Source organism: [Clostridium] aerotolerans DSM 5434, from assembly GCF_000687555.1.
Taxonomy (GTDB): Bacteria; Bacillota; Clostridia; order Lachnospirales; family Lachnospiraceae; genus Lacrimispora; species Lacrimispora aerotolerans.
The window spans coordinates 1-57671 of record NZ_JHWJ01000007.1 but is presented as its reverse complement, the minus strand read 5'-3'; the positions used below and the strand labels follow the sequence as shown (position 1 = coordinate 57671).

Genomic DNA, 57671 nt, shown 5'->3' with positions numbered 1-57671 from the left:
TGAAAATGCCAAGGCCCAGCCAATAACTGTGGCTAAGATTTACGAACCTGGAACGAAAGAGAATTATCAGACCAGCTACGCCATCCATGCGGCAACCTTAGAGCTGATGAAGAATGATGGGTTTGTATTTAAGTACGTATTTAATAATAAGGAATCCTACGATGCCTATAAGGAGCAATATCAGGAAGTCTACCAGACGAAAAGTGATATGATCAGAAACGGCGGATTTGAAATACATACCAGCCTTAATACGGACATTCAGAATTTACTTCAAGGCCTGATTGATGACAGGCTTAAGAAGTTTAAAGAAGTTCAGGAGAATGGCAAGCTTGCTCTCCAGGGAGCGGCTGTTTGTGTGGATAACAGGACCGGCTATGTGGTAGCCATTGTTGGCGGCCGGGGAACGGATGATGAATATAACCGCGGCTTTTTAAGCAGACGTCAGCCTGGTTCCACCATTAAGCCGTTGATTGATTATGCTCCGGCCTTTGAAAGCGGATTTTATTATCCTTCCAGACTGGTCAATGACAATCTCTTCGACAAGGGTCCTAAAAACAGCGGGGGCAAGTATTTTGGTCCCATCTCTGTAAGAGAAGCCTTGAACCGAAGCTTAAACACCGTAGCCTGGCAGGTGCTTGCTGACATTGGTGTGGATAAGGGAATCGGATATCTTGGAAAGATGCATTTTAACGGTTTGAGCTATCTGGATAACGGAAACACCAGTATGAGTATCGGTGGTTTTACAGAGGGAGCTAGAGTCGTTGATATGGCAAAAGGCTACGCGGTTTTAGCGAACAAAGGAATGTACAGCAGCAAATCCTGTATCACCAGCATTCAAAGCCAGTACGATGGCGAAATTTACAACGAGAGTCAGGCCGATGAACGGATTTTTACAGAAGATACGGCATATATGGTCACCGATGTTTTAAAGGGAACCCTTGATAAGCCGTATGGAACAGGATATGGCCTGGGCCTTAATGTTCCTGCCGCAGGTAAGACCGGTACCACCAACAGCAACAAGGATACCTGGTTCTGCGGATATACCAAGTATTACACAACCGCCATTTGGGTGGGCTATGATACTCCAAAAGCAATGCCCGGAGTCTATGGAAAAACTTATTCCGGAAGAATCTGGCATGATTTTATGGCTGAAATAAACAAAGATCTTCCTGCACTTGACTGGGATATGCCGGCAACGGTGTCCCTTTCAAACGTTGATTCCATTGGTGAAAAAACGGATAAGGAAACAGGAAGAAAAGATCTGTTTTCATCGGTAGCAGAAGCAGCCGCAAGAGCGGATGCCGGAAGGTGGCAGCAGGAAGAAGAACGTAAAAAGCTGGAATCCCAGTCTCAGAGGAACGCGGAGGCTGCTCAGGCATCTCAAATGGCTGCAGATCAGGCTGCGGCTGCCATTCAGTCCATTATCAATGAATTTAATGGGACTCAGTACCGGGACAGCACAACGGATGAAAAGATTAATACGGCTCACTCCCTTCTTGACCAGTTGGTTGGAACCGAATACTACGATAGTTTAAATCCCCAGCTTGAGGCTGCCATTAACCATGTCATGTCTCTGCCGAAAAAAGAAGAGTCCGGGACAAAGCCACAGGAGGTGGGTCCTGGAGTTACAAGGCCTTCTGAAACCACAACTACTGTATTTCCTGGAGATATGGAGCCGGGAGGAGGAGATGGACCTGATCAGGGTCCAGATGGCTCAGATTACGGTCCCATTCAGGTAGAGCCTGGAATGTAATCGAATATAATTGGTTCAAAACATTGTTTTTTCCTGTTGTTGGGTATATAATGGGCTATGCGGCAACCAGGTTTGCCTCATAGCCGGTCAACAGGATCGGCCATCATAAGAAAGAAGATATAGGAGTGTGTTCACAATGAGTAAAATAAGAACAAGATACGCACCGAGTCCTACAGGCCGCATGCACGTAGGAAATTTAAGAACTGCAATGTATGCTTACCTGATTGCAAAACATGAAGGCGGCGATTTCCTTCTCCGCATTGAAGATACGGATCAGGAGCGTTTTGTAGAAGGCGCGGTCGAGATCATTTACAGAACCCTGGAAGAGACCGGTTTAATTCATGATGAAGGTCCGGATAAAGACGGAGGCGTGGGCCCCTATGTCCAGAGTGAACGCCATGAAACCGGTATCTATCTGGATTATGCGAAAAAATTGATCGATAAAGGGGAAGCGTATTACTGCTTCTGTAACCAGGAAAGACTGGAGACCTTAAAACGAACCGTAGATGGACAGGAAATCATGACTTATGACAAGCACTGCCTTCACCTGACAAAGGAAGAGGTAGAGGAGAAGCTTGCTTCAGGAATCCCTTATGTAATCCGTCAGAACAACCCGACAGAAGGAAAAACAACCTTCCATGATGAAATATATGGAGATATTTCCGTAGATAATTCAGAGCTTGACGATATGGTACTGATTAAATCTGATGGGTATCCGACATATAATTTCGCTAATGTAGTAGATGATCATTTAATGGGCATCACTCATGTGGTAAGAGGCAATGAATATTTATCCTCTTCTCCGAAATATAACCGCCTTTATGAAGCCTTTGGCTGGGAAGTGCCAGTATATGTTCATTGTCCTCTCATAACCAATGAAGAGCATAAAAAGCTAAGCAAGAGAAGCGGACATGCTTCCTACGAAGATTTAATCGAGCAGGGCTTTATTTCTGAGGCAGTGGTTAATTACGTGGCATTGTTAGGCTGGTCCCCGGAAAGCAATCAGGAGATTTTTTCTCTGGAAGAGCTTATTAAGGAATTCAACTACCATAACTTAAGTAAGTCTCCGGCTGTGTTCGACATGACAAAGCTTAAGTGGATGAACAGCGAATATATGAAATCCATGGATTTTGATGCGTTCTATCAGCTGGCAGAGCCTTATGTAAAGGCAGTAATTAAAAAGGATTTAAATTTAAAAAAGATAGCTTCTATGGTGAAAACTAGAATTGAAGTATTCCCGGACATTGCAGATCATATTGATTTCTTTGAAGCCTTACCGGAATATGACCTTTCCATGTACACCAACAAAAAGATGAAGACAAACAGCGAAAATTCTCTTGCATTACTGAAAGAGGTTCTCCCAATCCTGGAAGCACAGGAGGATTACAGCAATGACGCTCTTTATGCTGCTCTCTCTAAGCATGTGGCAGAAAAGGAATATAAGACCGGCTTTGTTATGTGGCCTATTCGTACCGCAGTATCAGGAAAGCAGATGACTCCTGCTGGTGCGACGGAGATTATGGAGGTTCTTGGTAGAGAGGAATCCTTAAACCGAATCCGCAAGGGAATAGAGCTTTTAAGCAATCAGGCTTTATAAAAAATAAAGGGAAGCAGAGGTTCCGGTCATGTCCGGGCCCCTGCTTTTTTTATCACAAGGGAGGATATCATGGAGGAAGAAGTCATTTACGAAGGAGCACAAAAAGATGCCATCCTTCATTATAAAGGCCCTATGCTGGTCCTTGCCGGGCCTGGGTCAGGGAAAACATTTACCATCACTCACCGCATTTGCCATCTGATCAGAGAGCGGGGCGTGAATCCAGCCAATATACTGGTAATCACGTTTACCAAGTCAGCAGCAGGAGAGATGAAGGACCGCTTTGAAAGCCTTATGGGAGGAGAAACAACCTCAGTAAGCTTTGGAACCTTTCATGCCATTTTCTTCCGGATTCTAAAATTTGCCTACCGCTACGACGCCAGAAGCATCGTAAGGGAAGAGCAGAGAATCCAGTACATAAAAGAGGAAATGGATCAGTGCAGCATGGAGGTAGAAGATGAAGCTGAATTTGTCTCATCCATCCTCACGGAGATCAGCTCTGTAAAAGGTGAAATGATCGGGCTGGATCACTACTATTCCAAAAACTGCTCGGAAGAGAACTTTAAGCAGCTCTATTTGGGGTATGAGAACCGGCTTCGTAAGGCAGGACTCATTGATTTTGATGATATGCTTGTGATGTGCTATGAATTATTTACCCAGAGAAAGGATATTTTGGAGGCGTGGCAGAAAAAATATCAGTACATATTAGTAGATGAGTTTCAGGATATCAACCGGGTACAGTATGAAATAATCCGGATGTTAGCAGCTCCGGAAAATAATCTCTTTATCGTAGGAGATGATGACCAGTCCATATACCGGTTTCGGGGAGCAAAGCCTGAAATCATGCTGGGCTTTGAGAAGGATTATAAGGATGCCAAAAAGGTCTTGTTAAATATAAATTTCAGAAGTACCAAAGATATTGTAACCACGGCAGGGAAACTAATTTCCAATAATGAAATGCGTTTTCCAAAGAATATTGTGACAAAAAAGGGAACTGGTAAACCGGTCATTACACGGATGTGGCAGGATCCAAAAGAGGAAACCTCGGAAATTGTACAGGAAATCATGGCTTATAAAAAAACAGGCTTTTCCTGGTCTGACATCGCTGTCCTTTACCGCACCAACATGGGACCTGGACTTCTGATAGAAAAGCTGATGGAATACAATATACCATTTTCCATGAGGGATTCTGTTCCCAATCTTTACGACCACTGGATCTGCAAGAACATTATGGCCTATATAAAGGGAGGTCTTGGTGATTTGAGCCGGGCCAATGTGTTTCAATTCTTAAACCGGCCAAACCGGTATATCAGCCGGGATGCTCTGGAAGGACCGATTATAAACTGGGAATCCATTAAATCCTTCTACCAGGACAAAGGCTTTATGGTGGAACGGGTGGAGCAGATGGAATATGATCTTAGAATGCTTAAGACCATGGACCCGGTCGCTGCCATAAACTATATCCGGAAAGTGATCGGATATGATGATTATATCAGGGACTACGCCCAGTACCGGAGAATGAAGCCGGAGGAGCTTTTTGAGGTTCTGGATCAGCTAAAGGAAAGTGCAGCTAATTTTTCCACCTATGAGAGCTGGTTCCTTCATATGAAAGAATATGGAGAGGAGCTAAAAGCCCAGGCAATGAAACGGGAACAGAGCATCGACGGGGTTGCCCTTATGACGATGCACAGCTCCAAGGGACTGGAATACCGGATCGTATATATCCTGGATGCCAACGAAGGAGTAACTCCTCATCAAAAGGCCGTGCTTCCGGCGGATTTAGAGGAGGAGCGGCGGATGTTTTACGTGGCTATGACAAGAGCCAAGGAACGGCTTCACGTCAACTATGTCCGGGAACGATACAGCAAAAAGCAGGAAGTATCCCGCTTTGTAAGAGAATACTTAAAACAGGAGTAAGAGAGGAGAATGGATGATGAAGTCCTGTATACACATTTATTGCGGTGATGGAAAAGGGAAGACGACGGCAGCCATAGGCCTTTCTGTACGGGCCTCAGGGTGTGGGAAAAAGGTACTTGTTACCCGCTTTTTAAAGACGGATCATTCTGGTGAGGTGAAGGTTTTAGAAGCTATACCTGGAATTACAGTTACACCCTGTGAACGAAGCTTTGGCTTCTTTACCAGAATGACAGAGGAACAAAAAAAGGAAGCAGCAGTCTATTATTCCCAGCTCCTAGAATCTACCTTAGAAAAGGCTGTAAAAGAGGAATATGACCTTTTGGTCATGGATGAGATCATGGCAGTATGCAACTATGGACTGGTAGATGAGGAAAAGGTCCGAGAGTTTCTGGTGGACCGTCCGGAAGGGCTGGAGGTTGTCTTAACCGGAAGAAATCCATCAAAAGAGCTTACGGATCTGGCTGATTATGTATCGGAGATTCATAAAATTAAACATCCTTATGATCAGGGCCTGAATGCGAGAAAAGGAATTGAATATTAAAATCAAAACACCTTGATTTTTCCTAAATTGTCTGTTAGAGTGGAGGCAGACATACACGTATGTCTCCACAACTAGATTAATTGAAAAAGAGAGGTATCAAGATGGCACAGGATGCTAATTTAGAGCACGACGAGATGGAATCCCAGGAGGAGATGACAGTAACACTTACCTTGGATGACGGATCAGAGCTGGAGTGCGTAGTACTTACCATTTTTACAGCAGGGGAAAGAGACTACATCGCACTTCTACCAATGGATGGCCCTGAGGCAGAAGAAGGAGAAGTATATCTATATCGTTATTCTGAAAGTGAAGACGGACAGCCAGATCTTCAGAATATTGAAGATGATGATGAATATGAGATCGTTGCAGATGCCTTTGACCAATTACTGGACGAAGCAGAATATGATGAGCTGGTAGGCGAAGACGAGGAATAATCGTATGAAAGCCGGGGCATGTCCTTTTTGGGCAGGTCCCGGTTTTGGATTATAGGCCTTCTGGCCACCTGATATATATTCTGGGAGATTTTATTTTGCTGTAGAGTCTTTGTAGCAGAGCAGAGCAGGAGAGAATGAAAAAGATTTCAAGTGCTGTGCTTACAATGCCTGAGATTATGAGTAGAACAGCGGACATCATGGTAATTCCTATCATGCAGATCAGATAAGGGCGGTAGTCCTCCTGATTCATACAATAAAGCTTCCAGATAACCATATAAAGACAGATAAGCAGAGAAAACGAAGCCATAAAGGATAAGACCACGTGAAGCACGGACTGAAGCGGCTGTGATTCCGGCAGATAAGGGGTCAAAACTCCAAGAGCCAGGAATAACAGGGCTGCCATGCTAAAGGCTTTTTCCTTTTCGTTCCGTGGAAGGTTTATGATGATTCTTTTTAATACGCAGTAAAAATAAGTCCCTACGATAATGCCCCAAAGCAGGAACAGATTTTTCCGGCCGGATATATTTCCGAGAACGGAAAAATTCATGGTGAACCAATCGGTTCCCCATGCAAAAAGCAGGGTATATAAGGGGATAATGACGTAAGCGGTTAAAGATATTAAGAGCATGTGGAACCTCCCAAAGTTTATCTCCTAATATTGTGTCAAAAACTGATGAAAATAACAGCAAATACAAAATATTTTATAAAATATACGAGTTAGAGGAAAAACGATGATTCAATTACCCGAGGCATTCAGGGAAAAAATGAAGCGACTACTGAAAGAAGAATACGATTCTTTTATCGATAGCTATGAGCTGGACCGGGTTCAGGGGCTGAGAAGGAATCCCATAAAGATTACTCAGGAAGACTTTGAACGCCTGTCCCCTTTTCACTTAAAAAAGATTCCCTGGGTCAAAGAAGGATATTACTACAGCGGCCAGGAACGGCCAGGAAAGCACCCATACCATGAGGCAGGCCTATATTATATTCAGGAGCCCAGCGCCATGGCAGTGGTAGAGCTTTTAGATCCAAGACCAGGAGAAACCATACTTGACTTATGTGCGGCACCTGGAGGAAAGACAACCCATATCGCCGGCAGACTTAAGGGAGAAGGATTCCTGGTCAGCAATGAGATTCATCCTGCCAGAGCTAAAATCCTTTCCCAGAATGTGGAGCGCCTTGGCGTTAAAAATGGCGTGGTAACCAATGAAGATTCTCATAGCCTGTCTCAATACTTTCCTGAATTTTTTGACCGGATTGTGGTTGATGCCCCTTGTTCTGGGGAAGGAATGTTCCGAAAGGATGAGGCAGCAAGACTTCAATGGTCCCCTGATCATGTGAACCTCTGTGCAAAACGTCAGGGAGAGATTCTTTTAAATGCCGCTGCGATGCTGAAGCCTGGCGGTGTACTGGTTTATTCCACCTGTACCTTCTCTCCAGAAGAGAATGAGCAGGTCATCGAAGAATTTCTTTTATCCAATGATGATTTTTCCATTGAGGATATGGGAGAGCGTCAGGGACTTTCTGAGGGCCGCCCGGAGTGGAGTAAGACCGGTCTTATGGATTTAAAGAAAACCTTCCGCATCTGGCCTCATAAGACAGAAGGGGAAGGTCATTATCTGGCTGTATTAAAAAAAGCAGACCGGGATAGTGGTAAAATCAAGCGAACAAAACCGGAGTACTGTAAAGAGCCGCAGGTCATAAAGGAAGCGGAGAAGTTCTTTCAGGAAATTCTTGTTGATCCGGCTTCCTATCTCATTCGCAAGGAATACATTCTCTTTGGAGACCAGTTATATCTCATTTCTCCGGAGATGATTCATTTTAAAGGCATGAAAATCCTGCGGCCAGGTCTTCATATCGGAACCATAAAAAAGAACCGCCTGGAGCCTTCCCATGCATTGGCTCTCGCTTTGAAAAAGGAAGAGATCAGGCAATGGGTCGATCTGCCGGCAGATGGCGGTGAAATCATACGGTATCTAAAAGGAGAAACTCTCTCAGAAGATGGGCTGTCAAAAACCCAGCTTGAGAAAAAAGGCTGGGTCCTTATGAATGTAGATGGATATTCCATTGGATTTGCTAAGCTGGCTGGTGGAATTCTTAAAAATCATTATCCCAAAGGCCTTCGGTGGATGTAAATCCTAAAAATTTCATATCCTCCGGAATGGGTGCCTCAAAGAACAGGGGCACCTTTTTAATTGGATGAAGAAAGCTTAGACGAAAGGAGTGGAGTGCCTGTCGTTTGATATACCGGTAATCGGGGTGATATAAAAAATCACCTGGAAGAGGATATCCAATGGACTTTAAGTGAACCCGGATCTGATGGGTCCGTCCCGTCTCAAGCTTAAGCCCCGCCATGGAATGATTCGATGCAGAGTCGTAATAGAGTCGCCAATAGTGGGTGCGGGCTTCCTCGCCTCCCTCACCGGTACAGCGTTCTATGGTAGAGCCGTCAACCCGGCTTATAGGGGCATCTATGATTCCCTGTTCCGGGAGTTTTCCGCAGACAACCGCCAGGTATCTGCGGTTGATTTCTCGTTTCTTAACCATATCAGACAGAATGCATGCGCTTAATGGATTTTTTGCCAGGATCAAAAGTCCTGTGGTATCCCGGTCCAGCCGGTTAATGGCCCGGTATATAAAGTTCTCCCCTTTTTCCTTAAAATAACAGGCAATACCATTGGCTAAGGTATTATCAAAATTTCCCTGAGAAGGGTGAATGGGGACTCCGGCATCTTTATTCACAACTAAAAGGTGTTCATCTTCAAAAACGATATGAAGAGGCATCTTTGTGGGAACAATGTTCTCAGAGCTATCTTCTTCTGAGATGAGAACGGAAAGTATCTCTCCTTCTTTCAGTTTATGGGTGGTATAGACAAGGGTTTCGTCAATGGTCAACCCGTTTTCTGTATTGCGCAGGTGCCGGATGAGCTTCTGAGAGTAGCCCTGTTCCAGAAGAAACCGTTCCACCGTTTTGTCATTTTGGGTTTTATTCATAGGATAAGTCATCGTCATTTTCATAAAGGGATTTTATCATGGTGGAATGGGATTGACAAGAAAAAGCGAAAGGTTATAATTAGGGTGTGTCTGAAAACTCATTGCTCCAATCTGCACGTCCCACTTCGCAGTATATTTGCTCCAAATTCAGTTGGCGTAGCCCACTACGCCGCCTTCATCTGAAGCAAATCTCCCACAAAGTGTAACGCACATCTTGAAACAAGCAGTTTTCATACACGCCCTAGGGTGTAGAAAACAAAGGAGGACATTTTTATGTTCAATCAGGATATTTACGATTTGCTGGAAGCAGAATTCGAAAAGAACCACATCGAAGAAGATGTGGAGGAAGTGTTACTGGATTTATCGGAAGCTTTGGCAGACAAAGGAATTATGGATAAAGAAATCACTTTAAAGGAATCCTATGGTAAGACGGCTATTGAAGCGGTGGGAGTCTGCTCAGAAGAAGAGGATGAAGTCACCGTACTGATCAAGCGGGTAAAGATAGGAAATAAAGAATTTGAAATTGAGGATTATTTTCTATAATCCATAATCAGCCAGAGGAAATGGAGGCGGCTTACTTATGAAGGTATTTCGGCAGGAATACTCGCCAAAAGAATTAGGAATTGATTTATTATGCGACATAGCGGGAGCGTTTTTATTTAATATTGGTATCTATAACTTTGCCTTAAATGCAGAGTTCGCACCGGTAGGTGTTTCCGGTATCGCGCTGATACTTCGCCACTTATTCGGTCTGCCTATGGGAATCATGACCATTATCTTAAATATTCCCATCGTGCTTGTCAGCTATAAGCTTCTTGGCAGACGTTTTTTGCTCCGCTCCATGAAAAGCATGGTCATCTTTGCCCTGGTGCTGGACTACATCGTTCCTTATCTACCGGTGTATAATGGGAATCCACTTTATGCCTCAGCCTGTACCGGCATCTTTACCGGTCTGGGCCTGACGATCGTCTATTTGAGGAACTGTTCCACCGGAGGAACCGATTTCCTGGTCATGGCCATCCGTAAGATTTTTCCTCATTTTACCATCGGTCAGATCTCGCTTGTCATTGATGCCATTGTCATACTTTTAGGCGGTCTTGTGTTCCGTAATGTTGACGCAGTCATTCTTGGACTCCTTTCCTCCATCGTGACGACCATGGCCATTGATAAAATCATGTATGGTCTGGGCGCAGGAAAGCTGGTCTTTGTCGTGACGGATCATGAGCATGAGGTGGCCTTGCGCATCGAAGAAGCCACCGGAAGAGGCTGTACCTTTCTTCATGGACAAGGCTCCTTCTCCTTGGATGACAAGAAAATCGTGATGTGTGCCTGCAACAACAGTCAGGTGGTTCCCATTCGCAGAGCCATTCATGAAGTGGATTCAGGTGCATTTTTAATCATAACGGATTCCAATGAAGTGTACGGGGAAGGCTTTAAGGAGATTGGCGGTCAGTGGTAATGCTTTTCTTTTCCGGATACATGGTCAACGATGCTGTCTCCCTTTAAAAAGCTGGCTCTTTTAACACTGTCCGTTCCAAATTTATTACGTATGGTGTCAACTGCCTTTTCCATCTCTTTTCTTTTTCTGGACTGCTCCGATTCAAATAAATTCAGCTGACAGTATCCATCCTCAGTAATTTTAGTGGTACGGACACCGATGAGGCGAAGAGGAGTCTTGTCCCAGAAATCCTTTATCAGTTTACAGGCGGTCTCATAAATGATGGACGTAGAATCCGTAGGATTGTTTAATGTCATCTGATGAGACTGGCTGTGAAAATCCCAGTCTTTTATCTCCACACAAACACAGTCACACAGCACACGGTCCTGACGGAGTCTGGCCCCTACGGTTTCACATAAAGACAGTAAAACCTGGCAGGCCGCCTCTAAATCGTCAATATCCCTGGAAAGGGTGGTGCTGTTTCCGTATCCTTTATTCAAGGGTTCCCGTTCCTCTACGGGCTCATGATCGATCCCACAAGCGTAATTATGAATGAGGATGGCATACTTCTCTCCAAGAAGGTGCTTTAAGTAGCTGACATTACAGGCGGCCAGTTCCCCGATGGTGTGAATGCCGATGCTTTCCATCTTTTTTCTGGCGGAATGCCCTACAAAAAACAATTCTCCAATAGGAAGGGGCCACATCTTTTTCTCAATTTCATAGGAAAACAGAGTATGGCACATGTCTGGCTTTTTAAAGTCTGAAGCCATCTTTGCCAGCAGCTTATTGGGTGCAATACCTATATTTACGGTAAAGCCAAGCTCCTTAGCCACTCGTTCCCGTATCTGATTGGCTACGGTGAGAGGAGGCCCGAATAAGTGAATGGTGGAAGTCATATCAAGGAAGGCCTCGTCAATGCTGAATTTTTCAATATCAGGCGTGTAATTGGATAAAATGTCCATGAGCTGCCTGGATTTTCTGATATAGGTATCAAAATGAGGCGGTACGATCTTAAGCTCAGGACATTTTTTTAAGGCATGAACGAGAGGTTCTCCAGTGGTGATCCCGTATTTTTTAGCTGGTGTGGATTTCGCAAGAACGATTCCATGTCTTGCTTTTTCATCGCCGCCTACTGCGGAGGGAATGGTGCGTAAGTCAAGAGCTTTCGGGTCTTTTTCCAGGCGGTCTACGGATTCCCAGCTTAAAAATGCAGAATTAACATCAATGTGAAAAATCAGTCGGTTTTGTTCCATGACAGACTCCTTTCTTATGATTCTTATTATACCGAAAATACGTTCGAAAAGTAAAGGGAATATTTGAAAAAACTATTGAATAGGATAAAATAAAGTCAAGCGGGAGGCTCTTTCATGAGGCATGTCATAAGAGCATTTCTGGCGGCGGCCGCCTTTGTTCTGCTTCTGGTAACAGGAACTGTGGTGTTTCAGCTGAAAGAAACAAAGACTGTCAATGGAAAAGTAACAGTAGAAGAAGATAAAGTACAACAGTCCGTCCAGACAAAGGATGAATTAAACCTTTATGCTCAGTCTGCGGTATTAATGGATGCCTCGACGGGCCGCGTTTTATATGGGAAAAATGAGGACATTATCCGACCTATGGCAAGTACAACAAAGATTATGACCTGTATCATCGCCCTGGAGTATGGAAATCTTTCCGATGAGGTAATTGCAAGTCAGAATGCAGCATCTCAGCCAAAGGTTCATCTTGGAGTTTACAAAGGAGAAAAGTTCCTTTTAAAAGACCTTCTTTACAGTCTGATGCTGGAATCCCACAACGATGCTGCAATGATGATTGCAGAGCATGTAGGCGGCAGCATGGAAGGCTTTGCTCAGATGATGAATCAAAAGGCCAGAGATTTGGGATGCAGCAATACATATTTTATTACGCCAAATGGACTGGACGCCAAGGAAGAAAAAGATGGACAGGTGAAGGAGCATTCCACCACAGCGGCAGACCTTGCCAGAATCATGAATTACTGTATCGGACAGTCACCGAAAAAAGAGGCATTCTTAGAGATCACAGGAACCCAGAATTATTCCTTTCAGGATCTGGATCGAAAACGAAATTTCAGCTGCATTAACCACAATGCACTTTTAAGTTCCATGAGCGGCGCCTTTTCCGGAAAAACCGGTTTCACAGGAGGAGCCGGATATTCCTATGTGGGGGCCTTAAAAGACGATGGAAGGGTATTTACCATTGCCCTATTGGGCTGTGGCTGGCCGCCCCACAAGACTTACAAGTGGTCCGATGCCAGAAAACTGTTCCAATACGGGCTGGATCGTTACCGCTATAAAGATGTATTTCAGGAGACCCGATTTGATGATATCTATGTAAAAAATGGAGTCCCCCAATCCGGTCGGCTGGAAGACCCGGTCATGATCTCCTGTGGAATCAGTGATTCAGAGGAAAAAAGCTTAAAAATGCTTTTGGCTGATGATGAGAAAATAACGGTGGAGACCGAAATTCCAAAGGAATTAAAGGCACCTGTCACAAAAGGCCAGACCGTTGGGTCTGTGGTATACCGATTAAATGGAGAAGTATTAAAAAGCTATCCGGTTAGCTTGAAGGAGGGTGCAGACCGATTGACCCCTCTTTGGTATGCAAAGACCATTATAAAAGATTATCTGTCCATGCCAGGTGTTAAATCAATATTTCCTTTCTATTAGAAAATCCTTATGTTATACTGGAGAAAGTTACTGTCAGTGTGATTGCGATTGGAGGATGACATAAAGATGAAAGAATCAGGAATTAACAGCTACGGACGAATCCGTCTTGAGAAGCTTCCCAATACAAGAGATTTGGGCGGAATAAGGACCATAGATGGAAGGAGCATTCTACCCAGAAGGCTGATACGAAGCGGCACCTTATTTGAAGCCACGACTGGTGATATTCAGATACTGTCTGAGGAATGCAGAGTTGGTACTGTCATTGATTTTAGAACGGAGACAGAACGTAAGCAAAAGCCTGATCCTGAGATTCCGGGAATAATAAATATATTCAATCCCATTCTTGATGAAAAAACAGTAGGCATTACCATGGAAGAAGAGGAAGCAAAAGAGAAAAAAGAATTATTTTCAGGAATTATTGACCATGCGGCGTCCCTTGGAGGGAAGCCGGAATCATATATCACAAAGCTTTATGAGGATCTTGTACTCAGCGATTCTGCGGCAAAGCAATACGGTCGTTTCTTTGATTTGTTATTAGAAGCAGATGACCGGGCTGTGCTTTGGCACTGCAGTGCAGGAAAAGACCGGGTAGGAATTGGTACAGCACTCTTATTATCGGCACTTTCCGTGGATCGTGAGACCATTGTGAAGGACTTTGTGCTGACAAATGCTTATGTGATGGATGGGGCAGAAGCGGTGGCTACCATGGTCAGAAAGAATACCGGAGACCATGTGCTGGCTGACTGTGTCCGTGTTCTCCTAACGGTATCGGAAGAGTATATCAATCAGGCATTCCATGCCATAGATTCCTGTTACGATACCGTAGATTCCTATCTTACAAAACGGCTTGGTCTGTCAAAGGAAAAAAAGAATCTGTTAAGACAAAAGTTTTTAACTGCCGGTTCCGTGGATTAATTAATTCTAAAAAAAATAAAGAATACCCTGATTACAAGATATTTTTAATGCCTTGCAGTCAGGGTATTTTTGTATGATACTTAAAGCTTGTTATTTACATGATTGGAACGTAACCAATGATTTTTTTAGGCATTTAAAATAAGACAATCCCCATCCTGTAAAAATGTCTGCCCGTCTGGTATCAGTGTCTTACCAGCCCTCCGCACAAGAAAGATCAAGGTATCTCCAGGCAAGGTCAGCTCGCTGATCTTTTGGTCTACCCAAGGGTGATACGGTCCGATCTGAACTTCTCGAAGCTTCATGTTGTTATCTGTATATGCAGGAGTGTTTAAGATAATGGAATCATCTGCAAGAACCATGGTGTCGCCTCTTGGTATCAGAGTTTTACCATCTCTTATGATCATCACTGCCATCATCCCGTTTGGAATGACAATATCCTTTAAGGTCTGATTGATCCAGGGATGCCCCTCGGGCAGCCGGATTTCGGTCAGATTAACAGACGGGTCCTCGCTGTAATCGTTAAAGGTACGAAAGATATTGTCGGTGGCTCCGATTACGTTCAGTTTTTTTGCCATCCATGGAAGCAGAGAACCCTGAATGGAAACTGAGAGGAGACAGACGCAAAAAACAATATGAAAAATATCAAGCTCTAAGGCAGATGGGCTCAATACGGCAAGTATGGCAAACACGATGGAGACCGCACCTCGAAGACCTGCCCAAGAGATAAGGAGCTGCTGGCGGATAGGCACTTTAAAAGGTGTCAGAATGCAAAAGACCACCAGAGGTCTGGCAATAAAAAGCATGAATGCCCAGATTCCCAGGGAGGGCAGAATAACAGGAGTGATTCTGGAAGGAAAGCATAAAAGCCCGAGAAGGAAAAACAATACGATCTGCATCATTCCGGTGATCCCGTCAAAGAAATGAACCATTTCTTTTTTATAATGTATCTTGCTGTTTCCTATTATAATACCGGCAATGTATACGCTTAAAAATCCATTTCCCCCCACGGAATTGGACAGGCCATAGGTCAAAAGAGCCACGGAAAGGCCAAAGATAGGAAGCATCTCCCTGGATCTGAAATGCTCCATGCGGAAAATAAGATATCCTGCACAGCCTGCAATCGCTCCGAAAAGAAGTCCAAATAAAACCTCTTCTCCAAAGATAATGCCAACAGAGGCAGGAGAGCTTTTCCCATTCATGATTCCAAGGACAATAATGGTAAGCATATAGGAAACCGGGTCATTGCTTCCGCTTTCTACTTCAAGAACAGAAGCCATACCATTGACTAAATTCAACTTTTTAACTCTTAATATGGAAAAAACGCTTGCGGCATCCGTTGAGCTTAAAATGGAGCCAATTAAAAATCCTTCAAGCAGGGTGGTTTTTAAAACGAAATAACAGAAGAATGCGGTCAGAACAGCCGTGAGAATCACGCCTAAGCTGGAAAGTATAATGGATTTGGCGGCCACCGGCTTTGCTTCGTGCCAGTTAGTACAAAATCCGCCGTAGAACATGATGAAAATCAGTGCGATAGAGCAGATGGTCTCAGAAAGTGCATAGTCAGAAAAATTGATTCGAAAGATGCCGTCGGTACCAAACATCATGCCTAACAGGATAAAAAGAAGCAGTGACGGAACGCCGATGCGGTACGATAAGTTACTTGCCAGAATGCAGAGAATGCAGATGATGGCAGCTACGATTAGGTATATTTCCATTAATTTCCTCCTTGATTTCGATGTCTGTAAACAAGTATAGCATAAAATTCCAGGATAAGAAAAGAAGAAAATAAATTGTAGAAAATAAAAACACGTGATATAGTAGGTATGTTTCTTACAAGAGGGAAAGGAAGTATTATGGTATGGATATTAAAAAAATAGCGACAGTTATGGCGGGTAATACCATATATGCCCTGGCAGTTTCTCTGTTTATTCTTCCAGGCGGTTTGATCACTGGTGGAACGACCGGACTTGCGTTGGTGGCCTACCATCAGTTTCATATACCGGTAGCTGCTTTTGTGGCGGTCTTTAATATAATCATGTTTGCGGCCGGAGTCATGGTACTTGGGAAAGCATTTGCATTTACCACATTGATCAGCACCTTTTATTATCCATTTATTCTCGGAATCTTTGAACGGGTCCTGGGTAGCGGAAGGGTAACCGATGACCGTATGCTGGGGACCGTATTTGCAGGAATTTTAATAGGAGCAGGAATCGGTATGGTTATCCGGGCCGGAGCGTCTACCGGAGGCATGGATATCCCGCCCCTGATACTAAATAAAAAGAGACATTTGTCTGTTTCCGTTACCATGTCCGTGTTTGACTGTATGATCCTTTTTTCCCAGATGATCTTTTCTAATAAGGAACAAATTCTTTATGGAATTTTACTGGTACTTATTTATACCATGGTTCTTGATAAGGTACTTTTAATTGGAAGGAACCAGATGCAGGTCAAGATTGTCAGCGAAAAATACGAAGAGATCAATCAGATGATCCAGGAGAAAATGGACCGGGGAACCACTCTTTTAGGGAGTGAAGGCGGTTATATGAGACAGGCGTCCTTTACCGTCCTTACCGTGATTTCAGGAAGGCAGCTGTCAAAGCTCAACGATCTGGTGATGAGTATTGATCCCCAGGCCTTTATGATTATAAACCAGGTAAACGAAGTAAGGGGAAGAGGCTTTACTCTTCATAAAGAATACAGACGAAGATAAGAAGAAATTACGGATTCTTACAGAATACAGTCTAAGGTTTACAGTTTTAAAAACTCTATTGACTTACGTTCTTTTCAGGTGCTATACTGTGGCCGAAGAAAAAGACAGGACGCAGGGAGGAACCAGGAAATGATCAGGAATAAAACCAGTTGTATCTGTTTCGCCATTTGTATGGCGGCAGTATTAATAACTGGCTGCGGCAGTAGGAAAGCTGTAGATTCCGTCGGGACCCCAGGGATAACAACGGAATCAGAAACTGCGGCCAATGAAATGGATAAAGCCATGATACAGGAAGATGTTTCAGCAGAGGAAGGCCAGGAAGGGCCGGGAGCAATGGAAAGCAGTGAAAGTCCGGGAACGGATAAAAAGTCAGAGGCATTTGCAGAGAAGGTTCAGGAAGCAATTGCTGACCGGGATCTGGAAGCGCTGGCAGACTTATTAACTTATCCATGTAAATTTATAAGCATGGATAAAGAGACCATTGTATTTGAAAAAAGAGAAGATTTATTAAAGCTGAATCCTGATATGATATTTGGAGATGATTTAATGGTGGCGGTGGCCAATGTGGATACAGGTTCCCTTAATACCAAAGATGAGAAGATTGTTCTTGGGGAAGGGGAATCCAGAATCACATTTCAGGCAGGCCAGGATGGAAGCATAGGAATAATAGAAATCAAAGAATAGCTATGTTAATTTTTGCTAAAATTTATTGATAAAAATATACAAAACGCCGGATATCTCGACATATTACGTCAAAATGATTAGCAACCATGAGAACTGGGAACTATTAATTGTGAAAACCACATAGTTTCCTGTTCTTTTTTTGTTAAAAATAGCTTGTAAATCATCAGGTTACATTATACAATTATAATCGGCAGAAATTAGTGTTAATTATAATTCTTCGGTTTCCTATCGGATAGAATTATATATTTATTACAAAATGGAGGATTGCAAAATGAGTAATTCAACACAAACATCAGCAAGTAATCGAATTCATGCTTTGCTTGATGAGAACAGTTTTGTTGAAGTTGGCGGCTATGTAACAGCTAGGAGCACAGACTTTAACATGTCAGCAAAGGAAACTCCGGCTGACGGTGTTGTTACTGGCTACGGTACAATTGATGGCTGTCTTGTTTATGTGTACAGCCAGGATGCATCCGTTCTCGGCGGATCAGTTGGAGAGATGCATGCAAAAAAAATCACAAAACTTTACAATATGGCTATGAAGACAGGTGCTCCAGTCATTGGTCTGGTTGATTGTGCAGGCTTAAGACTTCAGGAAGCAACTGATGCATTAAACGGATTTGGTGAATTGTATATGAGCCAGACACTGGCATCTGGCGTAATTCCGCAGATTACAGCAGTATTTGGTGCTTGCGGCGGCGGTATGGCTGTTTCAGCGGCTATGGCAGACTTTACATTCATGGAAACTAAGGGTGGAAAGCTGTTTGTTAACGCTCCTAACGCGATTTCTGAAAATTATGCAGAGAAGTGCAATACAGCATCTGCAGACTTCCAGAGCAAAGAAACTGGTTTGGTAGACTTTACTGCAGAAGGTGATGAGATCCTGACAGGAATCAGAATACTTGTTTCCATTCTTCCGGCTAATAACAAAGATGACCTTTCTTACAGCGAATGCAATGATGATTTAAACCGCGTCTGCTCCGATCTGTCAAATTATGTTGGTGATACAACCATCGCGCTTACCCAGATTTCCGACGAAAATTTCTTCATGGAAACAAAGAAGGATTATGCTCCTTCCATGGTAACTGGTTTTATCCGTTTAAACGGTGAGACCATTGGCTGTGTTGCAAACAAGACAGAGGCTTATGATGAAAGCGGCGTTAAAACTGCTCAGTATGATGCTGTTTTAACGGCAGAGGGCTGTATTAAGGCAGCAGAATTTGTTAATTTCTGCAATGCATTTAACATTCCTCTTCTTACTCTTGTTAATGTAAAGGGATATGAAGCAACGAAGTGCGCAGAGAAGGCAATTGCCAAAGCTTCTGCAAAACTGACCTATGCATTTGCCAATGCAACTGTTCCGAAAGTAACTGTTGTAATCGGTAACGCATTTGGAACTGCATATCTGACCATGAACAGCAAATCCATCGGCTCTGACGTTGTATACGCCTGGGAGAATGCCTCTATTGGTATGATGGATGCAGAATCAGCAGCTAAGATTATGTATGCGGATGAAATCGCAAAGGCTGATAATGGAAAAGCTCTTATTACAGAAAAGGCTGAGAGCTATAAGCAGGCTCAGTCCAGCGCTGTAGCAGCAGCAAAAAGAGGTTATGTTGATGATATCATCGATGCCAGCGAAACAAGAGCAAGAGTTGCAGCTGCATTTGAGATGTTATTTACAAAAAATGAGGATCGTCCCGCGAAAAAACATGGCACGATTTAGAATGAGGTGACAGGAATATGAAACTGAATTTGAAACGAGTAGCAATGGGACTTAGTTTGGCTGTCTGCCTCTTTTCATTCTCTATAAGCAGTAAGGCTGATACGGAACCAAAGCAGGTTGATGCTAACGCTCAGTCACAGCTTGAGCAGATTCCGGAACCACTTCTGCAGATGTTTGTAGATTTAAAAGAAGAAGAAGTGGAAAAGTTTAAGTCTCAGGCAGAGCAGGCGGCTGTTCTGTCTCAGGCAGCAGAGTCCTGGCAGAGCTTAAAGCCAGAGCTGGGTGCGCTGGTATCCATCGGAGATGATGTTGCTATTACGACCACTCCAGAAGGATACAATGCAACCGTGAATGCTGTTTTTGAAAAGAAAAGTATGGAATTCACAGTGGCTATGGACTCCTCTTTAACAAAGGTACTTTCTGTGACCTTTACTCCGGAAAAGAGTAGTAACAGTCAGGAAGATTTATACGGATGGCTGGCAGTTGGAGCTATCATACTTGTACTGGCAATTATCGGTGTGCGTAAATTCAACGGTGGATCCGAAGGTGATTCCTCCGAAGGAACGAAAGCACCAGCTGCTGTTGCACCAGCAGCATCTCCAGCACCAGTAAATGCAGCAATTCCTGCAGAAGTAAATTTAGTCGATGATCTGGAACTGGTAGCTGTTATTACTGCTGCAATTGCAGCAAGCACAGGCAGCTCACCAAGCAGCCTGGTTGTTCGTTCAATCAGACGCTCACCAGTTAATAATTGGAAAAAAGCTTAAATAATCAGGAGGATTTTCATCATGAAAAATTATACAATTACAGTGAATGGTAATGTTTATGCCGTAACAGTAGAAGAGGGAATTACACAGGCAGCAGTAGCTAGAACAGCAGCTCCAGCACCAGTGGCAGCAGCACCGGCTCCAGTAGCAGCAGCTCCTGCACCAGCAGCAGCACCGGCTGCAGCAGCTCCAGCTCCAGCAGCACCAGCAGGTTCTCAGGGTTCTGTTACAGTACCAGCTCCAATGCCAGGTAAGATCCTTGGTGTTAAAGTGAGCGTAGGTCAGGCAGTGAAAAAGGGAGATGTACTTGTTATTCTTGAAGCTATGAAGATGGAAAATGAAATCGTAGCACCTTCTGATGGAACTGTTGCAAGCATCAATGTATCAAATGGTGATGCAGTAGAATCTGGCGCGACTTTAGCGACACTGAACTAAGACGATAAGGCCGGCAGTAACTGCCGGCATATGTATGGCTCAGATCAGAGCAGAATTAACAATGACCAGGAGGTAAGACAATGGCAGAAATAGAGAAAAAGCCGGTCAAGATTGTAGAGACAGCCCTTCGTGATGCTCATCAGTCTTTGATTGCTACAAGAATGACAACCGATCAGATGCTTCCGATCGTAGAGAAGATGGATCAGGTTGGATATCATGCAGTAGAGTGCTGGGGCGGCGCGACCTTTGATGCGTGCCTTCGCTTTTTAAAGGAAGATCCCTGGATCAGACTTAGAAAGTTAAGAGATGGCTTTAAGAATACAAAGTTACAGATGCTTTTCCGCGGACAGAATATTTTAGGCTACAATCACTATGCTGATGATGTTGTAGAATACTTTGTTCAGAAATCTCTGGCTAATGGTATCGATATCATCCGTATCTTTGACTGTTTAAATGATATCCGCAATTTAAAGACAGCTGTAAGCGCATGTAATAAAGAGAATGGTCACGCACAGGTAGCGTTAAGCTATACTCTGGGTGATGCATACACTCTGGATTACTGGAAAGATATTGCAAAAAGAATCGAAGACATGGGAGCTTCTTCCATCTGTGTAAAGGATATGGCAGGTCTGTTAACTCCTTACAAAGCAGAAGAGCTTATCAGTGCTCTTAAGGAATCGACTAAGCTTCCTATCGATGTTCATACCCACTACACCTCTGGTGTTGCTTCCATGACATACTTAAAGGCAGTGGAAGCTGGATGCGATATCATTGATACAGCAATGTCACCACTTGCACTTGGAACCAGCCAGCCAGCAACTGAGGTTATGGTTGAGACATTCCGTGGCACACCATATGATACAGGCTTTGACCAGAATCTTCTGGCTGAAATCTGCTCTTATTTACAGCCTATCCGTGAGGAAGCATTAAAGAGCGGACTTTTAAATCCAAAGGTTCTTGGCGTAGATATCAAGACATTACAGTATCAGGTACCTGGCGGTATGCTTTCTAATCTGGTTAGCCAGTTAAAAGAAGCGGGCCAGGAAGACAAATATATGGAAGTTCTTCAGGAAATTCCAAGAGTAAGACAGGACTTGGGAGAAGCTCCTCTTGTAACTCCTTCTTCTCAGATCGTTGGTACACAGGCAGTATTAAATGTTATCGGCGGCGAGCGTTATAAGATGGTTACAAAAGAGACAAGAAAGATGTTCTTAGGTGAATTCGGCCAGACAGTAAAACCGTTTAATGCTGAAATTCAGAAAAAAGTCATCGGAAACGAGACTCCGATTACCTGTCGTCCGGCAGATAACATTGCGCCTCAGCTTCCGCAGTTTGAGAAGGAATGCGCACAGTGGAAACAGCAGGATGAGGATGTGTTATCCTACGCTCTGTTCCCAACAGTAGCAAAAGAATTCTTTGAATACCGTGCAGCTCAGCAGACTGGTGTTGATGTAACAGTAGCCGACAAGGAAAGCAAGGCATATCCGGTATAATAAATAAGTTTAAGGCTCCCCGGCAAGGGGAGCCTTATTTTTGCTTTTATATAGGATTAACTGTTTTCCATAGACAGCTTTCTTATGATGTCTTTGTGCTTGGGATAGCTTTTTAAAAGCTCCTCTCTACTGAATAATTCAAAGTCTTCAAAGTCAAAACCAGGGGAAACCATGCAGCCCACCAGAGCAAACCCCTCTTTATTCATGGCAGAGCCAAATATATATCCCTTTGGAACCAGAACCTGAGGGCATTCCCCCTGATCTAAATCTAAGCCCAGATCCCTGGTGATTAATTCGCCTTCCGGAGTTATCATATATATGGTCAATGAGGAACCGGCATGATAATACCACATTTCATCGGATTTTAACCGGTGGAAATTGGAGACTTCACCATCTCTTAAAAGAAAATAGATGCTTGTCCATAATTTTCGTGTAATCCTGGTATCGGCTTCAGCCGCGTTTACCGGAATATAATCATCAGAAGCTTCTATTTCTTTAAAAAAGCCGCCCTCCTGATGAGGGATCATATCCAGTTTTTCAATAAAATAATCTGCTGTATTCATAAATCGTCATATGATGGCTACTGCATCATATCTCCTTTCCTTCTCATTTGTTTCAACTTAGTCTATCACACCATATCCTGGTTTACAAGGTATCGTTATGATGCTTAAGTGTTTGTTAAAACTATAAAGATTTTCTTACAAATAATTCCAATTGTCTGAACTTTGGACGATTTGGTTGACACATGGTATGATTTGTCATTATAATAAATAAATGGATGATTTACATATAATTGTTAAGTTTAAAATACATAAGGTCATATTGGGAGAAACAGATGAAAAAGTACAAAAAAGCTCGTAAGCTGGCTATTATATTAGCCAGTGTTCTGGTGTTGGATTCCAGCGTTGGAGTTATTACGCCATACATAAATGCGTATGCTTACACAGAGAGGTCGGCCACGGTGAATGCTACTTCACTTAATGTGAGGAGCGGGCCCGGTACGACCTATTCTATCGTTACAAAACTGACCAACGGCGCATCCGTAACCGTGATCGATGAAAAGAATGCGACGGACGGCGCGTTATGGTATCAAATTCGTTTTTCCAATGCAAGCGGTCAAAAGGTTACCGGCTATGTAACAAAGAGTTATTTAAAGTTTCCTGCTTCCTACACCCAGGATGGGAACTTTGAATCCCAGCTTTCCGCGGAAGGATTTCCGGAGAGCTATAAGGCGCGCCTTCGTGAGCTCCATGCACAGCACCCTCAGTGGGTATTCCGTGCCCAAAAGACCAATCTTGACTGGAATACAGCGGTCAGAGAAGAAAGTCAGGTAGGAAAGACCCTGGTACATACCAGCAGCATGTCTTCCTGGAAGTCCATGCTAAGCGGTGCCTATAACTTCGATAACAGCACCTGGGTAGGTTTTGACGGCAGCAGCTGGGTAACGGCATCAGAAGATATTGTAAAATACTATATGGATCCCAGAAACTTTCTGGATGAAACAAACGTATTTCAGTTCTTAAGCCATTCATATGACAGCAACAAGCAGACCATGGATGGGCTTCAGACCATGACAAAAGGAACCTTTTTATCCGGCAGTTCCCAAAGCGGCGGAGGTTCTAATAATTCCTCTGGTACCTCAAATCCCACCGGTGGCTCTCAAAATGTAGGACCCGGCGCATCCGTAAGTCCTGCCACGGGAGGAGCTCCTGAAAGCTCTGGATCCGGGAATGTAAGCTTAGAGGCACCTCATGCTTCCATAACACCTAAGAATCCTCAGGTTCTTATGGAATACGGACCAGGAGCCAGTCTTACGGGTCCGTCCTCAACAGCTCCTTCCGATAATTCGACTGGTACCGGTACCGGCAGTTCCTCTTATGCAAACATGATCATGAATGCGGCTACCCAGTCAGGGGTTAACCCTTACGTTCTTGCCGCTATGATTATACAGGAACAGGGATCCGCAGGAAATGGAAAAAGCGTATCCGGAACAGAGTCCGGCTATGAAGGATTTTATAATTTCTTTAATATTGAAGCTTATCAGTCAGGAAGCATGTCAGCGGTTCAAAGAGGTTTATGGTGGTCCTCCCAAACAGGTAATTACGGAAGACCATGGAATTCCCCTGAAAAATCAATTTTGGGCGGAGCTTTATATTATGGTAATAACTATGTAAAAGTTGGGCAGGATACATTTTATCTGAAGAAGTTTAATGTACAGGGTGCAAACTTATATAAGCATCAGTACATGACCAATGTACAGGGCGCAGCTTCAGAGGGTGCTGTATTTTCAAAAGCATATAACAGTGATATGAAAAAAACAGCTCTTGAGTTTAAGATTCCGGTCTACAATAATATGCCGGAAACTCCCTGCAGTCAGCCAACAGGTGATGGAAATCCCAACAATATGCTTGCAGGCTTAAGTGTGGACGGCTTTGTAATGACACCAACCTTCCACAGAGATACTCTGGAATACAATTTAATTGTTGATCCGACGGTATCCAACATCAAGATATCTGCTTCCGCACTGAATTCTGCCTCCTCTGTGAGCGGAACCGGAACCGTAGCACTTCAAAATGGCAATAATGATATTAAAATATCCGTAACAGCTCAGAATGGAACGGTAAGGGAATATATCCTTCACGTAGTACGTCAGAATAATGGCCCCACCTATTCCTCTGGTGTGGGAGGCAGCAGTTCAGGCACCACGCCCAGTAATCCGGGAAGCAGCAGTTCAGGCAGCAGCGGAAACAGTGGCAGCAGTGGTAACAGCAGCAGCGGCTCTGGAAACAGCGGCGGACCGGGAAGCAGCGGACCTGGCAAATCAAGTACCAATGAGTCTGGAAACAAGGGAACGCCTGGAGGAAGCAATGTAACCATTGCTCCCGTAGGCAGTACCAGTATCTCCGTGCAGACTTCCACCGGTGTTATCACACAGGGACCGGGAGGAAGTAAACCGGTTACAACACAGGTAACAGAGACTGCAGCACAGACGCAGGCACAGGAAACTACTGCCACGCAAACAGCCTCCGGGACTGCAGGAGATATTGATGGGGATGGAAAAGTATCAAGCAAGGATGTGTTAAAGCTTCAGCGTTACCTCCTTGGACTGGAAAAGTTGTCTGAAACAGAAAAAAAGGCCGCTGACTTAAATGGCGACGGCAAGATCGATTCAAAGGATCTTCTTGTATTAAAAAAGAAGGTTCTGGGACTTTAATGCTCTGCAGAAATAGGAGACAATATGAATAGGAAACTGAAAAAACTTTTAATCAGTGTGATGACCGCCTTCATGATAGCTGTCGTAGGACCTTTCGGTCAGATGATATCCTGGGCCTCCAACACAAAAATCTCATTTTCAGACCCATCGGTCATGGTGGGAAATGATGTGACTGTTAATATGAAGGTGACCAGTGATACTGCACTGGGGACAGCAGAGGTCATGCTGTCGTATGATCCGGGGATTTTAGAATTTGTAAGCGGGACCAGTGCCAACGGCGGCGCAGGAGCCATTAAAATTTTAGGTACCATGGATTCTGCAGACCAGAAATCATTTAATTTTAGCCTTAAATTTAAAACCTTACAGGCGGGCAATGCCCAGATCAAGGTAACCTCTCAGGAAATTTACGATGTAAATTCCCAGGCGCTGTCTCTCAGCAAACAGGGGAGTGCAACTGTAAAGGTCACTTCACCGGCAACGGTTTCCAAGGATGCCACTTTAAAATCCTTAAAGATCTCACCTGGAACCCTGTCACCGGCATTTTCAGCTGCGGTGGATCAATATACAACCGAAGTAGATGCCAATACCTCTGACTTAGTCGTCAATGCTGTGGCAGCCAATGCTGGGGCAAACGTAGCCCTTGAGGGTGATAAAGGGTTAAAAGCGGGAGAAAACAAGGTTGTTGTCAAAGTAACAGCGGAAGACGGCCAGACCGTAAAGAACTATACCATAACCGTGAAAAAACCAGAAGGCGGAGAAACCGTTCGTCCGACCAATGAAAATGGCGAAACGAAAGAAGCAGAATTTGCTGACACCAAGGTAACGGTAAATGGAACGGAATATAACATTGCGACCTCCTTTGATGAAACAACTCTTCCAGAAGGATTTGAAGCATCAACTTATTCCTATAAGGGCACTGATGTAATGTCAGGAAAAGGACTGGAAAAAGACCTTCTTCTCCTTTATTTAAAGGATGCAGGCGGCAATGGCGGCTTCTTTGTTTACAATGAGAAATCCGATTCCTGGTCCCAGTTTGTACAGGTGGAGACAAGCTCTAAGGCCATTGTAATAATTCCTCTTGATACAGATACCAAAGTGCCGGAAGGCTTTACAGAACGTAGCGTGGATATTGACGGCGTCCGTGTAACTGGCTGGGTGGCTAAAACTGAGGCAGAGCCGGAATATTGTGTATTCTACGCCATGAACTGGAACGGAGAAAAAGAATTCTACCGCTACGATTTAAAAGAAAAAACGATTCAAAGGTATTTTGCATCAGGAGTATCAGGTGACGAGTATACTAAGCTGGCAAAGACCTATGAAGCACTTCGAAAAGACTACAGTATGCAGTTTTATATTCTCATAGCTGTCAGCATCATGGCTTTGGTTCTTCTGGTAATCGTTATTTTACTATTAAGAAAAGGAAATAACGGCTCAGGAAGGGATCATTCCGTAAAAGGAGATCCGGAAGGCGGTAACCGTTTTTATAAAGATCCGGAGGAAGCTCCGGAAAGCAGAATCAAACGGTACAGCCGGGAAGAATTTGACCGGGAATCCTTTGAAACCATACCAGAGGTTAAGCGGCCCGAAAGAAACATGGACAAGCCGATACAAAATCCGGTACAGGAAGTGGAAGAGGATGATGATTTTATTGTGGAATCAAGCCTTGAAGATGTGGAGAGAAATCTTTCTTCCCATGTGTCTCATGGCCAGTCACGTAAAAGACCGACGCAGCCTAAGATGCCAGATGACGGGCAGTCATTTAAGCCGGTAAAAAAGGATGATCAGGACGAAGAAGACGATTTTGAATTTATGGATCTTGATGATTGATAACAGATAGTTAGATAAATAAGCTGCTGCATGGGGACGGAATTATCCGAACATGCAGCAGCTTATATTTATGAAATGATACTGTTTAAGATTTTACATAAAAATCTTGATAGTTAAATAATAAAACAACTTTCAAATAAAAAAATTTTGCATTTACAGATACAAAAGGAAAATATGGAAGCCATGCAGAATAAAATGGAAATAATCAAAAAAGGATAAATTTAATCATGAAAAAACCATGAAAACTGGAGAGGATAAGACTATTGAAAAAATAAGTGATGTGTGCTAATATTCATATAACAGATATAACGAAAGATGGTGAAATTATGTTTTTGCAAATTGATTTTAACAGTGACGAAGCGATCTACATCCAGCTTCGAAACCAGATAATCATAGGAATCGCCACAGAAAGTATCAGAGAAGGGGATCCCCTGCCTTCCGTACGCCAGATGGCCGACAACATAGGAATTAATATGCATACGGTAAATAAGGCGTATACTGTGCTCAAACAGGAAGGCTTTGTAAAGCTTGACCGCCGCAAAGGTGCCGTTGTATCTCTGGATGTGGATAAGATCCAGGTTCTTGACGAGATGCGCAGAGACTTGAGCGTAGTATTGGCCCGGGGCATCTGTAAGAATGTGTCATGTGAAGAAGTGCACCAGCTGGTAGATGAGATATTCCAGTCATTTATAAAAGACCAGAGGGAAGAGTAATTCACTGGATTGGAGGTTCATTATGTTATGCGAGAGATGTAAGATTCGCGAAGCAAATATTCAATATACGGAAGTAGTGAATGGAGTGAAGAAGGAACATCATTTTTGTGCCCAGTGTGCGAAGGAGATGGATTTTGGAGTATACGCAGCTATATTTGACGGAGAATTCCCGATTGGAAAGCTCCTTTCCGGCCTTTTAGGAATCGAAGATGATAATCAGGGACCTGATAAGCTTCATCAGATTTCCTGTCCCACCTGCGGTACCTCTTATGATACCTTTGTCCGGGACAGCCGATTTGGGTGTGCGGACTGTTACAGTGTTTTCGGTCCTCTCATGGAGGACAGCATCAAGCAGCTTCAGGGAAGCCTGCACCATACCGGTAAAGCTCCTGTTTATCAAAATACAGAGGATGAAGGCGAAAAGGGCGGAAAAACAAACGGTAAGGTTTTGGTCAAGGGAGTATCGGAAGAAGAAAAGGAATTATCAGAGCTGGATTCCAGACTAAAAGAAGCATTACGTTTTGAAGATTACGAAACTGCAGCAGTCTGCCGCGATCGAATCAGAGAACTTAGGAAAGGAAATGAGACGAATGCATAGGTGGTATGAGCAAAATCCTGCCGGACGCCCTGGAATCATAAGCAGCCGGATCCGTCTTGCAAGAAATTTACAGGAATATCCGTTTCCTGCAAAGCTTGATGACAAAGTGAGCACGGAACTGGTTCACCGGCTGGAATTCGGTTTAAAAGATATTGGAGAAGTGGAAGAGAAACATTTTAAATTCGCCTTATTAAACGAGATGGAAGAGCTTGACCGAGTGGCTTTAAAAGAAAGAAGAGTATTGAATTCTGCCGCTCTTACAAAGAAAAAGCCTTCCGGAATTCTTCTTTCCCAAGAGGAAGATACGGGGATCGTACTTAACTGTGACGATCATATCAGAATTCAGATGCTGGGAGCCGGACTTTATCTGGAAGAGCTTTGGGAAAAGGCGGATAAGCTTGATGATTACATTAACGAAAGATTTGAATATGCCTTTGATGATCGTTTTGGATATTTAACATCCTTTCCTACCAATGTAGGTACTGGTCTTCGGGCATCTGTTGTGGTTCATCTCCCCATGCTTTCCCAGGGAAGAAAATTCTCCAGTCTGATTGGAGATATGAGCCGGTTTGGAGCCTGCGTCCGAGGCGTACATGGAGATGTGGAAGAAAACTTCGGTTCCCTTTATGAAATATCCAATCTAAAAACTCTGGGCCAGACGGAGCGGGAGATTATCGATACGGTAACGAAAGCCGCTATCCAGCTGACCAATCAGGAGATGCAGGTAAGAAAACTGTCCATACAGAAACGAAAGATTGAAAGAGAAGATGAAGTATATAAATCATACGGAGTTCTGAAATATGCCAGAAGGATGACATTTCGGGATTCTATGATTTTCCTCTCCCAGTTGATGGCTGCCTTGTCTGATGGTCTTGTTAAGGCCAAGGAAGATGTTTCGGTTTACCGCTTAATGCTTGGAATACAGCCAGCTAATCTGCAGAAAATTTCTGACCGCCCTCTTAGTAAGGAGGAGCTTGATATCGCGAGAGCAGAATTTATACGCAGGGAATTGCCGGCATTAAAATAACAGGAGGATGCAATTATGATAGACAGATTTACGACAAAGGCCAGGACGGCCATAAATCTGGCCGTACAGGCAGCAGAACGTCTTGGGCACGGATATGTAGGAACCGAGCATTTACTGATCGGCCTTCTGGAAGAAGGGAGCGGAGTCGCTTCCAGGGTATTAGAAGAAAATGGTGTAAAAGAAGATAAAGTTTTAAATTTAATCAGCCAGTTAATTGCACCGGATCAGGCAGTCCGCCTCCAGGAAGATGGCGGTTATACTCCCGGCGCAAGAAGAGTATTGGAGAACAGTTACCGGGAAGCGGTTCGTTTTAAGGCTAATTTAATCGGTACGGAGCACGTTCTCATTTCTATTATCCGGGACAATGACTGTGTTGCATCCAGATTGTTAAATACCATTGGTGTCAGCGTTCAAAAGCTTTATATTGATGTGCTGGCTGCTATGGGAGAAGATGCTCCAGCCAATAAGGAAGAGCTTATGAAAACACAAAAAAAAGGCAATACACCGACTCTGGACAGCTATAGCAGAGATTTGACAGAGCTTGCATTAAAGGGAAAGCTTGATCCGGTCATCGGAAGAGAATCTGAGATCAAACGTCTCATTCAGATATTAAGCCGGAGAACCAAGAATAATCCTTGTCTCATCGGAGAACCGGGCGTTGGTAAAACAGCGGTTGTGGAAGGTCTGGCACAGATGATCACTGATGGGGATGTTCCTGAGACCATAGCTGGAAAACGCCTTCTGACCCTTGATTTATCCGGTATGGTAGCCGGCTCCAAATACCGTGGTGAATTTGAAGAAAGAATTAAAAAAGTGATTGCAGAGGTCATCGAGGATGGAGAGGTTCTTTTATTTATTGATGAGATCCATACCATTATCGGTGCCGGCGGAGCGGAAGGTGCTATTGATGCCTCCAATATATTAAAGCCTTCTCTGGCCAGAGGCGAGCTTCAGTTAATCGGAGCTACCACCATAGAAGAGTACCGCAAGTACATTGAAAAGGACTCTGCTCTTGAACGCAGGTTCCAGCCGGTTACGGTAGAGGAGCCTTCCGAAGAGGCAGCCATCGGTATCTTAAGAGGATTAAAAGGACGTTACGAAGAACATCATAGGGTAACCATTACCGATGATGCTGTAAAAGCCGCTGTAAAGCTGTCCTCCCGTTATATCAATGACCGTTTTCTTCCGGATAAAGCCATTGATGTGATCGATGAAGCATCCTCAAAGGTTCGTCTTACCATGTTTACCGAGCCAGCAGAGATTAAAGAGCTGGAGCTTGAAATCGAACAGATGGAAGATCAGAAGGAAGGATTCATTAAAGCAGAGGCTTATGAAAAGGCCGGTGCCGTTAAGAAGAAGCAGGAGAAAAAGCGGGAGAAGATTGATAAGATCCGTGAAAAATGGCAGAAGGAAAAAACCACCAAGAGCCTTACGGTAGACGAGGGAGAGATTGCCGATGTAATCTCAAGCTGGACCAAGATTCCTGTTAGAAAGCTTGAGGAAGGGGAAAGCGAACGCCTTAGAAACTTAGAGAATATCCTTCATGAAAGAGTGATTGGCCAGGAGGAAGCTGTGACTGCTGTTGCAAAAGCCATCCGCCGCGGCAGAGTCGGCTTAAAGGACCCGAAACGTCCTATCGGCTCCTTCCTGTTCTTAGGACCTACTGGTGTGGGTAAAACAGAGCTTTCAAAGGCTCTTTCAGAAGCCATGTTCGGTACGGAAAATGCCCTGATCCGGGTAGATATGTCCGAATACATGGAAAAGCACAGTGTCTCCAAGATGATCGGTTCCCCGCCAGGATACGTTGGATATGACGAGGGCGGCCAATTAAGTGAAAAGGTGAGAAGAAACCCTTATTCCGTCATCTTGTTTGATGAGATTGAAAAGGCTCACCCCGATGTATTCAATATTCTTTTACAGGTGCTTGACGATGGTCACATCACCGATGCCCAGGGGCGAAAGATTGATTTTAAGAATACAATTATAATAATGACATCCAATGCGGGAGCTGAAACCATCATTTCCCCGAAACGACTGGGATTTGGTGCAGTCGCCGATGAAAAGGCAGATTACAAGCTGATGAAGGACCGGGTAATGGAAGAGGTGAAACGTCTGTTTAAGCCGGAATTCATTAACCGTATTGATGAGATCATTGTATTCCACCCACTGAACAAGGAGCATATGAAGGATATCGTATCCATCATGATGAAGGATATTATGAAACGTACCAAAGAGCAGATGAATATCTCTCTTATCGTGGAAGAAGATGCCAAGGATTATCTGATTCAGAAAGGCTATGATGAGAAGTACGGTGCAAGACCTCTTAGAAGGACCATACAAAATAGTCTGGAAGATAAGCTGGCGGAGGAGATCTTAAGTGGAACTGTGAAAGACGGGGATGAAGTGGTCGTATCAGCAGGTACGGAAGGACTTAAATTTTCTGTCAAAGAGCTTGTAAAATAACTAGCCATTTCCCGATCATTCGTGTATAATAGCTACAAGCGAAAGGATCTGTTCTTCGCAAACAGGGATAAGTAAACAAAATACTAGGAGGGCAAACCGATGCCGGTAATTGAAGAATTAATCCGCACTGAACAAGACGGAACAATCAGTTTTGGTAATTACAAATTAGGAACAAAGTCAAAATTACAGGATTTTGAACACGCAGGTGATTTATATAAAGTAAAGACTTTTTATGAGATAACCAAGCTGGAACGAAACGGCATGTTTGTATACGAATCTGTACCCGGAACTGCGGTAGAGAATTTTACCGTTTCCAACGATGGTGTAGAATTTTTGGTCGAGGGTGACAAGGATGCCCAGTTAACCATTCAGCTGGCAGAGGATACAGAATATGAGGTTTATGTGGAAGGCGAAGCAGCCGGAAGCGTTAGAACCAATATGAGCGGTAAGCTTTCTGCAAGCGTTGAGTTAAATGAGGGTACTCCCGTATCTGTGAAGATCAAACGCAAATAACAGGAATAAGGAAGGGGTTCGGTTCTTATAAAGAGCCGGACCCCATTTTTTAAGGAGGAAGCAGATGGCAAAAGCAAAGGCAACTGCATTCTTTTGTAAGGAATGTGGATATGAATCTGCAAAGTGGCTGGGCCAGTGCCCTGGCTGCAAGGAGTGGAATACATTTGTAGAGGAGCCGGTGGGTAAAAAAGAGCCTGTTTCCAAACGAGGAATTGGTTCTGGAGGAGATGGCGTCATCAAAGGAGCAAAGGCGAAGCCCAGCAGGCTCTCAGACATTCATCTTGATGAGCAGGATCGTATGAAGACTGGTTACGAGGAACTGGACCGGGTTCTTGGGGGCGGTGTTGTAAAAGGCTCTCTGGTGCTGGTAGGAGGAGACCCGGGAATCGGGAAATCCACCCTTTTGCTCCAGGTCTGCCGTAACCTTGCCGCTTCCGGACAAAAGGTGCTTTACATATCAGGAGAGGAATCCTTAAAGCAGATTAAGCTAAGGGCCAATCGTATCGGAGAAATAACCGGTGATCTTTTGTTCCTCTGTGAGACCAGCCTGGAACTGATTGAAGGCGTCATACAGGAGGAAAAGCCGGATGTAGTCATCATTGATTCCATACAGACAATGTTTCGGGAAGAGGTTTCTTCTGCACCAGGAAGTGTCAGCCAGGTAAGAGAATCCACCAATATCCTGTTACAGATCGCAAAGGGTTCAGGAATTGCCGTTTTCATCGTAGGACATGTAACGAAAGAGGGAGTAGTGGCCGGTCCCAGAGTGCTGGAGCATATGGTGGATACGGTGCTTTATTTCGAGGGAGAAAGAAGTGCTTCCTACCGGATCATCCGTGGTGTTAAGAACAGGTTTGGTTCTACCAATGAAATCGGAGTATTTGAAATGGTGGAAAGCGGCCTAGCTGAGGTGGCAAATCCCTCGGAGTATATGTTGAGCGGAAGGCCGGAGGAGGCTTCTGGCGCTGTGGTAGCCTGTTCCATGGAGGGGACAAGGCCCATGCTGTTGGAGGTTCAGGCACTCATTACGCCAACGGCTTTTGGTATGCCAAGGCGTACGGCGGCTGGTACGGATTATAACCGGGTAAACTTATTGATGGCAGTCCTTGAGAAAAGATGCCACTATGACCTTTCCCATTTTGACGCTTATGTCAATATTACCGGTGGACTTCGGATGAACGAACCGGCCCTTGACCTTGCGATACTCATGGCCATCGTCTCCAGTATGAAGGACCGGGCGGTGGATTCAAAAACCATAATCTTTGGTGAAGTTGGGTTATCTGGAGAGGTTCGTGCTGTTTCCATGGCCCAGCAAAGGGTGAACGAGGCAAAGAAGCTGGGATTTAAGACCTGCATCCTTCCGGAAATATGCATGGAAAAGATGGGACCCGTTCCTGGAATCCGCCTGGTTGGTGCTCGTAACGTAAGAGATGCAATTATAGGATTGTCTGACTGACAGGTTAAGAAAACCTGAAATGGTTGAGACTATGTTTATGACCTTTGATAGTGAAAGGAACATAGCCTGAATCGTTTCAGGTTTTTTAACGTTTCTTAACAATATAAACCGATAAAAGGAATAATTGATAGACAATAATGAGAATATATTGTGGTATTATGCCTTGACTGCGCAAAAAAGACAAGAAAAATAATAATACAGCAAAAAAATAATATATGACCATGCGCTTTCGTTTGCTAAAATGTTTAGGAGGTAGTATTACGAACCTAAATTTAAGGAGGAAGTAAAATGAAAAAAAAGTATTTTAAGCGTGCTTCGGCCCTCTTGCTAGCTGGTCTTTTGGCAGCAACAGCAACAGGCTGCTCCTCAGGAAGTAAGACAGAAACCGTAGGGGAGACTACAAGTCAGGAGACAAAGGAAGCTGAGAACAAAGGCGAGACAACAAAGGCAGCCAGTGGAGAAGAGGTTACCATTCGTCTGGTTCACTACATGGGAGAGCAGGCAAAAAGAGATGCTCTGGATGCCATGATTGCAGGATTTGAGGCAGCAAACCCAGGAATTAAAGTTGATGTAGAGGTGGTAGCATCTTCCTCTTATATCGCAACTTATAAAAACTACATCGCTGCAGGCGAAGCACCGGATATTATGTTTGGTAAGCCTCAGACAATGAAAGAATTCGTTGATGGCGGTTACTTTATGGATTTAAAGGACGAAGACTGCATGAAGAATGTACTTCCAATGTTAGCTGATGAATGTACCGTTGACGGCGGAGTTTACGGATTCCCTATCGATGCTCAGGTAAAGGCAACCTTCTACAACAAGAAGATGTTTAAAGAAGCTGGATTAGAGGCTCCAAAGACTAAGGACGAGTTCTTTAAAGTAGCTGACACATTTAATGATAAAGGTATTAAACCATTTGTACATCCTTACAACTTCATTCACGGAGTATTCCATGAGCTTGATTCCTTCTTTACAAGCATGGCAGCTTCCACCGGAAATGAAAGTGTATGGAGAGATTCTCAGGAAGGCAAGAAAGAGCTTTCTGACAATGCAACTGTAAAAGAAGCAATGGAAATGTTCTCTAAATTCGCTTCCTACAAAGATGCAGGGGATGCAGCTGTAGATCAGACACAGGGTATTCAGAACTTTGCAGCAGGTCAGAGACCAATGTACATGAACGGCGGCTGGCTTATGGGAGATGTTATGGCAGCAAGCCCGGATGGCGAATTCGGAATGTTCCCGACTCCATGGTCAAACAATGCTCAGGACAATAAATTATGGGTTGGTATTGATGATGTATTCGTAGTATCTTCCCAGACAAAGCAAAAAGAAGCGGTTATGACATTGTTAAATTATTTTGCCAGTGAAGAAAGCTCAAAGACCTGGATGAATACTGCTAAATTAATGACCAGCAATGTAACCGTTTCAACCGATGATGCAGATGACTTTATTAAGGAAATCAAATCATATATCGATAACGATATGATCGTTTCCAAGAGTCTGGTGCCAGATTATACCTCTGAGTATTCCACTGCATTCCGCACCAAACTTCAGGAATTTGTCACTTTGGACGACAGCCAGCGTGACGTAGCAAAATTACTTCAGGACATTGATTATGAAATCGCATCCATCAGGCAGTAATTTTATGAAGTAATGATATAACTCACGAAGTCAGGGTGGCAGGTAGCTTAAGCTATATAAAACCCTGACTTTATTTTTTCAGCATATTGGAGGCATGAATGAACCAGAAAACGAAAAAGCGGCTGCAGGAATTTACCTTTGTACTGCCGGCACTGATTATATTCTCAATATTCGTGGTCTATCCGTTTCTTCAGGGGTTCCCGATCTCCTTTACGAAATGGGATGGAATGAGTCCGGTTAAAAAATATGTGGGCCTAAGCAATTATATCCGTATTTTTCAGGATGCCAATGTATTAAATGCCATAAAAAATACACTGATCTTTACAGCAGTTACAATGGTGTTTTCTAACCTTTTTGGTTTGCTTTTTGCCCTGATGATATCGAAAAAATCAAAAGTAAATAACTTACTCAGGACTTGTATTTTTGTACCTTATTGTCTTAGCCTTGTATTATCTTCCTATATCTGGAGATATGTATACAGTGATGTGTTTTTTAATGTGTTTGGGATTCCAAGTCCCCTTGGAAGCAGGGTCTGGGTCATGATCGGACTCTCTGTTATCTCTATATGGAGAGATGCCGGTTACTGTATGGTCGTTTATATTGCGGCGATTCAGGGCGTATCCAAAGATTATTATGAGGCAGCAGAGCTGGAAGGCGCCACTTCATGGCAGAAGTTCAAAGCGATCACATTCCCAATGATTGCACCGGCAGTTACCGCAAACTTCACCCTGCTTCTGGCCTGGGGTATGAAGGTGTTTGATTACCCAATGGCAGCGACAGGGGGAGGACCGGGAAGAGCTTCTGAAACTGTGGCAATGTTAATTTACAACAACTTATTTACTTATTTTAAAGCTGGCTACGGACAGGCAATTGCAGTGGTATTTACCATAGCTATTTTCATTGTCAGCACATTGGTATCAAAGAATTTAAGAGCCAGGGAGGTGGAGATCTAATGAACCGGACATTAAAGAAAAGCTTGACTCTTATATTAAAAATTGCAATTACTCTTTTGGTTGTCAGTCCCTTTTACATTGCAATTATTTATTCCGTCAAATCAAAACCAGAGATGGTTGCCAACCGCCTGGCATTCCCCAAAATCATCCACTGGGATAACTTTACACGGGCCATAGAAACCTCCAATTTCGGCCTGGCTCTTAAGAACAGCCTTGTGACCACAGTCGTATCGGTTGTGCTTATCACCCTGTTCTGTACCATGGCAGCTTATATCATTGCCAGAAAAAACAACAAGTTCTACAACGGAATCTATTATCTGTTTGTAGGAGCTATGATTATTCCATTTCAGTCGATTATGACCCCACTCTATATCGACATGACAAAATGGAAGCTGTTAAATACCCTTCATGGGTTTATCATGGCGAAGGTTGGTTTTCAAATTGCATTTACCGTACTTTTAGTATCAGGTTTTGTTAAAAGCATCCCCAAGGAACTGGAGGAAGCGGCTTCCATAGACGGAGCTGGCATTTATTCCACATTTTTCCGCATTGTATTTCCGCTGATGAAGCCAATCATACTGACATCTGTTATTTTAAATTCACTGAATGTATGGAATGATTTCCAGATGTCTCTGACACTGCTTCAGCAAAAACAGGTGCGGAACATCCCACTGACCCAGTATTTCTTCTTTGGAGAGAACAGCATAGAACTGGGTCTGGCCTTTGCATTATTTATTCTCTCCATTATACCTATATTACTTCTTTACCTTATGCTTCAGAAGTATATTATCGGAGGAATTACCTCCGGTGCGGTTAAGGGCTGATATTGCCATAATCAGTCGCTTTCTGTCGTTGACATTCTCATTATGAGTTGATATAGTTGGAAAAAACAGGAGGTGGCTGATGAGACCCGCCGATAAAAAAATTCATTTCAGAAAAACTCTGTATTTTAAAATGATTGCGGTCACCATGCTGTTAGGTGTAACATTTCTGGGAGCCCTGGTCTGTATTTACAAGGTCAGCAGCAACTGGTTTAAGACAGAGCTGACCAATCAGTCGGATACCTTAACAGAGCAGATATGCCGTAACATTGATATATCGTTAAAGGAATTGGTGGAGGACACCATCCCATTGTCAGCCACTAATGAACGGTTTGGCCCGCTTTTAAATCAGATGGTTGGTTCTGAAACGACAGAGGTTCCATTTCTCACCCAGAGGATCCGGAAGCAATTAGAAGAAATGCTCAGTGCCAATTATGACATTAACTGGGTCGCCATCGTGGATCCTGCCAACAACATTTATATCGTTTACCGGGATTCCAGGATTGGGGAAGAAAGACCAAAAGATGAGGACGTGAGAAATCTTTATTTTAAGAATCTGGGAAATCTGGCTGACCAGCCCGGAAATACGGTATGGACAAGCAGTCCTAATGAAAATGGAATCATTCTCATGCGGTATTTGTTTGATCAGGGGAGTATGAAATTCTGCGGCTGTGTCATAGCAGAAGTACAGAATGGCTCCTTGAAAGAAATATTTTCTAACATAGACAGCAATCGAATAGGGAACTTCACACTATATGACAGAAATGAAGCACTTCTATTCTCCACCAATGAAGTCGCCGGTCAGGAAAACCAGAAAAAGAATAACAAGCATGACTACCTGTATGCGGAGTACTTTATTAACAGGAGCCGGCTGCGGATCTCTCATGAGGTTGATTTGACGGAAAAATACAGAACATTTTCTGATCTTCTTTACTTTATATCTGCGGTGGGACTTCTTTTATTTGTTCTTATTATTATATTTCTCTGGCTCATGTTTGGAAATATGGCAAGGAATCTGGAGATATTGCTCCGTAACATCAGTCAGATATCAAAGGGAAAATTTGATATGGAAGCCACCTCCTTTTCCAGCGGTGATCAAATGGATGTTCTATCCGATCATATCCATGAGATGGCGGGCAGAATCGAAACTCTTATGGCAGAGGTGGTGAAAGCAAAGGAAATTCAGCAGCAGAATGAATACATGCTGTTGGAATTCAAATACCATGAACTCCAGGCTCAGGTCAATCCACATTTCCTGTTCAATGTCCTCCAATCCATCAATGGCATTGCTCAAATCAATGGAGACGAAGAGGTCAGCAGGCTGATATGTTATCTATCCAAATTTTTCAGAGGTAACATTAACCGCACACAGCCTACCTGCAGCGTAAGCATGGAAATTGAATACGCAGAAAATTATCTGGAGCTTTATAGCAATATTTATCCTGACAGGCTGAATATTCAGTGGGATGTGGATGAAAGTCTGCTGGATATTATGATACCAAGCTGTATTTTACAGCCTATCATTGAAAATTCTCTGGTTCATGGCATGGAGCCGAAGATAGGCATTTGTACCATTCGTATCTCTGCCTATCATGAAAAAGATCGTCTGATCATTAAAATATGGGATGACGGAGAGGGGATACCGCCTGATAAGCTGTTATCCACCATTCATGCGGACGGAGAAAGAAAACGGATTGGTATTAAAAATGTTCATGACCGGATTCAGCTTATGTATGGTCCGGAGTACGGCGTGTATATAGAATCGGAATATCTTCATTACACAGAGGTACGGCTTGAATTTCCTCTGCCCTGAGTGTCCGAAAAAGGAGTGACATTATGTATTCAGTAGTAATCGTAGATGACAATAAGATAGCAGTGACAGCAATTGCGCGTTCGACTCACTGGGAAAACTTCCAATGTGAAGTTACCGGAGTGGCTTACGATGGAATTGCCGGCCTGGAACTGATTCACAAAGAATGTCCGGATATCGTAATCATTGATATCCAGATGCCGGGATTTAACGGCCTTGATATTATTGAAAAATTAAATCAGCAAAAGCAGGATACCCAGTTCATCATAATTTCCGGTTACAGCCATTTTGAGTATGCACAAAAGGCCATCCGGTATGGTGTCAGTGATTTTCTCTTAAAACCGATTATGACAGATGAACTGGAGCAGGCTTTAAAGAAGGCGGTGGACACGCTTTCCAGAAACAAAGAAAGAGAAGAAGAGGAGGAGACGGATTCCTTGGAAGGTAAAGTACAATCTATTCGTTCTAACAGAGAGGAATACTCCAAACTGGTTTTTAATGCAATCGATTATGTGGAAAGGAACATTCAGCGCAATATTTCATTATCAGACATCTGCGAAGAATTGTTGATTTCTACATCTTATTTCAGCAAGTGCTTTAAAAAAGAAACCGGAGTAGGGTTCTCCAATTATGTTACCATGGTAAAAATGATCAATGCCAAAATACTGCTTAAAAATCCCCAGAACAGAGTTAACGAAGTATCACGTATGCTGGGCTACAGTGATTACTCATACTTCTTTCAGGTATTTAAGAAATGTTTTGGTTTTGCACCAAGCGATATTAAGCAATACAGCAAATAAGAGAGGGGAAGAGTCATGATAGAAAACAAGAGAAATATCCCCTCCATATTAACCTGCCTTGACGGGACAGAGGTCGGGGATCAGGAAACTTGGCTCAAAAAGCGCAGACCTGAGCTTCTTAATCTGTTTCGCCAGGAAGAATATGGATTCCTGCCTGACATGAGCGAGGTTGAAATTAAGATCCGGGTGGCGGATTCCAGAAGATCAGATGAAATCATGCAGGGACGTGCAATCAGAAATACAGTGGAAGTGGAAGCGGTCAGAAAAGGCATTCATTTTAGCTTTACATTTGTAGCATTTATTCCAGCAGAAGCAAAGGGCCCGGTACCTGCTTTTGTTACTGTCTGCAACAGAGGAATTAAAGACAGCGATCCAGCCAGGCATTTCCTAAGCTCCTTTTATCCGGCAGAAACCATTATTTCCAGAGGATACGCCTGTGCAGCATTCCGTACCCAGGAGGTATCACCGGACTATGATGAGGGCTTTACCACAGGCTTTTCCAGGCTGTTCCCGGAATATGTGGAAGAAAGACCAGACGATGCCTGGGGAGCTATCACAGCCTGGGCCTGGGCGGCTAGCCGCATTATGGACTATTTTGAGATGGAACCTTTGATTGATGAGAAGCGGGTAGCCTTGGTCGGGCACTCCAGAGGCGGAAAAACAGCCCTTTGGGGAACGGCCCAGGATGAGCGCTTTGCCATGGCAGTAAGCAGCTGTGCCGGAAACAGCGGAGATGCCTTATCAAGAGGAGCAAAGGGAGAAAAAATCGGAGATATTGTCAAACGATTCCCCTACTGGTTCTGTAAGAACTATCAAAAATATATAGATAAAGAGGAAACCCTTCCGTTTGACCAGCATATGCTTCTTGGTCTCATTGCACCAAGGTTAATTTATACCTCAGCAAAGACCTTTGACAGCTGGGCTGACCCGGAAGGGCAGTTTGAATCCTGTATACAGGCCAGTCTGGTTTATGAGCTTTTTGGAAAGAAGGGAATCGGGCAGAAGAAACGGCCCTTGCCGGAACAGCCTGTACACGAAGGAAATATCGGACACCATTATAAGACAGGAAATCACGATATGGATGAGTATGATTGGAATTGTTACATGGACTTTGCTGACCTCCATATGTAAGCGAAGTAAAATGGGATGCTTATTCACGCTTTTGAAATCACTGCAAGTACTACAGTAAAAATTAAGCTTACAATGGAACTGGAGAGCCCTATACTGAAACCGAAGTAACACAAAACCGGTACTTTTTCCCGGATCAAATAAGATACTTTTGCATGCGTACTAAAAGATGGTAATGGTAGTGGTGAATAAGGCCTGTTTTCCAGATCAAAAACATAATCCCCGGAGGGAACGGAAAACGTATATAATATACTACGGCTTACCCCGCTAAGTGATACGGAGTTGCTGCCGGTGATACCGGCTCTCATGGGAACCTTCCTGGAGTCTGGTCCTATAAGAACGGGATTTTCTACCATTAAGCGGTTCGTCTTGTAAGCCTTCGATTCGCCCCAAAGGGAATAGCTGCCCTGTTCAAGATGGATGATCTGGCCCTTTGTCAAGTTTGATGCGACAATCGGAGAATGAAAAACCATCTTGCCCATTTTAATCGTAAAAAGAATTAATGCCAATGTAAGCGGTATGCCAACTGCTAATATAATCACAGTCATTGTTATCACTCCATTTCTTTATAAAATATTTGACCAATTCTATCGTTAAAGTGAATGGTTCATAATTATTATAGCATAGTGGGAAAATGATGTAAATGAAAGTGGTCATAGAAGCAGCAGGCATACCTTTTTCTTGTTTAAACAACAAAAAAGCCTAAAAATCTTTCATAAGATTTCTAGGCAATATAGCAGGGGAAGAGGGGCTCGAATATACGGTTGGGCACAAAAACATAGTAAAATAAGGAGGTAGGCTCAGTAATCAGTCTTTCGTTTGGCTGCGTTGCAGTTACGCTCCTTACAACCATAATCAATTTTTCATTAAAATCAATCTCTCCCAATGTAGACCATAACATTCACACCTCCTCATTCCCGTGTGATATGCTGGCAAAATTTAATCCCCTAGCCATTTCGGACGTGCATTCCTTATCAGTTTTTGAACTTCTTCAAAAGTGAACGTCTTGTATTCTTTTACGGACTCCTTTTTCATCCTTTTAATTAAGTTCATAGGATTGTTTTTAACATATCCTTTTATCTCTCATACATAAATATTTCTTTAAACGATAAATAATTTAAAAAGTAAGCAATCAGTAAGTGCATAACTGATTGCTTCTATTTTATATGAAAACAAGATTTCATAAGGGTTAATTAAAAAAATACGGATTAGTGGCCTACGCCGATACTTGAATTAAATGGATAATTATGGTAATGTATATATGAGTTTAGGGGGCAAGTAAGGATATTAATTCTACTGTATGAGAGAGAGGAAAAAGTATATGAAAAGAGTAATATCAACATTATTAATCACGATTTCTATTTTTATGGCATTTTCAATGACTGCCTTTGCGGCGCCGGTCTCAAGCGTGAGTATTATAGAAAAAGGAGTTTGGAATAGTAACTTTGGAAGTCCTGCTCTAGATTCTATGAATGGTCATGTATATGTTGTAGTAAGAACAATAGGTCATGGTAGATCAGTTGCCACATACGATGGTGCTAAGACAAAGGAATTTTGGTACGATTCAATTAATGCTGGCACGCCAATTGGTTTTGACCGCTATTATGACTGTGGGCCTGTTACATCAGGTAGTCATACATTTAAAGTTAGTGTTACTTCTGATAGTTCTCCATATAACACTATAACGAGAACTGTTACAATTAATAACTAATTAATATATTGATAATGGAGATTTTAAATGAGCTTAAACATTGGCAACAACGATGTAACAAAACCTCTGGTTTATCCAGTTTCTAGAAAGGTTAAAGTTAATATCTTATGGAAAAGCAATCCAACCAGCAAAAAAAGTGTGGATTTCACCAGATAGCTAGCCAATGTTTAATGGATTTAGAGTATTGTCTTTCTTGGTATCTCTCTAAAAAAGACAATGTAATAGATGCGTTAATAGATAGGTAAATTTATTTTTCGTAATAGTAATGAAATTCTAAGATGAATGTGACAATGTTATGACATCAAATGATATTTCTTTATTTACAGACCTTCTAAACTTAAATAGGAAAATTAATTAAGAAGCTATGTACCAACTTTTAAATCGGTATATAGCTTCTTGATTTGATAAAATAATACATAAACAGTTGCCTTATTTAGTAGAATTAAGAAAGTATAATTGCAAAAGCATAATAAGAATCTAGATTGTTGCTGAAATCCAATTTCATAATATTTCTTACGAACTACGAACTATTGATGTTGAGCTGATAGTTCTTTTGTTTTGAAATTTAATCAATAAAACAATCAATCTCATGGACGATTTATGAGTAAATGAAAAGTACATTTTATAGATTTGAGATTTTAATAATGCAAAATTTGGAATTCAACATGTACAAAATTGGCATATGGGTTGAGTTGAACTAAGATGTATGTTATAAGAAAGCATACTAAAAAAAGGTTAGTTGACGATATAAGGAGGTGAAAGTGTTAAGGATAATTAGCCATAGTATGCAAAATTACAATAATAATCTTGGGAGGGTAAAAATGAATAATTTGCTAAAAAGAATTACATCGGTTTTATTAATGATGAGTATTATGTTGACATCAACTATTAGCTCATTTGCGCAGACGGAAACTGATAACATCGTAAGAAAAAATATAAGATACGAAGTAGGTAGTGTAGAAGGACTGCTTGAATCAAGTAATTCAAACAGTGTAAATAGACAGGCAACTGATAGATTAAAAAAGCTAGTTTATACTTATGATGAAAATGGTATGAATTACAAAGTGTATGGGGAAGCTAATAATGATCTTACATATGCAAACTCAAAAGTTTATAATATAAAGGCCGGTAAAGAAATATTAGTTCGTACTGAAACTGTAGTTGTAAAAAATAATGTTGTTACAACTACAATCAACGAAAATGGAAAAACTACTGTAGATAAACTAGATTTGAACGAGGATAAAATAGAAGAATCTACAAATCGTTTAATACAACTAAATGGAACATGGAGTGGATATCCTGTTAGTAATACTTTCGTTGAATGGGGAACATTTAAAAAGACAAAAGCTATAACTGGAACAACCTCTATGTCAGTCTCGGCCGTAATTAATGCTATTGTTAAATTTTCAAATATCGATAAAAGAGCAAAAATAGCAGTAACCGCAACATCAGTTATTGTTAATTATATTGTTCAAATGAACGCAAAAAAGACATATTATAATGAGGTGGTAAGTTTCAGATGGACTGAAATACCTAATGCGGCAGTGCAACAAAAAGCAGTAGAACGAACAAATCGAACCTTTTACACAGATAGCAATCGAGCTACGGTTGTTCAAATAGTTACAACAACTTCCTATGCACAGGACTATAAAAATTAATGAAAACATTATTAAATAAGATTATTTCAAACTTAGGCTATATTTTAATTATTTGTGGAATGTTAATAGCAGATAAAGTTACTACCCATGCTAAATGGGTAAATATTATTAAAGATAATAGTTGGCGAATTATATTTGTGTTAATTGTAATTGTAGTTTCAGAATTAATTATAAAGTATATCAAGGATAATAAATAAATCCATTTTTCTGTAATTATCAATTATACTGTACTGATTTAATATAGCGAAAGAATAAGAGCGTTGTCTTATAGACAGCGCTTTTTATTATGCAATAGGAAGGCTAAAATAATAAGCGGAGGCAAAGAGTATATGAGTGACAAGTTAATATGAAAATGATAGAAGAGGTTAAAGAAATTCATAAGTATAAGATAACTCCGCCATCAGAGAACGCAAAAGATCCAAGGTGGCAAACTCACGTTGAAGACAATGAAAAGCAAAGTGGTAGAAAAAAGGTTAAAGGAAATACAGAAAATGAGCTTTTATTAAAATTGGCTGAACATTATGGAATAACCGACGAAGAAAATTTAACAATGAACGACATGTATGAGAAGTGATTACCGTATAAAAAATCTATTACAAATTCAGAGAACACAATATATAGGCACACCAATCATTGGAGGCGATATTGTATTAACTCTACAATCTGTAATAAAAACATGAAAACACTAACTACTTTAGATTTAGAGTCGTGGGCAAACAGTCTTATAAAAGATAACAATATGACGCGTAAAGAGTGGCAAAACGTCAAAGTGATAATCGGAGGTATTTGGGATTATACTTATAGAAAAAATTTAATTAAGACTAATCCATGGGCCGCAATAAAAATATCGGTTAAGTGTAGGCAGATTTCAAAAAAGTCACCAGAAACACAGGTTTTTGTTGGTGACGATATCGATAAACTAATAGCTATGTGTCAGGAAATGTATAATACGAATCAGAATGAATCTTATCTTGCAATACTATTTAACTTATACTGTGGTCTCAGAGCTCAGAGTTGGAGAATTGGTTGCGTTAAAATGGGAAAATGTTAATATGAGAGAACGTTATCTTTCTGTTGAGAGGGAAGAGGTTCATATAAGGGAAAGATTAGATGATGGTACTATTAGTTACAAATGGGTAATAGAGGATCATACAAAAACTTATACGAGCAGATATATATATATTATTCCAAAAGCACTTGATATATTAGAAAATGTAATAAGAATACGAGACAATAAGAATGTTAGTAGTGATTATATTTTCAAAAAAGGCTGTGACCATCTAAATACTAATAATATAAGCAATGCACTTAGGTGGGCATGTAAGAAGGCTGAAATATCCAACAAATCAACACACAAGATAAGAAAGACATTTGCTAGCAAACTAGACGCAAGTGGAGCTCCGACTGATGAAATCAGAGCTTTACTAGGTCATACCGACGCACAAACAACTTTAGGATATATTTATAATCCACTTCCAAAGGAAGAAACGTTGAGTATGATTCAGAGTGCATTCTAATGGGCACATCTGGGCACATTCCTAAAAAATAAAAAGCCTCAAAATCTTGATTATATCAAGAATTCTGAGACTCTACGAGCAGGGGAAGAGGGGCTCGAACCCCCATTTACGGTTTTGGAGACCGTTGCTCTACCATTGAACTATTCCCCTTTGGTAAGCTTTTTGTGCCCTCACCCGAGCACCTAGAAAGTATAGCATAGAAGTTTTTAAATTGCAACCATTTTTTCGAATAAAATAAAAAATTTATTCTACTATTAAAGGGAATCCGATTGTGGTAAAATTAAATCGACTTTAAGATTTTAAGGTTTATTTTTAACTGATCCGTTATGCTCCATTATTTCACATTTTAAAGAAATAACAGTTCCATAACATAAGCTTGAAATAATTGAATAAGAATAAGACAATGATTCCCTATATAAAAGGAACCTCAGCAGAAAGATGTATCGAAATTCCTGCATATGAAGTGCGGCCACTGCGAAATATGCACAAAAAAGAAGATAGGATCAAGTCCGGAGCATAATTTGACAAATCGTGTCAATCATGATATAAGTAATTAGTGACTTTTTCTTTATTTTAAAAGGAGTTTTGATTATGAAACAGTATAAGATCATGCTGCCTACCGTTGCTGAGGCAAAAAAGTTTGTTACCGCTGCTGCAAAATGTAAATTCGACATAGACGTATATTACAATAGAGTGACCATTGACGCGAAGTCTATATTAGGAGTTTTAAGCCTGGATTTAACGCAGGTGTTGACCGTGGAACTCCATGGGGAAGATGCAGATTTTGAAGCATTTTTAAAGGAGAAGGCTCCGGAGAAGTGTTCCGCAGCATAAGCAAACAATCTATAAAGGGAATTGTAAGCCAGGGGGCATACAGTTTCCTTTTTTTGTGTATGTCTGTGAAGCCAGACTCTCACCCCTAAAAGGAATGGAGAAATATGTCAGATAACAAAATCATAAAAATATCAGTAAGAAATCTTGTTGAGTACGTACTGCGGTCCGGTGACATTGATAACCGCAGAACGTCTGCAGCTGAAAAGATGGCCATGCAGGAAGGCAGCAGGATTCACAGAAAGATTCAGCGGCGCATGGGACCGGATTACCGTCCTGAGGTATCATTAAAGCATACGGTAGACCAGGACCAGTTTCAGATTCTAATTGAGGGCAGGGCCGACGGAATCATAGAAAAGCCTGAGGGTGTTACCATAGATGAGATCAAGGGAATGTATATGGATTTATCCTATCTGGACGAGCCATTCCCGGTTCACTTGGCCCAGGCCATGTGCTATGGCTATTTTTACTGCTTTGACCACAAGCTTCCCGGTGCTGTCATACAGATGACATACTGCAATCTGGAGACAGAGGAAATACGCCGGTTTCAGGTGGATAAGACATTTGAGGAACTGGAGACCTGGTTTCAGGGACTGATTCACGAATATGTCAAATGGGCCAGATATTTATACATTCATGAGGTAAGAAGGGATGAATCCATCGGGGAGCTCTCTTTCCCATTTCCTTACCGCTCCGGTCAAAAGGAGCTGGTGGTGTCTGTGTACCGAAGTATATTAAGAAAGAGGAATTTATTCATACAGGCACCTACCGGGATCGGAAAGACCCTTTCAACCATTTATCCGGCCATAAGAGCCATGGGAGAGGGACTTGGGGATAAGCTGTTTTATCTGACGGCTAAGACCATTACAAGAAGTGTGGCAGAAGAAGCCTTTGAACTCTTGAGAGAGCAGGGACTCTTTCTCAATACGGTAACCATAACCGCAAAAGATAAGCTCTGTTTTTTAGAGACACCGGAATGCAATCCGGATGCTTGTTCTTATGCAAAGGGTCATTTTGACCGGGTAGGAGATGCGGTTTATGATATCCTTCATAAAGAGAGCGGAATTACCAGAGAAATCGTTTTAGCTTATGCCAAAAAGCATCAGGTATGTCCTTTTGAATTCTGTCTTGATATCAGCAGTTGGACGGATTCCATTATCTGTGATTATAATTATGTATTTGATCCCAACGTAAAGCTGAAACGGTATTTTTCCGAAGGGGTTTCCGGGGAATACCTGTTTTTGGTGGATGAGGCACACAATCTGGTGCCAAGAGCCAGAGATATGTACAGTGCCATACTCTATAAGGAAGATTTCCTGCTTGTGAAAAAGATCATTAAAACCATGGATCCAAAGCTTGCAAGGCTTTTAGACCGCTGCAACAAAGAGCTTCTTGAAATGAAACGGGAATGCGAGAGCTTTCGGATTCTGGAAGATATACGGTTCTTTGTTACCGGAATCTTATCTCTGTTTGGGGAGATGGAGAAGTTTATGGAGGTTCATCAGGATTTTAAAGACCGTGATCTGGTCCTGGATTTTTATTTTGCTCTCAGGGACTTTATAAATATCTACGAACGTCTGGATGAGAATTACCGTATTTATACAGAGCTTTTAAACGATGGCCGGTTTATGCTTCGTCTGTTTTGCGTAAATCCTTCCAAAAACTTAAAGGAGTGCCTGAATAAAGGAAATGGAACGGTATTTTTTTCAGCTACGCTGCTTCCTGTTTCCTATTATAAAGAACTTTTAAGCGGAGACCAGGAAGAATATGCGGTATATGCCCATTCTCCCTTTGATCCGGGAAAAAGGCTATTGATGGTTGCAGGAGATGTCAGCAGCCGTTATACAAGAAGAAATAAAAGAGAGTATCAGAAGGTGGCAGATTACTTAAAGGCCATTGTTTCAGAAAAAAAGGGAAACTATATGGTATTTCTGCCTTCCTATCAATATTTAAAAGAGGTGGAAGAAGTTCTTTGGGAGACTTCTCTCGATAATCTGGGTTTTACATTTTTATCTCAGGCTTCCAGCATGAATGAAGAGGAACGGGAACAGTTTCTCCAGGAGTTTTCAAAGGACAGGGAGCGGTCCCTTGTAGCTCTCTGCGTGATGGGAGGAGTTTTTTCGGAAGGAATTGATTTAAGGGCTGACCAGTTAATCGGTGCCGTCATTGTAGGAACCGGTCTGCCCATGGTCTGTACGGAGCAGGAGATATTAAAAGGATATTTTGATGAAAAGGAACAAAACGGCTTTGATTATGCCTATCAGTATCCCGGAATGAATAAAGTCATGCAGGCAGCAGGAAGAGTGATTCGGACTGTGGAGGATGAAGGAATCATAGCTCTGTTAGATGAAAGGTTTTTAAGGCCTGATTATCAGGCTCTTTTCCCAAGAGAGTGGGATGGATACTATGAGGTCCGTCTTAAAAATGTAGGGAATGTAGTAAAAGAATTCTGGTGCCAGCGGGACAAAAAAGGAGAGAATGAATATGAAGAGGACATTGAGACTTCGCCCAAGTAAAAAAGAAGATGGCAGATACCTGGTGTCATGGTTTGACAATGAGTACATGATGCGGCTGTGGTGCAGGGACCGTTTTACCTTTCCTCTGACTGAGGAGCAGATGAAGGAATATTATGAAGGATTTGAAAATGATCTGCTGTCCTGGGGCTTTACCGCCATTGATGAGGCAGGGACACCAGTTGGCAGCTTTTCCATGTTAAGGGCAGACTATGAGGCGGAAAGAATCCATATGGGATATATTGTAGTGGACCCAAGCTTAAGAGGAAAGGGGTTAGGCTATGAGATGGTCTCTCTGGCTGTTCGATATGGCGTAGAGATTCTTGGAATGAAAAAGCTTACCCTAAAGGTATTTGATAATAATCCTGGTGCGAAACGCTGCTATGAAAAGGTGGGATTTGCGGTGGAAAGTGCCGAGGAGGAAGGCTTCTTGTTCCAAAATGAGATGTGGAAGGTTTATCATATGGCTTATGTGGCTAAAAATGAGTAAAACCTGCCATTCACATGGAAGGCAGGTTTTTGGTGGTCAAATTAAAGCATGTCCATAAATTGTCTGGTGGCCTGAGAAACGGGAATACTTTCATTATAGGCAACAACCATCTGGCGGATAGGAAGCTTTTCCGTGAGCTTCACCTGAAATAAATCCTTGTCATGTTCCGGAATGCAGAAATCAGGAACAAAGGCAATGCCAAGGCCGATGCGGGCCAGATCAATTAAAAGATCATTACTGCTTAGTTCAATTTCAGGAACCAGATCCAGCTGCTCCTTTTGAAACATATGATGGAGAAACTCGCTGGTGGTACTCTTTCGGTCCAGCATTAAAATAGGATAAGTTTGAAGCGTCTGTAAGCTTACTTCTTCTCCTTTTAATGGAAAGTATTCTTCATTGGCAACGAATACATCGGAAAATTCATTAATGACACGAACATTCTGAGCGTTGGAGAGACCTGAGTTTGGATAATTAGTAATAATAAAATCTACCTGTCCATTTTCCAAAAGGTGAGCGCATTCAATGGAGGTCTGATTTGTTACCTTGATATGCACATTTGGAAATTCCTTATGAAATCGGTTTAAATAGGGAACCAGATAGTAACGGCATATGGTATCGCTGGCACCGATGCGCAGCTGGCCGCCATTTAGAGTATTGGCTTCCAAAAGCTGGTTTTCTCCCTTTTGAATCAGGTTGATGGCAGGTTCTATATGCTTTAAAAGAATTTCACCTTCCGGGGTAAGCTGGACTTTTTTTGTGCTTCGGATAAAAAGAGTCTGATTCAGCTTTTTCTCAAGAACCTTGATGGACTGGCTGACTGCTGACTGGGAAATGAATAGCTGCTTGGAGGCTTCGGAAAAGCTTAAGGTAGCAGCTACATGGTAAAAGACTTTATAAAGTTCAAAATTAATATCCATCATTAGTCCTCCTTATAAGTATAAGGACATTCTATCACGAATTTGATTGGTTTGTAAAGGAATTTGACAAATTTCCTGGGGTGCGGTATAGTAACGGGCACAGGTATCAGGAATGAACGAAAAAGGAGCGAAAAAACATATGCATGATGATTTTTACCAGATGTATTTAGAAGAAATGGGAGACATCAGTCCCTGTACAAAAGAGGAGACTGAGCTGCTTTTACATGATATAAAGGAAGGCAAAAATGAGGCAAAGAAACGGCTTGTAGAAGGAAATTTAAAAACAGCTCTTTCCTTTGCCAAAGAATATGATGGTAAGGGAGTGCTTCTTACGGACCTGGTACAGGAAGCGAACATGGCATTCATGATGGCAGTGGATCAGTATGCCGGAGCTCCGGTTAAGGATGAATTTGACCATTTTGCAGCTGATATGATGAAAGAATATCTTCAGGCAGCCGTTGATGAGGAAATATCCGCGGAGCAGACAGGGGAAGAACTGGCTGCAAGAGTCAACGTACTCCAGACAGTTTCACAAGCCCTTGCAAAAGAGCTGGGACGGGAAGCTACCATAGAAGAGCTGGCAGATAAGATGAAGATGACAGTGGATGAGATCCATGGAATCATGAAGATGGCCATAGAGGCCATGAGCCTGAATGCAGAAAATATGGACCTGGATGCTCTTTCAGAAGCAGAGGGGTTTGATTTCATCGAACAAGAGGACGAGGACTACGAATGAAGCTTTATCTCATACGCCATGGACAGACGGATTGGAATATAGCGGGAAAGATTCAGGGAAGCCATGACATTCCTTTAAATGAAACCGGACGCATCCAGGCACAGAAACTGGCTGAAGCCATGGATCAAAGGCCAATAACCAAGATTTTTACAAGCCCTCTGGTCCGCGCGGCCGAAACAGCAGAGATGATTGCCAAGAGGCAAAAGGTAGAGCTGTGTTCTATGAGACCCCTTGTGGAGGTGGAATTTGGCAAATGGGAAGGCCTTACGTGGGCTGAGATTGGAAACCAGTTTCCGGAGGAATTAAAGCGCTGGACCATGAATCCCCAGGAAGCCTCACCGCCAGACGGTGAAACGCTTACATCCATAAGAAACCGTTGTACCGAGGCATGGAAAACCATAAGAGAGATTACGGGTGGTAGTGAGGATGTGGCAATTGTGTCTCACGGAGCTACACTTGGCCATCTCTATTCCTATCTAATGGGCTATCAACCAGGAGAGGATCATAAAATCGTAGAAAACGCCAGCATTACAACCATCTCGTTTGATCCTTTGACAGAGGAATTTTATTTGCTGGAACGTAATGAAAGCTCGCATCTTAAATAAAACGGTCACATGGCTTAATAAAACAAACAGGGGAAGCAGGCCGGTACATTGACCGGTCAGCTTCCCCTGTTTCCATGGGACCCGTCTCACGTTATGTGAAGAATATCGATCCTTAATCAAACAGTGTTTCCACCAGAATATTCAGCATGGAGGGTGCGGTGCGGATGTAGAGATGGTTGCTCTTGCCGCAGCGTATAGAGGTCTGCATCAGATAATCCTTTGATACGTCTGTGTCAAAGATACTGACCATATTGGCACAGGATTCAATAATAGAGTTAAGCTGTCCAGCTTTCTCAATGAATCGGTCAATATGAGTTTCCTGCAGTGTTAAGCATACCTCCAGGCTTGGTATTTGCTCATCTGTTTTAAACTGGCTGTCTTCGAATAAATATTTCTGGGATAAATTTTTTAGTTGTTGATCAAGATCCATATTATGTTGCGCTCCTTTAGTAAAAAAATCCTTTACTACTATATTGTACTTTAATTAAACTTTCAAGTATTTTTGTAAAAAATATGGAAAAATGTCGAATGCAATCCTGGGAATAATACAAATTAAAAAAGAAGATCATTTTATATTAATTATACTGATTAATAACATAAGATATATTAATTTCACTAATTGATATGTAGTATGGTATGATGATGGTATCAATGGACCATATGGATTTTTACAAGGAGGAAATTATGAGTGTAAGAAGAGTATACGTGGAGAAAAAACCAGCCTATGCTGTGAAAGCCAACGAATTGAATGAAGAGATCAAAAGCTATCTTGGCATTTCCGGTGTGAAAGGAGTGCGGGTTTTGATCCGTTATGATATGGAGAATCTGTCTGATGAAATCTATGGATTGGCTCTTACTACCATTTTTTCCGAGCCACCTGTGGACGAGTACTATTTGGAGGAGTTCCCAGCCGAGAAAGATGATCTGGTCTTTTCTGTGGAGTATTTGCCAGGACAGTTCGATCAAAGAGCAGACTCTGCAGAGCAGTGCATTAAGCTTTTAAAGGAAGACGAAGAGCCTGTGATTAAGTCCGCAGTTACTTATGTAATTTCCGGGTCCTTTACTGAGGATCAGATTACAGAATTAAAATCCTTTTGTATTAATCCCGTAGATTCCAGAGAAGCAGATGAGACAAAGCCTGAGACTCTGGTTACCGTGTTTGAGACTCCAGAGGATGTTTTGGTATTTGAAGGATTTAAGGAATTAACAGAGAATGAATGTAAGGATTTGTATGAAGGCCTGAACCTTGCTATGACATTTCAGGATTTTCTCCATATCCAGAATTATTATAAAGAAGATGAGCACAGGGATCCGACCATGACAGAAATCCGTGTTCTGGATACGTACTGGTCCGATCACTGCCGTCATACCACCTTCCAGACGGAGTTAAAAGACGTATCCTTTACAGACGGAGATTACAGAAAACCGATGGAGGATACGTATCATCAGTATCTGGCAGACCGGGAAGAGGTCTTTAAAGGAAAAAGTGACAAATACGTTTGTCTGATGGATCTCGCTCTCATGGCGATGAGAAAGCTCCGCAAGGAAGGCAAGCTTGAGGATCTTGAGGTATCGGAAGAGATCAATGCCTGCAGCATCGTGGTTCCTGTTCTCGTAGACGGAGTGGAAGAGGAATGGCTTGTAAACTTTAAAAATGAAACCCATAACCACCCGACCGAGATTGAACCTTTTGGCGGCGCAGCCACTTGCCTTGGAGGAGCCATCCGCGATCCTCTTTCCGGACGTACCTACGTTTATCAGGCCATGCGCGTGACTGGAGCGGCCGATCCTACAAAGCCTCTTCATGAAACCTTAAAAGGAAAGCTTCCCCAGAGAAAGATTGTAACCGGGGCAGCTAAGGGCTATAGCTCCTATGGAAATCAGATTGGTCTTGCCACCGGGTATGTAAAAGAGATCTATCATCCGGATTACGTAGCTAAGAGAATGGAAATCGGCGCCGTTATGGGAGCAGCCAAAAGGGCCAATGTGATCCGTGAGACTTCAGATCCAGGAGATATAATTATCCTCCTTGGAGGCCGTACCGGCCGTGATGGCTGTGGTGGTGCCACTGGTTCCTCTAAGGTCCATACCGAAGCTTCTATTGAGACCTGCGGGGCTGAGGTGCAGAAGGGAAATGCGCCTACCGAGAGAAAGATTCAGCGTCTTTTCCGCAGAGAAGAGGTCAGCAAGCTTATAAAGAAGTGCAATGACTTTGGTGCAGGCGGAGTTTCCGTTGCCATTGGAGAGCTGGCTGATGGATTAAAAATCGATCTTGATATGGTACCGAAAAAATACGCAGGACTTGACGGAACGGAAATAGCCATATCCGAATCTCAGGAGCGTATGGCCGTTGTCATTGATCCCAAGGACCGGGATAAGTTCCTTTCCTTTGCAGCAGAAGAGAATTTAGAAGCAGTAGTCGTTGCTGAAGTGACGGAAGAAAAGCGTCTGGTCATGAGCTGGAGAGGTAAGACTATCGTTGATATCTGCCGGGCATTCCTGGATACAAACGGTGCCCACCAGGAAGCATCTGTGATTTTGGAAGTGCCGGATAAAGCTGGAAATGTATTTGAAAAGAAAGAGATAGCCGATGTAAAGAAATCCTGGCTTCAAGTGCTTTCTGATTTAAATGTATGCTCTCAAAAAGGTCTGGTGGAAATGTTTGACGGCTCCATTGGTGCGGGAAGCGTATTTATGCCCTTTGGCGGCAAATACCAGATGACGGAAACACAGTGTATGGTAGCAAAGCTTCCTCTGCTTCAGGGCACAACAGATACCGTTACCATGATGAGCTATGGATTTGATCCTTATTTATCAAGCTGGAGTCCTTATCACGGTGCAATTTATGCAGTGTTATCCTCTGTTGCCAAGATCGTGGCAGCAGGCGGAGATTATAAAAAGATCCGTTTTACCTTCCAGGAATATTTCAGAAGAATGTCAGAGGAAGGCACTCGCTGGAGCCAGCCATTTGCAGCTCTTCTTGGTGCTTACCATGCACAGATGGGATTCTCTCTTCCTTCCATTGGCGGAAAGGACAGTATGTCTGGTACTTTCCAGGATATTGATGTTCCTCCCACTCTTGTTTCCTTTGCTGTGGACATTGCAAGCCAGAAGCATATCATCACACCGGAGCTTAAAAAGGCAGGAAACAAACTCGTATTATTTACCATTAAGAAGGATTCCTACGACTTACCAGATTACAGTCAGATCATGGAAGGATACGAGGCGATTTTTGGGGATATTTTAGCTGGACGGGTTGTATCGGCTTATGCAGTGGAAGGCCACGGAATTTGTGAAGCGGTCAGCAAGATGGCTTTTGGTAACAGACTTGGAGTAACCATAGAAGAAACAGTTGATCCTGAGGATTTCTTCGCAGCCGGCTGGGGAAATATCGTCTGTGAGGTACCGGGAGATAAAATATCTGAACTGGGCTTTTCCCATACTCTGTTGGGCGAAGTTACAGAACAGGAAGCATTTGCTTATGGAGATGTAACTATTTCTATGAGTGAAGCTATAAAATCATGGACAGAAACGTTAGAGGAAGTATTCCCTACTGATTCAGGAGCAAAAAAGACTAAAGTCCAGGAGACGATTTTTAAAGGCGACAATATTTACGTATGTAAGAATAAGGTGGCAAAGCCTAATGTGTTCATTCCTGTTTTCCCTGGCACCAATTGTGAATACGACAGTACAAAAGCATTTGTAAATGCCGGTGCCAATGTTACAACAAGAGTTTTTAAAAACTTAAGCGCTGAGGATATCAGGGAGTCAGTGGAGCTTTACCGAAATGAGATTAAGAACTCCCAGATTGTTATGTTCCCAGGCGGTTTTTCAGCAGGTGACGAACCAGATGGTTCCGCTAAATTTTTCGCAGCTGTATTCCGCAATGAGCTGATCAAAGAGGAAATCAACAAGCTTCTCAATGAAAGAGACGGATTAATGTTAGGAGTCTGCAATGGATTCCAGGCACTCATAAAGCTTGGTCTGGTGCCGGAAGGAGCGATTGTGGAGCAAAGAGAGGATTCACCTACCCTTACTACGAACACCATTGGACGCCACATTTCTAAAATGGTATATACAAAGGTTGTAAGCAATAAATCCCCATGGCTTTCCGGAGCAGAATTGGGAGGGGTGTACTGCAATCCGGCTTCCCATGGGGAAGGCCGTTTTGTAGCCACAGGTGAATGGCTTTTAAAGCTGTTTAAAAATGGGCAGGTTGCCACTCAGTACGTGGATGAAACTGGTTGCCCTACTATGGATGAGAGTTGGAACCCCAATGGCTCATTTATGGCAATAGAGGGAATTACAAGCCCAGATGGCCGTATTCTTGGAAAGATGGCACACTCCGAGCGAAGAGGTGAGGCTGTGGCAATGAATATCTATGGAGAGCAGGATTTAAAGATCTTTGAATCCGGAGTTAAATATTTCAAATAAAGGAGTACCGCCGGCAAAAAAACCGGCGGTATTTTTTACTCTATATAGATGCCTCCAAAGCTTGAAAAAGCACCAGATTGTGCTCCGGTAGTCACATCTCCTCTCCAGCCTACGCCAATAGCAACCAGTGTGCCTGCAGAGATGGGGACATTTAAGTTGGTTAAGGATCCGCTTCTCATGGCAAATTTTGGGAGAGTACCGGAAGCTGGACCAACATATGGTTCTGCATCAGTAATTGTATCTTGTATTATAGTGAATGAAATCTGATTATTTATATTGTCTGGATTTGCCACTGCAAGGCATGCAAAGGGAATCATAGTAATTCCTTCTGCAAGTGCGTTGTCTTGCTCTGTGCCAAATATTACATAGATATTTCTTACAATTCCGTCTCGCGGCATAACAAAGGAGGTTGCATAGTTGAAGCTTCCCCCTTCCGCTAAAGTAAAATTAATTATCCCGGAGGGCCAGTTCCCTGGGTCAATAGTGACAGTATATTCAGAATTACGGCTAAATCCCGCGAACTGAATTTGTTCAGGATCACCATTGGTACCAGTAGTAACTAACTGAGCATCATTGTTTACAATTGAAAATGGAATGACTGCAGATGCAGGTGCGACTGGTCCAGTATCGCCGGTAGGTCCAGTGTCACCGGTCGGTCCGGTATCACCAGTAGGCCCGGTAGCGCCGGTAGGTCCAGTGTCGCCAGTAGGTCCGGTAGCGCCGGTAGGTCCAGTGTCGCCGGTAGGTCCGGTAGCGCCGGTAGGCCCGGTAGCGCCGGTAGGTCCAGTGTCGCCGGTAGGTCCGGTATCGCCGGTAGCGCCGGTAGGCCCGGTAGCGCCGGTAGGTCCAGTATCGCCAGTAGGTCCGGTATCGCCAGTAGGCCCGGTATCGCCGGTAGGTCCAGTAGGCCCAGTATTGCCAGTAGGTCCAGTGTCGCCGGTAGGTCCAGTAGGCCCAGTATCGCCAGAAGGTCCAGTGTCGCCGGTAGGTCCGGTAGAGCCGGTAGGTCCAGTCAGTCCAGTATCACCGGTAGGTCCGGTAGAGCCGGTAGGTCCGGTCAGTCCAGTATCACCGGTAGGTCCAGTAGGCCCAGTGTCGCCGGTAGGTCCAGTATAACCAGTAGGGCCAGTGTCGCCGGTAGGTCCAGTAGGCCCAGTATTGCCAGTAGGTCCAGTGTCGCCGGTAGGTCCAGTAGGCCCAGTATCGCCAG

General features: G+C 42.8%; 53 protein-coding genes and 1 tRNA gene (1 of these 54 running past the window's edge). 43 read left to right on the top strand and 11 right to left on the bottom strand.

Annotated features, from left to right (window positions below; all coding sequences use genetic code 11):
- From T546_RS23405 to T546_RS0111230, 5 genes are all read left to right on the top strand, one after another.
- Positions 1 to 1753: the 3' portion of a transglycosylase domain-containing protein gene (locus tag T546_RS23405; protein ID WP_084326351.1), read on the top strand. 797 nt of this gene lie to the left of the window's left edge; 1753 of the gene's 2550 nt are visible here — the last part of the coding sequence; its start codon lies off the left edge, out of view; its stop codon occupies positions 1751 to 1753.
- A gap of 136 nt (positions 1754 to 1889) precedes the next feature.
- The gene (gene gltX / locus T546_RS0111245) at positions 1890 to 3350 is read left to right on the top strand and encodes a glutamate--tRNA ligase (protein WP_026891701.1); all 1461 of its coding nucleotides are present in this window, start codon (positions 1890 to 1892) and stop codon (positions 3348 to 3350) included.
- 69 nt (positions 3351 to 3419) lie between these two features.
- Positions 3420 to 5264, top strand: coding sequence for an ATP-dependent helicase (locus tag T546_RS0111240; RefSeq protein ID WP_026891700.1), 1845 nt, complete (start codon positions 3420 to 3422; stop codon positions 5262 to 5264).
- Between the two features lie 13 nt (positions 5265 to 5277).
- A complete protein-coding gene (locus T546_RS0111235; protein WP_026891699.1) occupies positions 5278 to 5805 on the top strand; it encodes a cob(I)yrinic acid a,c-diamide adenosyltransferase in 528 nt (175 codons plus the stop codon).
- A gap of 101 nt (positions 5806 to 5906) precedes the next feature.
- Complete coding sequence (locus T546_RS0111230) at positions 5907 to 6239, top strand: DUF1292 domain-containing protein (RefSeq protein ID WP_024838315.1); 333 nt, start codon at positions 5907 to 5909, stop codon at positions 6237 to 6239.
- A 49-nt stretch (positions 6240 to 6288) separates the two neighbouring features.
- Here T546_RS0111230 and T546_RS0111225 read toward each other — a convergent pair whose 3' ends face one another.
- Entirely contained in the window at positions 6289 to 6867 is a 579-nt protein-coding gene (locus T546_RS0111225) for a hypothetical protein (protein WP_026891698.1), read from the bottom strand.
- 103 nt (positions 6868 to 6970) lie between these two features.
- Between T546_RS0111225 and T546_RS0111220 the strand changes: the two genes are divergently transcribed.
- Positions 6971 to 8374: an RsmB/NOP family class I SAM-dependent RNA methyltransferase gene (locus T546_RS0111220; RefSeq protein ID WP_207641317.1), complete on the top strand. Its 1404-nt coding sequence runs from the start codon at positions 6971 to 6973 to the stop codon at positions 8372 to 8374.
- Here the strand turns inward: T546_RS0111220 and T546_RS23400 are convergent.
- Positions 8337 to 9257 carry an RluA family pseudouridine synthase gene (locus T546_RS23400; RefSeq protein ID WP_034599050.1) on the bottom strand — a complete coding sequence of 307 codons (921 nt, stop codon included), beginning with the start codon at positions 9255 to 9257 and terminating at the stop codon, positions 8337 to 8339. The genes T546_RS0111220 and T546_RS23400 overlap by 38 nt on opposite strands.
- Here T546_RS23400 and T546_RS26350 point away from each other — a divergent pair.
- From T546_RS26350 to T546_RS0111205, 3 genes are all read left to right on the top strand, one after another.
- Positions 9156 to 9416 carry a DUF6783 domain-containing protein gene (locus T546_RS26350; protein WP_408643060.1) on the top strand — a complete coding sequence of 87 codons (261 nt, stop codon included), beginning with the start codon at positions 9156 to 9158 and terminating at the stop codon, positions 9414 to 9416. The two genes, T546_RS23400 and T546_RS26350, sit on opposite strands and share 102 nt — an antisense overlap.
- Positions 9417 to 9506: 90 nt before the next feature.
- On the top strand, positions 9507 to 9776 hold the full coding sequence (locus T546_RS0111210) for a hypothetical protein (RefSeq protein WP_026891696.1): 270 nt from the start codon (positions 9507 to 9509) through the stop codon (positions 9774 to 9776).
- 37 nt (positions 9777 to 9813) lie between these two features.
- Positions 9814 to 10692 carry a YitT family protein gene (locus tag T546_RS0111205; RefSeq protein WP_026891695.1) on the top strand — a complete coding sequence of 293 codons (879 nt, stop codon included), beginning with the start codon at positions 9814 to 9816 and terminating at the stop codon, positions 10690 to 10692.
- Here T546_RS0111205 and T546_RS0111200 read toward each other — a convergent pair.
- Entirely contained in the window at positions 10683 to 11924 is a 1242-nt protein-coding gene (locus T546_RS0111200; RefSeq protein ID WP_026891694.1) for a DNA polymerase Y family protein, read from the bottom strand. The genes T546_RS0111205 and T546_RS0111200 overlap by 10 nt on opposite strands.
- A 114-nt stretch (positions 11925 to 12038) precedes the next feature.
- Between T546_RS0111200 and T546_RS0111195 the strand changes: the two genes are divergently transcribed.
- Positions 12039 to 13355, top strand: coding sequence for a D-alanyl-D-alanine carboxypeptidase family protein (locus T546_RS0111195; RefSeq protein ID WP_026891693.1), 1317 nt, complete (start codon positions 12039 to 12041; stop codon positions 13353 to 13355).
- Between the two features lie 66 nt (positions 13356 to 13421).
- Entirely contained in the window at positions 13422 to 14270 is an 849-nt protein-coding gene (locus tag T546_RS23395) for a tyrosine-protein phosphatase (RefSeq protein WP_051629776.1), read from the top strand.
- Positions 14271 to 14395: 125 nt separating this feature from the next.
- Here the strand turns inward: T546_RS23395 and T546_RS0111185 are convergent, their stop codons facing one another.
- Complete coding sequence (locus T546_RS0111185) at positions 14396 to 15985, bottom strand: potassium/proton antiporter (RefSeq protein WP_026891692.1); 1590 nt, start codon at positions 15983 to 15985, stop codon at positions 14396 to 14398.
- A gap of 143 nt (positions 15986 to 16128) precedes the next feature.
- Between T546_RS0111185 and T546_RS0111180 the strand changes: the two genes are divergently transcribed.
- The 6 genes from T546_RS0111180 (at position 16129) to T546_RS0111155 (ending at position 22085) form a co-directional block, all read left to right on the top strand.
- Positions 16129 to 16980: a YitT family protein gene (locus tag T546_RS0111180; protein ID WP_026891691.1), complete on the top strand. Its 852-nt coding sequence runs from the start codon at positions 16129 to 16131 to the stop codon at positions 16978 to 16980.
- A gap of 129 nt (positions 16981 to 17109) precedes the next feature.
- Complete coding sequence (locus T546_RS23390; RefSeq protein ID WP_051629775.1) at positions 17110 to 17664, top strand: hypothetical protein; 555 nt, start codon at positions 17110 to 17112, stop codon at positions 17662 to 17664.
- A 271-nt stretch (positions 17665 to 17935) separates the two neighbouring features.
- Positions 17936 to 19390, top strand: coding sequence for an acyl-CoA carboxylase subunit beta (locus tag T546_RS0111170; RefSeq protein WP_026891690.1), 1455 nt, complete (start codon positions 17936 to 17938; stop codon positions 19388 to 19390).
- Positions 19391 to 19407: 17 nt separating this feature from the next.
- Positions 19408 to 20157 (top strand): OadG family transporter subunit, encoded by a 750-nt coding sequence (locus tag T546_RS0111165; RefSeq protein WP_026891689.1) that lies wholly within the window; start codon positions 19408 to 19410, stop codon positions 20155 to 20157.
- Between the two features lie 21 nt (positions 20158 to 20178).
- Positions 20179 to 20592, top strand: coding sequence for a biotin/lipoyl-containing protein (locus T546_RS0111160; RefSeq protein ID WP_026891688.1), 414 nt, complete (start codon positions 20179 to 20181; stop codon positions 20590 to 20592).
- A gap of 80 nt (positions 20593 to 20672) precedes the next feature.
- Complete coding sequence (locus tag T546_RS0111155) at positions 20673 to 22085, top strand: oxaloacetate decarboxylase subunit alpha (RefSeq protein WP_026891687.1); 1413 nt, start codon at positions 20673 to 20675, stop codon at positions 22083 to 22085.
- A gap of 56 nt (positions 22086 to 22141) precedes the next feature.
- Here the strand turns inward: T546_RS0111155 and T546_RS0111150 are convergent, their stop codons facing one another.
- Positions 22142 to 22648: a cupin domain-containing protein gene (locus tag T546_RS0111150; RefSeq protein ID WP_026891686.1), complete on the bottom strand. Its 507-nt coding sequence runs from the start codon at positions 22646 to 22648 to the stop codon at positions 22142 to 22144.
- Between the two features lie 272 nt (positions 22649 to 22920).
- On the opposite strand from T546_RS0111150, the gene T546_RS0111145 reads away from it, so the two are divergent.
- The 14 genes from T546_RS0111145 (at position 22921) to T546_RS0111080 (ending at position 41052) form a co-directional block, all read left to right on the top strand.
- Positions 22921 to 25299, top strand: a complete 2379-nt coding sequence (locus T546_RS0111145) for a dockerin type I domain-containing protein (RefSeq protein ID WP_026891685.1) — start codon at positions 22921 to 22923, stop codon at positions 25297 to 25299.
- Positions 25300 to 25323: 24 nt separating this feature from the next.
- On the top strand, positions 25324 to 27126 hold the full coding sequence (locus tag T546_RS0111140; RefSeq protein ID WP_026891684.1) for a cadherin-like beta sandwich domain-containing protein: 1803 nt from the start codon (positions 25324 to 25326) through the stop codon (positions 27124 to 27126).
- 326 nt (positions 27127 to 27452) lie between these two features.
- Complete coding sequence (locus T546_RS0111135) at positions 27453 to 27839, top strand: GntR family transcriptional regulator (protein WP_026891683.1); 387 nt, start codon at positions 27453 to 27455, stop codon at positions 27837 to 27839.
- Positions 27840 to 27861: 22 nt separating this feature from the next.
- On the top strand, positions 27862 to 28437 hold the full coding sequence (locus tag T546_RS0111130; RefSeq protein ID WP_026891682.1) for a UvrB/UvrC motif-containing protein: 576 nt from the start codon (positions 27862 to 27864) through the stop codon (positions 28435 to 28437).
- Positions 28430 to 29464, top strand: a complete 1035-nt coding sequence (locus T546_RS0111125) for an ATP--guanido phosphotransferase (RefSeq protein ID WP_026891681.1) — start codon at positions 28430 to 28432, stop codon at positions 29462 to 29464. The genes T546_RS0111130 and T546_RS0111125 overlap by 8 nt, the downstream gene beginning before the upstream one ends.
- Positions 29465 to 29479: 15 nt before the next feature.
- Positions 29480 to 31927, top strand: a complete 2448-nt coding sequence (locus tag T546_RS0111120) for an ATP-dependent Clp protease ATP-binding subunit (protein ID WP_026891680.1) — start codon at positions 29480 to 29482, stop codon at positions 31925 to 31927.
- A gap of 99 nt (positions 31928 to 32026) precedes the next feature.
- On the top strand, positions 32027 to 32440 hold the full coding sequence (locus T546_RS0111115; RefSeq protein WP_026891679.1) for a hypothetical protein: 414 nt from the start codon (positions 32027 to 32029) through the stop codon (positions 32438 to 32440).
- A 64-nt stretch (positions 32441 to 32504) separates the two neighbouring features.
- Complete coding sequence (gene radA / locus T546_RS0111110) at positions 32505 to 33896, top strand: DNA repair protein RadA (RefSeq protein ID WP_026891678.1); 1392 nt, start codon at positions 32505 to 32507, stop codon at positions 33894 to 33896.
- Between the two features lie 288 nt (positions 33897 to 34184).
- On the top strand, positions 34185 to 35537 hold the full coding sequence (locus T546_RS0111105) for an ABC transporter substrate-binding protein (protein WP_026891677.1): 1353 nt from the start codon (positions 34185 to 34187) through the stop codon (positions 35535 to 35537).
- A gap of 98 nt (positions 35538 to 35635) precedes the next feature.
- Positions 35636 to 36490, top strand: a complete 855-nt coding sequence (locus T546_RS0111100; protein WP_026891676.1) for a carbohydrate ABC transporter permease — start codon at positions 35636 to 35638, stop codon at positions 36488 to 36490.
- On the top strand, positions 36490 to 37314 hold the full coding sequence (locus T546_RS0111095; RefSeq protein ID WP_026891675.1) for a carbohydrate ABC transporter permease: 825 nt from the start codon (positions 36490 to 36492) through the stop codon (positions 37312 to 37314). Before T546_RS0111100 ends, T546_RS0111095 begins: the two co-directional genes overlap by 1 nt.
- A 79-nt stretch (positions 37315 to 37393) precedes the next feature.
- Positions 37394 to 39124, top strand: a complete 1731-nt coding sequence (locus T546_RS0111090) for a sensor histidine kinase (protein ID WP_026891674.1) — start codon at positions 37394 to 37396, stop codon at positions 39122 to 39124.
- A gap of 23 nt (positions 39125 to 39147) precedes the next feature.
- Positions 39148 to 39921 (top strand): response regulator transcription factor, encoded by a 774-nt coding sequence (locus tag T546_RS23385; protein ID WP_024838286.1) that lies wholly within the window; start codon positions 39148 to 39150, stop codon positions 39919 to 39921.
- A gap of 15 nt (positions 39922 to 39936) precedes the next feature.
- Positions 39937 to 41052, top strand: a complete 1116-nt coding sequence (locus tag T546_RS0111080) for an alpha/beta hydrolase family protein (RefSeq protein WP_026891673.1) — start codon at positions 39937 to 39939, stop codon at positions 41050 to 41052.
- Between the two features lie 23 nt (positions 41053 to 41075).
- Here the strand turns inward: T546_RS0111080 and T546_RS0111075 are convergent, their stop codons facing one another.
- Together T546_RS0111075 and T546_RS25330 are read right to left on the bottom strand one after the other, a co-directional pair.
- Positions 41076 to 41597 (bottom strand): hypothetical protein, encoded by a 522-nt coding sequence (locus T546_RS0111075; protein ID WP_026891672.1) that lies wholly within the window; start codon positions 41595 to 41597, stop codon positions 41076 to 41078.
- A 176-nt stretch (positions 41598 to 41773) separates the two neighbouring features.
- Positions 41774 to 41950, bottom strand: a complete 177-nt coding sequence (locus T546_RS25330; protein WP_156951325.1) for a hypothetical protein — start codon at positions 41948 to 41950, stop codon at positions 41774 to 41776.
- A 420-nt stretch (positions 41951 to 42370) separates the two neighbouring features.
- On the opposite strand from T546_RS25330, the gene T546_RS0111065 reads away from it, so the two are divergent.
- The 6 genes from T546_RS0111065 (at position 42371) to T546_RS0111035 (ending at position 45935) form a co-directional block, all read left to right on the top strand.
- The gene (locus tag T546_RS0111065; protein WP_026891671.1) at positions 42371 to 42760 is read left to right on the top strand and encodes a hypothetical protein; all 390 of its coding nucleotides are present in this window, start codon (positions 42371 to 42373) and stop codon (positions 42758 to 42760) included.
- A 27-nt stretch (positions 42761 to 42787) separates the two neighbouring features.
- Entirely contained in the window at positions 42788 to 42916 is a 129-nt protein-coding gene (locus T546_RS26115) for a hypothetical protein (protein ID WP_278246305.1), read from the top strand.
- A 665-nt stretch (positions 42917 to 43581) separates the two neighbouring features.
- Positions 43582 to 44418, top strand: coding sequence for a hypothetical protein (locus T546_RS0111055; protein ID WP_156951324.1), 837 nt, complete (start codon positions 43582 to 43584; stop codon positions 44416 to 44418).
- Positions 44418 to 44615, top strand: coding sequence for a hypothetical protein (locus tag T546_RS25550; protein ID WP_026891669.1), 198 nt, complete (start codon positions 44418 to 44420; stop codon positions 44613 to 44615). Before T546_RS0111055 ends, T546_RS25550 begins: the two co-directional genes overlap by 1 nt.
- Positions 44616 to 44764: 149 nt before the next feature.
- The gene (locus T546_RS0111045; RefSeq protein ID WP_026891668.1) at positions 44765 to 44992 is read left to right on the top strand and encodes a hypothetical protein; all 228 of its coding nucleotides are present in this window, start codon (positions 44765 to 44767) and stop codon (positions 44990 to 44992) included.
- 385 nt (positions 44993 to 45377) lie between these two features.
- Positions 45378 to 45935: a tyrosine-type recombinase/integrase gene (locus tag T546_RS0111035; RefSeq protein ID WP_084326349.1), complete on the top strand. Its 558-nt coding sequence runs from the start codon at positions 45378 to 45380 to the stop codon at positions 45933 to 45935.
- A gap of 79 nt (positions 45936 to 46014) precedes the next feature.
- Here the strand turns inward: T546_RS0111035 and T546_RS0111030 are convergent.
- Positions 46015 to 46085 (bottom strand) — tRNA-Trp (locus T546_RS0111030).
- Positions 46086 to 46526: 441 nt separating this feature from the next.
- Here T546_RS0111030 and T546_RS0111025 point away from each other — a divergent pair.
- From T546_RS0111025 to T546_RS0111015, 3 genes are all read left to right on the top strand, one after another.
- Positions 46527 to 46769, top strand: a complete 243-nt coding sequence (locus tag T546_RS0111025; RefSeq protein WP_024838282.1) for an HPr family phosphocarrier protein — start codon at positions 46527 to 46529, stop codon at positions 46767 to 46769.
- Positions 46770 to 46873: 104 nt separating this feature from the next.
- The gene (locus T546_RS0111020; RefSeq protein WP_026891665.1) at positions 46874 to 49282 is read left to right on the top strand and encodes an ATP-dependent DNA helicase; all 2409 of its coding nucleotides are present in this window, start codon (positions 46874 to 46876) and stop codon (positions 49280 to 49282) included.
- Positions 49251 to 49769: a GNAT family N-acetyltransferase gene (locus T546_RS0111015; protein ID WP_034599040.1), complete on the top strand. Its 519-nt coding sequence runs from the start codon at positions 49251 to 49253 to the stop codon at positions 49767 to 49769. The genes T546_RS0111020 and T546_RS0111015 overlap by 32 nt, the downstream gene beginning before the upstream one ends.
- Positions 49770 to 49810: 41 nt before the next feature.
- Here T546_RS0111015 and T546_RS0111010 read toward each other — a convergent pair whose 3' ends face one another.
- A complete protein-coding gene (locus tag T546_RS0111010) occupies positions 49811 to 50686 on the bottom strand; it encodes a LysR family transcriptional regulator (RefSeq protein ID WP_026891663.1) in 876 nt (291 codons plus the stop codon).
- Between the two features lie 112 nt (positions 50687 to 50798).
- Between T546_RS0111010 and T546_RS0111005 the strand changes: the two genes are divergently transcribed.
- Together T546_RS0111005 and T546_RS0111000 are read left to right on the top strand one after the other, a co-directional pair.
- Entirely contained in the window at positions 50799 to 51422 is a 624-nt protein-coding gene (locus T546_RS0111005) for a sigma-70 domain-containing protein (RefSeq protein ID WP_242842226.1), read from the top strand.
- A complete protein-coding gene (locus tag T546_RS0111000; RefSeq protein ID WP_026891661.1) occupies positions 51419 to 52027 on the top strand; it encodes a histidine phosphatase family protein in 609 nt (202 codons plus the stop codon). Before T546_RS0111005 ends, T546_RS0111000 begins: the two co-directional genes overlap by 4 nt.
- A gap of 112 nt (positions 52028 to 52139) precedes the next feature.
- Here T546_RS0111000 and T546_RS0110995 read toward each other — a convergent pair whose 3' ends face one another.
- A complete protein-coding gene (locus tag T546_RS0110995; protein WP_026891660.1) occupies positions 52140 to 52457 on the bottom strand; it encodes a hypothetical protein in 318 nt (105 codons plus the stop codon).
- A gap of 254 nt (positions 52458 to 52711) precedes the next feature.
- Between T546_RS0110995 and T546_RS0110990 the strand changes: the two genes are divergently transcribed.
- Complete coding sequence (locus tag T546_RS0110990; RefSeq protein ID WP_026891659.1) at positions 52712 to 56461, top strand: phosphoribosylformylglycinamidine synthase; 3750 nt, start codon at positions 52712 to 52714, stop codon at positions 56459 to 56461.
- Positions 56462 to 56496: 35 nt separating this feature from the next.
- Here T546_RS0110990 and T546_RS25705 read toward each other — a convergent pair.
- On the bottom strand, positions 56497 to 57671 hold a 1175-nt coding region (locus T546_RS25705), incomplete at its 5' end, for a collagen-like domain-containing protein (protein WP_207641316.1).

What these genes read in the sequence shown, in the direction of transcription:
- T546_RS0111155 (WP_026891687.1), top strand. Translation starts at nt 20,673, where the DNA reads ATGGCAGAAATAGAGAAAAAGCCGGTCAAGATTGTAGAGACAGCCCTT.
- T546_RS23395 (WP_051629776.1), top strand. Translation starts at nt 13,422, where the DNA reads ATGAAAGAATCAGGAATTAACAGCTACGGACGAATCCGTCTTGAGAAG.
- T546_RS0111225 (WP_026891698.1), bottom strand. Translation starts at nt 6,867, where the DNA reads ATGCTCTTAATATCTTTAACCGCTTACGTCATTATCCCCTTATATACC.
- T546_RS0111135 (WP_026891683.1), top strand. Translation starts at nt 27,453, where the DNA reads ATGTTTTTGCAAATTGATTTTAACAGTGACGAAGCGATCTACATCCAG.
- T546_RS0111125 (WP_026891681.1), top strand. Translation starts at nt 28,430, where the DNA reads ATGCATAGGTGGTATGAGCAAAATCCTGCCGGACGCCCTGGAATCATA.
- T546_RS0111145 (WP_026891685.1), top strand. Translation starts at nt 22,921, where the DNA reads ATGAAAAAGTACAAAAAAGCTCGTAAGCTGGCTATTATATTAGCCAGT.
- T546_RS0111000 (WP_026891661.1), top strand. Translation starts at nt 51,419, where the DNA reads ATGAAGCTTTATCTCATACGCCATGGACAGACGGATTGGAATATAGCG.
- T546_RS0111115 (WP_026891679.1), top strand. Translation starts at nt 32,027, where the DNA reads ATGCCGGTAATTGAAGAATTAATCCGCACTGAACAAGACGGAACAATC.
- T546_RS0111065 (WP_026891671.1), top strand. Translation starts at nt 42,371, where the DNA reads ATGAAAAGAGTAATATCAACATTATTAATCACGATTTCTATTTTTATG.
- T546_RS0111105 (WP_026891677.1), top strand. Translation starts at nt 34,185, where the DNA reads ATGAAAAAAAAGTATTTTAAGCGTGCTTCGGCCCTCTTGCTAGCTGGT.
- T546_RS0111235 (WP_026891699.1), top strand. Translation starts at nt 5,278, where the DNA reads ATGATGAAGTCCTGTATACACATTTATTGCGGTGATGGAAAAGGGAAG.
- T546_RS0111055 (WP_156951324.1), top strand. Translation starts at nt 43,582, where the DNA reads ATGAATAATTTGCTAAAAAGAATTACATCGGTTTTATTAATGATGAGT.
- T546_RS0111080 (WP_026891673.1), top strand. Translation starts at nt 39,937, where the DNA reads ATGATAGAAAACAAGAGAAATATCCCCTCCATATTAACCTGCCTTGAC.
- radA (WP_026891678.1), top strand. Translation starts at nt 32,505, where the DNA reads ATGGCAAAAGCAAAGGCAACTGCATTCTTTTGTAAGGAATGTGGATAT.
- T546_RS0111090 (WP_026891674.1), top strand. Translation starts at nt 37,394, where the DNA reads ATGAGACCCGCCGATAAAAAAATTCATTTCAGAAAAACTCTGTATTTT.
- gltX (WP_026891701.1), top strand. Translation starts at nt 1,890, where the DNA reads ATGAGTAAAATAAGAACAAGATACGCACCGAGTCCTACAGGCCGCATG.
- T546_RS0111180 (WP_026891691.1), top strand. Translation starts at nt 16,129, where the DNA reads ATGGATATTAAAAAAATAGCGACAGTTATGGCGGGTAATACCATATAT.
- T546_RS0111230 (WP_024838315.1), top strand. Translation starts at nt 5,907, where the DNA reads ATGGCACAGGATGCTAATTTAGAGCACGACGAGATGGAATCCCAGGAG.
- T546_RS0111100 (WP_026891676.1), top strand. Translation starts at nt 35,636, where the DNA reads ATGAACCAGAAAACGAAAAAGCGGCTGCAGGAATTTACCTTTGTACTG.
- T546_RS0111195 (WP_026891693.1), top strand. Translation starts at nt 12,039, where the DNA reads ATGAGGCATGTCATAAGAGCATTTCTGGCGGCGGCCGCCTTTGTTCTG.
- T546_RS0111130 (WP_026891682.1), top strand. Translation starts at nt 27,862, where the DNA reads ATGTTATGCGAGAGATGTAAGATTCGCGAAGCAAATATTCAATATACG.
- T546_RS0111120 (WP_026891680.1), top strand. Translation starts at nt 29,480, where the DNA reads ATGATAGACAGATTTACGACAAAGGCCAGGACGGCCATAAATCTGGCC.
- T546_RS25550 (WP_026891669.1), top strand. Translation starts at nt 44,418, where the DNA reads ATGAAAACATTATTAAATAAGATTATTTCAAACTTAGGCTATATTTTA.
- T546_RS0111200 (WP_026891694.1), bottom strand. Translation starts at nt 11,924, where the DNA reads ATGGAACAAAACCGACTGATTTTTCACATTGATGTTAATTCTGCATTT.
- T546_RS0111165 (WP_026891689.1), top strand. Translation starts at nt 19,408, where the DNA reads ATGAAACTGAATTTGAAACGAGTAGCAATGGGACTTAGTTTGGCTGTC.
- T546_RS23385 (WP_024838286.1), top strand. Translation starts at nt 39,148, where the DNA reads ATGTATTCAGTAGTAATCGTAGATGACAATAAGATAGCAGTGACAGCA.
- T546_RS0111015 (WP_034599040.1), top strand. Translation starts at nt 49,251, where the DNA reads ATGAAGAGGACATTGAGACTTCGCCCAAGTAAAAAAGAAGATGGCAGA.
- T546_RS0111160 (WP_026891688.1), top strand. Translation starts at nt 20,179, where the DNA reads ATGAAAAATTATACAATTACAGTGAATGGTAATGTTTATGCCGTAACA.
- T546_RS0111140 (WP_026891684.1), top strand. Translation starts at nt 25,324, where the DNA reads ATGAATAGGAAACTGAAAAAACTTTTAATCAGTGTGATGACCGCCTTC.
- T546_RS23400 (WP_034599050.1), bottom strand. Translation starts at nt 9,257, where the DNA reads ATGAAAATGACGATGACTTATCCTATGAATAAAACCCAAAATGACAAA.
- T546_RS0111025 (WP_024838282.1), top strand. Translation starts at nt 46,527, where the DNA reads ATGAAACAGTATAAGATCATGCTGCCTACCGTTGCTGAGGCAAAAAAG.
- T546_RS0111005 (WP_242842226.1), top strand. Translation starts at nt 50,799, where the DNA reads ATGAACGAAAAAGGAGCGAAAAAACATATGCATGATGATTTTTACCAG.
- T546_RS25330 (WP_156951325.1), bottom strand. Translation starts at nt 41,950, where the DNA reads ATGTTATGGTCTACATTGGGAGAGATTGATTTTAATGAAAAATTGATT.
- T546_RS0111150 (WP_026891686.1), bottom strand. Translation starts at nt 22,648, where the DNA reads ATGAATACAGCAGATTATTTTATTGAAAAACTGGATATGATCCCTCAT.
- T546_RS0111020 (WP_026891665.1), top strand. Translation starts at nt 46,874, where the DNA reads ATGTCAGATAACAAAATCATAAAAATATCAGTAAGAAATCTTGTTGAG.
- T546_RS0111205 (WP_026891695.1), top strand. Translation starts at nt 9,814, where the DNA reads ATGAAGGTATTTCGGCAGGAATACTCGCCAAAAGAATTAGGAATTGAT.
- T546_RS0111210 (WP_026891696.1), top strand. Translation starts at nt 9,507, where the DNA reads ATGTTCAATCAGGATATTTACGATTTGCTGGAAGCAGAATTCGAAAAG.
- T546_RS0111075 (WP_026891672.1), bottom strand. Translation starts at nt 41,597, where the DNA reads ATGACTGTGATTATATTAGCAGTTGGCATACCGCTTACATTGGCATTA.
- T546_RS0111220 (WP_207641317.1), top strand. Translation starts at nt 6,971, where the DNA reads ATGATTCAATTACCCGAGGCATTCAGGGAAAAAATGAAGCGACTACTG.
- T546_RS26115 (WP_278246305.1), top strand. Translation starts at nt 42,788, where the DNA reads ATGAGCTTAAACATTGGCAACAACGATGTAACAAAACCTCTGGTTTAT.
- T546_RS0111170 (WP_026891690.1), top strand. Translation starts at nt 17,936, where the DNA reads ATGAGTAATTCAACACAAACATCAGCAAGTAATCGAATTCATGCTTTG.
- T546_RS23390 (WP_051629775.1), top strand. Translation starts at nt 17,110, where the DNA reads ATGATCAGGAATAAAACCAGTTGTATCTGTTTCGCCATTTGTATGGCG.
- T546_RS0111240 (WP_026891700.1), top strand. Translation starts at nt 3,420, where the DNA reads ATGGAGGAAGAAGTCATTTACGAAGGAGCACAAAAAGATGCCATCCTT.
- T546_RS0110990 (WP_026891659.1), top strand. Translation starts at nt 52,712, where the DNA reads ATGAGTGTAAGAAGAGTATACGTGGAGAAAAAACCAGCCTATGCTGTG.
- T546_RS0111010 (WP_026891663.1), bottom strand. Translation starts at nt 50,686, where the DNA reads ATGGATATTAATTTTGAACTTTATAAAGTCTTTTACCATGTAGCTGCT.
- T546_RS0111035 (WP_084326349.1), top strand. Translation starts at nt 45,378, where the DNA reads ATGAATCTTATCTTGCAATACTATTTAACTTATACTGTGGTCTCAGAG.
- T546_RS0110995 (WP_026891660.1), bottom strand. Translation starts at nt 52,457, where the DNA reads ATGGATCTTGATCAACAACTAAAAAATTTATCCCAGAAATATTTATTC.
- T546_RS0111045 (WP_026891668.1), top strand. Translation starts at nt 44,765, where the DNA reads ATGAAAATGATAGAAGAGGTTAAAGAAATTCATAAGTATAAGATAACT.
- T546_RS0111095 (WP_026891675.1), top strand. Translation starts at nt 36,490, where the DNA reads ATGAACCGGACATTAAAGAAAAGCTTGACTCTTATATTAAAAATTGCA.
- T546_RS0111185 (WP_026891692.1), bottom strand. Translation starts at nt 15,985, where the DNA reads ATGGAAATATACCTAATCGTAGCTGCCATCATCTGCATTCTCTGCATT.